50 protein-coding genes and 1 tRNA gene (1 of these 51 cut by a window edge) are annotated in these 57,671 nt (G+C 50.6%); 34 read left to right on the plus strand and 17 right to left on the minus strand.

The genetic code is table 11. The features are described from left to right. The first annotated feature begins 240 nt into the window (after positions 1-240). The 7 genes from nusB to coaE all read left to right on the plus strand — a co-directional run bounded on the left by nusB (position 241) and on the right by coaE (position 5,456). The gene (gene nusB / locus ACY0JR_RS03275) at positions 241-1,380 is read left to right on the plus strand and encodes a transcription antitermination factor NusB (protein WP_462632433.1); all 1,140 of its coding nucleotides are present in this window, start codon (positions 241-243) and stop codon (positions 1,378-1,380) included. A 230-nt stretch (positions 1,381-1,610) separates the two neighbouring features. After that, entirely contained in the window at positions 1,611-1,916 is a 306-nt protein-coding gene (locus ACY0JR_RS03280; protein ID WP_462632434.1) for a YtxH domain-containing protein, read from the plus strand. Positions 1,917-1,924: 8 nt separating this feature from the next. Then, positions 1,925-2,923, plus strand: coding sequence for an isocitrate/isopropylmalate dehydrogenase family protein (locus ACY0JR_RS03285; RefSeq protein ID WP_462632436.1), 999 nt, complete (start codon positions 1,925-1,927; stop codon positions 2,921-2,923). A gap of 32 nt (positions 2,924-2,955) precedes the next feature. After that, positions 2,956-3,507, plus strand: coding sequence for a DUF1573 domain-containing protein (locus ACY0JR_RS03290; protein WP_462632437.1), 552 nt, complete (start codon positions 2,956-2,958; stop codon positions 3,505-3,507). A 15-nt stretch (positions 3,508-3,522) separates the two neighbouring features. Further along, positions 3,523-3,852 (plus strand): preprotein translocase subunit YajC, encoded by a 330-nt coding sequence (gene yajC / locus ACY0JR_RS03295; protein WP_462632438.1) that lies wholly within the window; start codon positions 3,523-3,525, stop codon positions 3,850-3,852. 95 nt (positions 3,853-3,947) lie between these two features. Then, the gene (locus ACY0JR_RS03300) at positions 3,948-4,847 is read left to right on the plus strand and encodes a CdaR family protein (protein WP_462632439.1); all 900 of its coding nucleotides are present in this window, start codon (positions 3,948-3,950) and stop codon (positions 4,845-4,847) included. A 3-nt stretch (positions 4,848-4,850) separates the two neighbouring features. Further along, a complete protein-coding gene (gene coaE, locus ACY0JR_RS03305) occupies positions 4,851-5,456 on the plus strand; it encodes a dephospho-CoA kinase (RefSeq protein ID WP_462632440.1) in 606 nt (201 codons plus the stop codon). A 662-nt stretch (positions 5,457-6,118) separates the two neighbouring features. Here the strand turns inward: coaE and ACY0JR_RS03310 are convergent. The 3 genes from ACY0JR_RS03310 to ACY0JR_RS03320 all read right to left on the minus strand — a co-directional run bounded on the left by ACY0JR_RS03310 (position 6,119) and on the right by ACY0JR_RS03320 (position 7,827). Beyond that, positions 6,119-7,285: a hypothetical protein gene (locus ACY0JR_RS03310; protein ID WP_462632441.1), complete on the minus strand. Its 1,167-nt coding sequence runs from the start codon at positions 7,283-7,285 to the stop codon at positions 6,119-6,121. Positions 7,286-7,369: 84 nt separating this feature from the next. After that, entirely contained in the window at positions 7,370-7,573 is a 204-nt protein-coding gene (locus tag ACY0JR_RS03315) for a hypothetical protein (RefSeq protein WP_462632442.1), read from the minus strand. Positions 7,574-7,752: 179 nt separating this feature from the next. After that, positions 7,753-7,827: transfer RNA gene (locus ACY0JR_RS03320), tRNA-Val, on the minus strand. Between the two features lie 173 nt (positions 7,828-8,000). Here ACY0JR_RS03320 and ACY0JR_RS03325 point away from each other — a divergent pair. The 5 genes from ACY0JR_RS03325 (at position 8,001) to ACY0JR_RS03345 (ending at position 14,350) form a co-directional block, all read left to right on the plus strand. Next, complete coding sequence (locus ACY0JR_RS03325; protein ID WP_462632443.1) at positions 8,001-10,511, plus strand: AsmA family protein; 2,511 nt, start codon at positions 8,001-8,003, stop codon at positions 10,509-10,511. 215 nt (positions 10,512-10,726) lie between these two features. Further along, positions 10,727-11,452, plus strand: coding sequence for a hypothetical protein (locus tag ACY0JR_RS03330; protein WP_462632445.1), 726 nt, complete (start codon positions 10,727-10,729; stop codon positions 11,450-11,452). A 95-nt stretch (positions 11,453-11,547) separates the two neighbouring features. Further along, entirely contained in the window at positions 11,548-12,072 is a 525-nt protein-coding gene (locus tag ACY0JR_RS03335) for a DUF4269 domain-containing protein (RefSeq protein WP_462632446.1), read from the plus strand. A gap of 160 nt (positions 12,073-12,232) precedes the next feature. Next, positions 12,233-13,405 carry a serine hydrolase domain-containing protein gene (locus tag ACY0JR_RS03340; RefSeq protein WP_462632447.1) on the plus strand — a complete coding sequence of 391 codons (1,173 nt, stop codon included), beginning with the start codon at positions 12,233-12,235 and terminating at the stop codon, positions 13,403-13,405. Positions 13,406-13,519: 114 nt separating this feature from the next. Continuing rightward, a complete protein-coding gene (locus ACY0JR_RS03345; protein WP_462632448.1) occupies positions 13,520-14,350 on the plus strand; it encodes a tellurite resistance TerB family protein in 831 nt (276 codons plus the stop codon). Positions 14,351-14,543: 193 nt separating this feature from the next. Here the strand turns inward: ACY0JR_RS03345 and ACY0JR_RS03350 are convergent, their stop codons facing one another. After that, positions 14,544-15,656, minus strand: a complete 1,113-nt coding sequence (locus ACY0JR_RS03350; RefSeq protein ID WP_462632449.1) for a mechanosensitive ion channel family protein — start codon at positions 15,654-15,656, stop codon at positions 14,544-14,546. Positions 15,657-15,727: 71 nt separating this feature from the next. Between ACY0JR_RS03350 and ACY0JR_RS03355 the strand changes: the two genes are divergently transcribed. Next, on the plus strand, positions 15,728-16,099 hold the full coding sequence (locus tag ACY0JR_RS03355; protein ID WP_462632450.1) for a hypothetical protein: 372 nt from the start codon (positions 15,728-15,730) through the stop codon (positions 16,097-16,099). A gap of 212 nt (positions 16,100-16,311) precedes the next feature. Here ACY0JR_RS03355 and ACY0JR_RS03360 read toward each other — a convergent pair whose 3' ends face one another. Further along, positions 16,312-17,538, minus strand: a complete 1,227-nt coding sequence (locus ACY0JR_RS03360) for a Glu/Leu/Phe/Val dehydrogenase dimerization domain-containing protein (protein ID WP_462632451.1) — start codon at positions 17,536-17,538, stop codon at positions 16,312-16,314. A gap of 932 nt (positions 17,539-18,470) precedes the next feature. Here ACY0JR_RS03360 and ACY0JR_RS03365 point away from each other — a divergent pair. After that, positions 18,471-18,779 (plus strand): ArsR/SmtB family transcription factor, encoded by a 309-nt coding sequence (locus ACY0JR_RS03365; protein ID WP_066830613.1) that lies wholly within the window; start codon positions 18,471-18,473, stop codon positions 18,777-18,779. 122 nt (positions 18,780-18,901) lie between these two features. Here ACY0JR_RS03365 and ACY0JR_RS03370 read toward each other — a convergent pair whose 3' ends face one another. Together ACY0JR_RS03370 and hemA are read right to left on the minus strand one after the other, a co-directional pair. Beyond that, on the minus strand, positions 18,902-19,855 hold the full coding sequence (locus tag ACY0JR_RS03370) for a phosphodiester glycosidase family protein (RefSeq protein WP_462632452.1): 954 nt from the start codon (positions 19,853-19,855) through the stop codon (positions 18,902-18,904). Between the two features lie 323 nt (positions 19,856-20,178). Continuing rightward, on the minus strand, positions 20,179-21,453 hold the full coding sequence (gene hemA / locus ACY0JR_RS03375; RefSeq protein ID WP_462632454.1) for a glutamyl-tRNA reductase: 1,275 nt from the start codon (positions 21,451-21,453) through the stop codon (positions 20,179-20,181). Positions 21,454-21,636: 183 nt separating this feature from the next. Between hemA and ACY0JR_RS03380 the strand changes: the two genes are divergently transcribed. Beyond that, positions 21,637-22,824, plus strand: a complete 1,188-nt coding sequence (locus ACY0JR_RS03380; protein ID WP_462632455.1) for a sensor histidine kinase — start codon at positions 21,637-21,639, stop codon at positions 22,822-22,824. A 78-nt stretch (positions 22,825-22,902) separates the two neighbouring features. On the opposite strand, the gene ACY0JR_RS03385 is transcribed toward ACY0JR_RS03380, so the two are convergent. Both ACY0JR_RS03385 and ACY0JR_RS03390 read right to left on the minus strand, forming a co-directional pair. Beyond that, on the minus strand, positions 22,903-23,616 hold the full coding sequence (locus ACY0JR_RS03385) for a carboxypeptidase-like regulatory domain-containing protein (protein WP_462632456.1): 714 nt from the start codon (positions 23,614-23,616) through the stop codon (positions 22,903-22,905). A 45-nt stretch (positions 23,617-23,661) separates the two neighbouring features. Then, the gene (locus tag ACY0JR_RS03390; protein ID WP_462632457.1) at positions 23,662-24,405 is read right to left on the minus strand and encodes a carboxypeptidase-like regulatory domain-containing protein; all 744 of its coding nucleotides are present in this window, start codon (positions 24,403-24,405) and stop codon (positions 23,662-23,664) included. A 93-nt stretch (positions 24,406-24,498) separates the two neighbouring features. Between ACY0JR_RS03390 and ACY0JR_RS03395 the strand changes: the two genes are divergently transcribed. Next, a complete protein-coding gene (locus ACY0JR_RS03395) occupies positions 24,499-26,238 on the plus strand; it encodes an amino acid permease (RefSeq protein WP_462632458.1) in 1,740 nt (579 codons plus the stop codon). A 75-nt stretch (positions 26,239-26,313) separates the two neighbouring features. Here ACY0JR_RS03395 and ACY0JR_RS03400 read toward each other — a convergent pair whose 3' ends face one another. Next, positions 26,314-27,285, minus strand: a complete 972-nt coding sequence (locus ACY0JR_RS03400; RefSeq protein WP_462632459.1) for a DMT family transporter — start codon at positions 27,283-27,285, stop codon at positions 26,314-26,316. Between the two features lie 628 nt (positions 27,286-27,913). Next, positions 27,914-28,912 carry a tRNA dihydrouridine synthase DusB gene (gene dusB / locus ACY0JR_RS03405; protein ID WP_462632460.1) on the minus strand — a complete coding sequence of 333 codons (999 nt, stop codon included), beginning with the start codon at positions 28,910-28,912 and terminating at the stop codon, positions 27,914-27,916. A gap of 56 nt (positions 28,913-28,968) precedes the next feature. Here dusB and ACY0JR_RS03410 point away from each other — a divergent pair, with 56 nt between their 5' ends. The 4 genes from ACY0JR_RS03410 to ACY0JR_RS03425 all read left to right on the plus strand — a co-directional run bounded on the left by ACY0JR_RS03410 (position 28,969) and on the right by ACY0JR_RS03425 (position 33,146). Then, positions 28,969-29,916 (plus strand): lysostaphin resistance A-like protein, encoded by a 948-nt coding sequence (locus ACY0JR_RS03410; RefSeq protein WP_462632462.1) that lies wholly within the window; start codon positions 28,969-28,971, stop codon positions 29,914-29,916. A 78-nt stretch (positions 29,917-29,994) separates the two neighbouring features. Further along, positions 29,995-30,825: a phosphatidate cytidylyltransferase gene (locus ACY0JR_RS03415; protein ID WP_462632463.1), complete on the plus strand. Its 831-nt coding sequence runs from the start codon at positions 29,995-29,997 to the stop codon at positions 30,823-30,825. Between the two features lie 119 nt (positions 30,826-30,944). Then, complete coding sequence (locus tag ACY0JR_RS03420) at positions 30,945-32,219, plus strand: Glu/Leu/Phe/Val family dehydrogenase (protein WP_462632496.1); 1,275 nt, start codon at positions 30,945-30,947, stop codon at positions 32,217-32,219. Positions 32,220-32,459: 240 nt separating this feature from the next. Further along, positions 32,460-33,146 carry a phosphatidylserine decarboxylase family protein gene (locus ACY0JR_RS03425; protein WP_462632464.1) on the plus strand — a complete coding sequence of 229 codons (687 nt, stop codon included), beginning with the start codon at positions 32,460-32,462 and terminating at the stop codon, positions 33,144-33,146. A gap of 169 nt (positions 33,147-33,315) precedes the next feature. On the opposite strand, the gene ACY0JR_RS03430 is transcribed toward ACY0JR_RS03425, so the two are convergent. Both ACY0JR_RS03430 and ribD read right to left on the minus strand, forming a co-directional pair. Beyond that, positions 33,316-33,798, minus strand: coding sequence for a GAF domain-containing protein (locus ACY0JR_RS03430; RefSeq protein WP_462632465.1), 483 nt, complete (start codon positions 33,796-33,798; stop codon positions 33,316-33,318). A gap of 187 nt (positions 33,799-33,985) precedes the next feature. Beyond that, positions 33,986-35,029 carry a bifunctional diaminohydroxyphosphoribosylaminopyrimidine deaminase/5-amino-6-(5-phosphoribosylamino)uracil reductase RibD gene (gene ribD, locus ACY0JR_RS03435; RefSeq protein ID WP_462632466.1) on the minus strand — a complete coding sequence of 348 codons (1,044 nt, stop codon included), beginning with the start codon at positions 35,027-35,029 and terminating at the stop codon, positions 33,986-33,988. 77 nt (positions 35,030-35,106) lie between these two features. Between ribD and prmC the strand changes: the two genes are divergently transcribed. From prmC to rfbA, 7 genes are all read left to right on the plus strand, one after another. Further along, a complete protein-coding gene (gene prmC / locus ACY0JR_RS03440; RefSeq protein WP_462632467.1) occupies positions 35,107-35,964 on the plus strand; it encodes a peptide chain release factor N(5)-glutamine methyltransferase in 858 nt (285 codons plus the stop codon). A 140-nt stretch (positions 35,965-36,104) separates the two neighbouring features. After that, a complete protein-coding gene (locus tag ACY0JR_RS03445) occupies positions 36,105-36,695 on the plus strand; it encodes an acyltransferase (protein WP_462632469.1) in 591 nt (196 codons plus the stop codon). 10 nt (positions 36,696-36,705) lie between these two features. After that, positions 36,706-37,995 (plus strand): nucleotide sugar dehydrogenase, encoded by a 1,290-nt coding sequence (locus tag ACY0JR_RS03450; RefSeq protein ID WP_462632470.1) that lies wholly within the window; start codon positions 36,706-36,708, stop codon positions 37,993-37,995. Positions 37,996-38,005: 10 nt separating this feature from the next. After that, positions 38,006-39,028, plus strand: coding sequence for a UDP-glucose 4-epimerase GalE (gene galE, locus ACY0JR_RS03455; protein ID WP_462632471.1), 1,023 nt, complete (start codon positions 38,006-38,008; stop codon positions 39,026-39,028). A gap of 19 nt (positions 39,029-39,047) precedes the next feature. Beyond that, a complete protein-coding gene (gene rfbB / locus ACY0JR_RS03460; RefSeq protein ID WP_462632472.1) occupies positions 39,048-40,094 on the plus strand; it encodes a dTDP-glucose 4,6-dehydratase in 1,047 nt (348 codons plus the stop codon). 242 nt (positions 40,095-40,336) lie between these two features. Beyond that, positions 40,337-41,344 carry an SDR family oxidoreductase gene (locus ACY0JR_RS03465; RefSeq protein ID WP_462632473.1) on the plus strand — a complete coding sequence of 336 codons (1,008 nt, stop codon included), beginning with the start codon at positions 40,337-40,339 and terminating at the stop codon, positions 41,342-41,344. Between the two features lie 4 nt (positions 41,345-41,348). Next, entirely contained in the window at positions 41,349-42,224 is an 876-nt protein-coding gene (gene rfbA / locus ACY0JR_RS03470; protein WP_462632474.1) for a glucose-1-phosphate thymidylyltransferase RfbA, read from the plus strand. A gap of 483 nt (positions 42,225-42,707) precedes the next feature. On the opposite strand, the gene chrA is transcribed toward rfbA, so the two are convergent. Together chrA and ACY0JR_RS03480 are read right to left on the minus strand one after the other, a co-directional pair. Next, a complete protein-coding gene (gene chrA / locus ACY0JR_RS03475) occupies positions 42,708-43,883 on the minus strand; it encodes a chromate efflux transporter (protein ID WP_462632475.1) in 1,176 nt (391 codons plus the stop codon). A gap of 102 nt (positions 43,884-43,985) precedes the next feature. Next, entirely contained in the window at positions 43,986-44,957 is a 972-nt protein-coding gene (locus tag ACY0JR_RS03480; RefSeq protein WP_462632476.1) for an isopenicillin N synthase family dioxygenase, read from the minus strand. A gap of 101 nt (positions 44,958-45,058) precedes the next feature. On the opposite strand from ACY0JR_RS03480, the gene ACY0JR_RS03485 reads away from it, so the two are divergent. The 7 genes from ACY0JR_RS03485 to ACY0JR_RS03515 all read left to right on the plus strand — a co-directional run bounded on the left by ACY0JR_RS03485 (position 45,059) and on the right by ACY0JR_RS03515 (position 53,626). Further along, positions 45,059-45,919: a hypothetical protein gene (locus ACY0JR_RS03485; RefSeq protein WP_462632477.1), complete on the plus strand. Its 861-nt coding sequence runs from the start codon at positions 45,059-45,061 to the stop codon at positions 45,917-45,919. 615 nt (positions 45,920-46,534) lie between these two features. Beyond that, positions 46,535-47,254 carry an ABC transporter ATP-binding protein gene (locus ACY0JR_RS03490; protein WP_462632479.1) on the plus strand — a complete coding sequence of 240 codons (720 nt, stop codon included), beginning with the start codon at positions 46,535-46,537 and terminating at the stop codon, positions 47,252-47,254. Positions 47,255-47,266: 12 nt separating this feature from the next. After that, entirely contained in the window at positions 47,267-48,511 is a 1,245-nt protein-coding gene (locus ACY0JR_RS03495; protein WP_462632480.1) for an ABC transporter permease, read from the plus strand. A 131-nt stretch (positions 48,512-48,642) separates the two neighbouring features. Continuing rightward, a complete protein-coding gene (locus tag ACY0JR_RS03500; protein ID WP_462632481.1) occupies positions 48,643-49,893 on the plus strand; it encodes an ABC transporter permease in 1,251 nt (416 codons plus the stop codon). Between the two features lie 350 nt (positions 49,894-50,243). Further along, the gene (locus ACY0JR_RS03505; RefSeq protein WP_462632482.1) at positions 50,244-51,359 is read left to right on the plus strand and encodes an efflux RND transporter periplasmic adaptor subunit; all 1,116 of its coding nucleotides are present in this window, start codon (positions 50,244-50,246) and stop codon (positions 51,357-51,359) included. A gap of 130 nt (positions 51,360-51,489) precedes the next feature. After that, positions 51,490-52,590, plus strand: a complete 1,101-nt coding sequence (locus ACY0JR_RS03510) for a DUF3616 domain-containing protein (protein WP_462632483.1) — start codon at positions 51,490-51,492, stop codon at positions 52,588-52,590. A gap of 145 nt (positions 52,591-52,735) precedes the next feature. Next, positions 52,736-53,626 carry a carboxypeptidase-like regulatory domain-containing protein gene (locus tag ACY0JR_RS03515; RefSeq protein ID WP_462632484.1) on the plus strand — a complete coding sequence of 297 codons (891 nt, stop codon included), beginning with the start codon at positions 52,736-52,738 and terminating at the stop codon, positions 53,624-53,626. 167 nt (positions 53,627-53,793) lie between these two features. Here ACY0JR_RS03515 and ACY0JR_RS03520 read toward each other — a convergent pair whose 3' ends face one another. Both ACY0JR_RS03520 and ACY0JR_RS03525 read right to left on the minus strand, forming a co-directional pair. Next, a complete protein-coding gene (locus tag ACY0JR_RS03520) occupies positions 53,794-56,889 on the minus strand; it encodes a glycoside hydrolase family 3 N-terminal domain-containing protein (RefSeq protein WP_462632485.1) in 3,096 nt (1,031 codons plus the stop codon). Between the two features lie 98 nt (positions 56,890-56,987). Further along, positions 56,988-57,671: the 3' portion of a S66 peptidase family protein gene (locus tag ACY0JR_RS03525; RefSeq protein WP_462632486.1), read on the minus strand. 372 nt of this gene lie beyond the right edge of the window; 684 of the gene's 1,056 nt are visible here — the last part of the coding sequence; its start codon lies off the right edge, out of view; the stop codon is at positions 56,988-56,990.

Below are 57,671 nucleotides of genomic sequence, written 5' to 3' on the forward strand. Positions count from 1 at the left end.
ATGGATCGTAAGCAAGCAATCTGCAATTGAGAACTTGAAGCTTCCAGCAGGAAAGGAAATTAAAATAACTCCGGTTTGCTTCTTGCTCCTTTCCTTCGGACCTTTGCGGCTGAATTGAGGACGGAGGCGTATAAGGCTGTAAGGCCAGCGTTCCGAACCCAACATTTACCGTAATTTTCACGTTCACCACGTTCTTTCCTTATTATCATGCTCAACCGCAGAATACTCCGAATCAAAGCGATGCAAGCGATTTATGCCTATGTGCAGGCCGAAGGGTCTGACTACCAATTGGCCCTGGACTTGATTTCGGATAGATTTGCCCCCGACCTGATGGCCATTGAGGCGCAGGACAGAAGAAAACTGGAAGGCCAGAAGCAGATCGCCAGCCTGCTGTTCAAAGAATGGTACGAGACCCGCAAATTTGATACGGAAGAAAAAGACCGTGAGATCTTAGATGCCACGCAGGCCGCCGTTAATTTCTACCAGAACTCGCTTAAAAAAGACCTCAAATTCTTCGGGAACCAGATGCTCACCGCAGCTGAGGAAATCTATGACCGTTACCTGCTCACCCTTTTGGTGGCCCAGGAACTGGTGCATCAGATAGAAAGCGAAGAGCAGAAAGCCGCCACCCGTTTCACGGAGCGCAAAGACGTAAATCTTCGCAGACTGCTGCAAAACAAAGCCTTGCAAAAACTGCTAGGCAACAAGTTTTTGGAGCAGCGTGTGATCCGGAGAAACCTGAGCTGGGCCGGAGACATGGAGGTTATCCAGAAAATCTACCGCAACAACCTTAAGAAAGATGAGGAAGTATTGGCCTACCTGGAAATTGTAGAGCCAACCTATGAGCAAGACCACGAATTGCTGAAACATATCTTCAAAAACGTTATCTTTAAGGACGAGAACCTGCAAACCCTGTTTGAGGAGAAAGACCTTAACTGGGTAGAGAACAAGTCTGTGGTGAAAAACCTGGTGAACAAATCCATCAAGATGCTGGAAGAGAACACCGATGAGAACCTCGCCCTACTTGATCTGTCGGCCAGCTGGGAAGACGACAAGGCTTTCTTTGAGGAACTGTACTATGAGACCCTAAAGGACGACGAAAAGTACGAGGCCATGATTTCTGAAAGCGTGCAGAACTGGGATGTGGAGCGGGTGGCCCAACTAGATAAAATCATCCTGAAGATGGCCCTCTGCGAGATGCATATTTTCAGAAGCATTCCCGTGAAAGTATCTATCAATGAATACATTGATATCTCTAAAGTGTACAGCACGCCTAAAAGCAAGCAGTTCATCAACGGGGTGCTGGACAAACTTTCGCAGGACCTGCTCGCGAGCGGTGCCATCCGGAAATCGGGTAGAGGCTTGTTGGATAACAAATAATCCCGGCAGGTTTTCGTTCGTAAAGAATAAGGAAGGCTAACAGAGCCTTTGTTTCGGCCCCGTTTTTCAGGAAACGGGGCTGAAGCAGAAACTGACAAGAGAAGCTGTGTTGTGGTGCCTGCGCCTAAAAGCTTGCTTGGAGTACCTGGTGCCAAAAGCCTAAGAGAACGTCTGAGGCGGGCATCTTACTACTTGTGTCTTATCATATACTAAACACTACCTATTAAACTATGGGCAAAAAAACCAATGCTATCCTTGCCTTTTCCAGCGGTATCGCCACGGGCGCGGTACTGGGTATTCTGTTTGCGCCGGAAAAAGGCCGGGAAACCCGTGACAAACTGAGTTTTCAATTAGAGAAATACCGCGCCAGATTGTTGGAGCTTTCCAATGACCTGATTGTGGGAAGAGAAGAGCAAGGTTCTGCCGCTAAAACCGAGGGACAGCGTGTGATCAAAGATGCCCGTGACAAAGCCGAGCGCCTTCTGCTGGACGTAGATTCCCTCATCAATGAAATAAACAGTAAAAAGGAAATATAAGCCTGCCCATGACAACCGTTACCCTTATTCCCGGCGACGGGATAGGTCCTGAGATCACAGAAGCCGTCAAGGCGATCTTTGCAGCCGCACAAGTACCCATTACCTGGGAAGAAGAAAACGCCGGTCAGACCACGTTTGACGCGAAAGGTGAACTGATTCCGCAATCTCTGATTGACTCACTGGAACGCAACAGAATCGCTTTGAAAGGCCCCATTACCACGCCGGTGGGCAAAGGCTTCAAGAGTATTAACGTGCAACTGCGCCAGAAATTCGATTTATATTCCAACGTGCGCCCGGCCAAAACCACGGCTGGCGTGAAAACCCGCTTTGAGAACGTAGACCTGGTGCTGTTTCGGGAGAACACCGAAGGCCTGTATTCCGGGCTGGAAACCTTTGATGAGCGCCTCGGAATTTCTGATTCCATTGCCCGCGTAACTGTGGAAGGCTGCCACAAAATTGTGCGCGCTGCGTTCCAATACGCCGCTAAGCACAATCGTCCTAAAGTAACCGTGGCCCACAAAGCCAACATCCTGAAATCAGCGGGAAGACTTATCTTAGAGGCCGCCGCCGATGTTTCCAAAGAGTTCCCGCAGGTGCAGTGGGATGAGAAGATCATTGACAACATGTGCATGCAGTTGGTGAGCAAGCCAGAGCAGTTTGAGGTGATTGTAACCACCAACCTGTTCGGAGATATTCTTTCAGACTTGTGCGCGGGTTTGGTAGGAGGTCTAGGCGTAGTGTCTGGCGCTAACATTGGCGATGACATGGCCATCTTTGAAGCGGTACACGGTTCTGCCCCAGACATTGCTGGTCAAGGTCTGGCGAATCCTACGGCGTTGTTGCGTTCGGCACTTATGATGTTAGCCCACATGGGCTTGCATGAGCAGGCAAACCAGATTGAGAATGCGCTGGAGAAAACCTTGCTCAACAAAGCACAATGCACCCGTGACTTAGGCGGAACTGCCTCAACGTCAGAATTTACGCAGCATATCATTTCTAATTTGTAACTTGTCCTGTTCTTTAACAGGCTTAAATTTTTATGAAAAAGCAATTTATAATCGCGTTACTGTTAGCCGGTGGTCTCTGGACTTCTAGCTGCGAGAAAAAAGCAAGCACAGATGAGACCGCTACTGCCACTGAGCAGAATGCATCTGAAGGCAGCGCTGCCCCAGTGGCCGCCAATGACCCTGCTACCAACCCTAACGTGGCCAGCCAGGAAGCCGTGAACCCCAATGCCCCTAAGCCGGTCATGACGTTCAAGGAAACGGAGTTTGACTTCGGGAACATCACCGCAGACAAAAAAGTAGAGCACACGTTCACATTCACCAACACCGGGCAGGCGCCTTTGGTCATTGAGAACGCCTCTGCTACCTGCGGCTGTACTGTTCCAGAATGGCCCCATGAGCCGATTGCCCCGGGTGAGACTGGTAAAATCAAAGTGGTATTTGACCCAACCGGCAAAAACGGTCAGCAGTCTAAGCAGATCACCATTACCGCTAACACTGATCCGCAGATAAACCAGGTAAGCATTAAAACCAACATCACCGGCACCGTGCCGCAGGCAGGAGCAGCAGGACCTGTTCGTTTATAATTTTAGAACAACCGTATGCTAACTGTATTATTGCAAGCTTCCGCTGAAGGGGCAAACCTTTACTCTAATTTCCTGTTCATCGGGTTAATTATTCTAGTGTTCTATTTCTTTATGGTGCGTCCGCAGCAGAAGAAAGCCAAAGACCAGAAGAAGTTCCGCGAAGAGCTGAAACGCGGCATGAATGTGGTCACCGTGGGTGGCCTGCACGGCCGTTTGCTCAGCATAGATGATGACACCGTCTGGATTGAAGTAGACAAAGGCCTTAAACTGAAGTTTGATAAAGTAGCCATTGCAGTGGAAGCCACTAGCCGGGTGAATGCCAACACCACAACAGAAACCACTTAATTTGTAAACGTCACTTGCCATTCAATAGAACAAAGAACGCCCTCCTCTGGTTACTGAGACCCTTTTCACCCAAGCAGAAACAGTACTGGAGGGTGGTGTTCCTTTGTTTTTTTACGGCGGCTACGTTTTGGCTCCTGAATGCGCTAAATAAGAGTTATACCGCGCAGGTCTCTTACCCCATTCAATTCGTCTATGATCCCCGAACCTTGGTGCCGGTAAAGCCTTTACCCGAGGAGGTGGTCATCAATGTGACGGGCAAGGGATGGAAATTGCTCCGGAAGAACCTGCTATTCAATGTGAAACCGGCAGAGCTCACTATTCGTAATCTGGCTTCAATAAAGCGGTTACCAGGGCATACCCTGCGGCCGGCCATCTCCAACGTGCTGGACGGATTGAGCCTCAACTTTGTGGTAACAGACACCGTCAGCTTTGATTTTGACCGGTTGGTCACCCGTAAATTCCCGTTGGCCATTGACACCACCCAGGTGAAGGTAGCGGCAGGCTACGTGTTTGCCGGACCTGCTACGATACGTCCAGATTCAGTCACGTTCACCGGTCCTGAATTGATTTTGAAGCAGTTTCCCAACCCTTTTCTCTTGCCCCTTCCTTCAGAAAACCTTACGGCTTCTTTTAAAAGCGAAGTGCCGCTTACTTATGACTTCACCTCCCTGGTGAAAGCGGACGTGAGTGAGGCCGAAGTGCAATTCAATGTCATCGCCTTAGAACGAAAAGAAATAGCGGTGCAGCCCGTTCTTCAGAATTTCCCGGCAGGGCTCCGCTTGCGGTTGGTCAACGGACCGGTGGTGCTACACTACTCGTACTTGCCCCAAAACCGTGATTTAATTCAGCCCGATCTTTTCCAGGTGGCGTTAGACTACCAGAAGTTCAACCCGGCAGATTCTACCATTGTGCCCACGGTGCTGCAAAAATCGCCAAATGTAAGGCAGGTGGCGGTAATGCCCGGTAAAGTGCAGATTTCCTTAACGGCACAGTAGCCCATGTTAAAAATAGGCATCACTGGCGGAATTGGATCTGGAAAAAGCATTGTGTGCAAATGTTTTCAGCTATTGGGTGTGCCTGTCTATGATTCTGACTCTCGCGCCAAATGGGTCATGAACCATGATCCCGAGCTGCGCGAACAACTCATCTCTACCTTCGGGCCAGAAACCTTTGATGCTGCCCAGAACCTGAACCGCTCTTACCTGAGCCAGAAAGTTTTCCATAATGCCACAGAACTGGCGAAATTGAATAGTTTGGTGCACCCGCAGGTAAGAAAAGATTTCTACCGGTGGATGGATCAGCAGCACCAGGCTCCTTATATTCTGAAAGAGGCAGCTCTCATGTTTGAGTCCAATGCCTACACGCAAGTAGACCACGTGCTCACGGTTTCGGCCCCATTGTCCCTTCGGGTAGCCCGCACTCTCCAACGCGATCCGCACCGCACCCCCACCGACGTAGAAGCCATCATAGGCAAGCAACTCTCCGAAGAAGAACGCGTCACCCGCTCCCAATTCGTCCTCCACAACGATGATGCCCACTTGGTACTGCCCCAAGTAGCGCACTTGCATGAGACGTTCCTGACGTTAGCTGCTGAGAAAAAGTAACTGATTTCAGTATCCTTTCTACTCAGGAAGCATCCGCAGGAAAGAGCCTTTTGTTTTAGGGATTATTTGTGAAGAATGGGTTGGAAACGGTGTTGGCGTAGACACTCTATAGGACCTTCGGACAATACGAGGTCTTTGGAGTGGGCCGTATTGCTGCTCTTGAACTATGGCTCTTATCCATGATTCAGCAATACCAATTTGAGGCTTTCGCCTCACGGAAGTTGCAAACTTCCGGACATGGTAGGTCCAAGTCACAGACTTGAACCATGTACAAAAGAGATAGGAACGCGTGTGACCGGCAGATGTAAACATCCCCCTTCGCCCCCTTCAAAGGAGGAGTCTCTGCTTTGGTAGGCAGAAGTCCATTGCTACTTTCCCCTTTCCAGTCTTTCCTGAGCGCGCCTCGCTTTTGGCCCTAGACAAACGACTACTAAGAGCGATAAGCAGCACAGGCCGAAAGGGCAGTGCGAGAAGGGAAGACGAGGCCTCGCGGCCGTGAGCGCACGGTGGGAAACCATGAAACAACCAAGCATAAGGGCCTCGCATCAAACAGCCTCCCCGCCAGCAATGGCAAACTGCATGCATCACAAAAGCAATATAAAATCTAGCCACTTACAATGTTTCTAGGCCATTTTATAAAAATCAGCCTTAAAACAGCGGCCTTATTTAATAATAGGGTACCGCGTAAACGGTTTAGAAGGATCAAAGATCTTACGGTACGTGACATGGGTCTTGTAAATGCGAGCCCCTAACCCACGAGTCACCAGCATCATCTTCGGATTGAAATCCCCTACCCAGTTCATCTCAATCTCACGGGCACCATACGCATTCAAGGGGCCTTGCGCATGCACAATCATGTAAGAATCCACCCCTTTGGCCTGAAATTCAGGAACCACGCCGAAAATGACCCCAAATACCTTCTTGTCGGTTCGTTTGTTGTAGCGCCAGCGGTGATAGAGGAACTTGAGCTTGGCAGGGAGGTTGAATTTGCCGTTGAGGTGCTTGAAGAGCTGGTTCAGCTCCGGCAACATGATGAAGAAAGCGATGGGCTTGCCTTCAAAATACACGAAGTTGATGAGCTGCTCCACCATCACAGGTTTCATGCTCTTCACCATTTTCATGGCCTTGTCCAGCGTCATCTCATTGATGCCCGAGTGCCCAGACCACGCTTTGTTGTACACCTCCAGAAAGTCCTGAGCCAGCTTCTCCAGGTTATTTTTGGAAGGATGCTCAAAACTATAGCCCGGAGTGGCCTCTAACGCTGCTGATCGTTGATACACCTTGTCGCCGAAGCGGGCGTGCGTATCCATGTAGTAAGTGTACTGTTTGAAGTACACCTGAAACCCATAGTTCTCAAAAAGCTGCTGGTAATAGGGTGCATGGTAGAACATGCCGAAGTTAGGTTCTGTGAACCCTTGCACTAAAAGTCCCCACCAACGGTCCCGCTCCCCGAAGTTGATGGGACCATCCATGGCTTCCATGCCCTGAGCGGCTAACCAGTTCTGGCAGGCCTCAAACAGCACATTGGCGGCGGCCTGGTCATTAATGCACTCAAAGAAGCCCATGCCCCCAGTTACGTACTCAGAAGCGTCTTTGGTCTTGTTGTTCACGAACGCCGCCACCCGACCGATGGTTTTCCCTTGCTGATTCTGGAGAATCCACCGGATGGCGGTGCCGTTTCTGAAGTTGGGGTTCTGCTTGGGGTCAAAGACCTGTTCAATGTCCTTGTCCAGCGGACGAATCCAGTTAGGATGGTCTTGGTAGAGGGAAGAAGGGAGGTCTAAAAAGGCTCTGACGGCGGCAGCGTTCTTTACTTCAAGTAAGTGCATACAGGTAGGTGGGGCTAAGAAAGCCAAAAATACGCATTTACAGTAAAAGCGCCATGTATAAGGCCCAAACGCGCTCGGCTGAGGTTAGGCCGCCTTTCTTGGCGCTAGCTGGTGCGTAAGGGTAAGTTCAAGCTGCATGGCTTCCTCCAGGGTGTACGGCTTCTGGTCATAAGGACTAAGGAAGGCCTCTTCCATCACCAGCCATGAAATATCAATGCCCAAAAAGTAAACAGGTTGGGGGCGAAGTTGCCAGCCTTTTTCCAGTAAGATAGGAGGGATTTCTTCCATGGCAGTTGTTTGGTGAAGTCTTGCTGCTCTTGCAGAACAGGAAGATAGAGATGCTAAGTAGAACGGAAAACCTACTGCCGGGTTTTGCTCTTTCAGACAAAAATTGCTAAGTGAAAGAAATGTGCGTTGGAAAGAGGTGAAAACAAAAAAGCCTCACTTTGCAGTGAGGCTTTTTGAAGTGGGGCGTGCTGGATTCGAACCAGCGACCCTCTGCTTGTAAGGCAGATGCTCTGAACCAGCTGAGCTAACACCCCTTTTTTGTTTTTCGGTGACCTTTTGTCCCCGTTTGATGATGCAAATATGGGGGTTGTTTTTTAATCTACCAAATAGTGTTCTGAAAAAAACGTTAAAATTTCTGAAGAAACACTTCTCCATAGGAGGCGTGCGCAGGTCAACGTATATTTAGCGGCTGAAAATCAGAAAGTTTGTGGGAAATAGGAAAAAGGTAGCCCGATATTTTTTTTTCGGGGTAGCCGGAATTTTTTTGCTGGTGGGTCTTGTGGGCGGGGCACTTTACGTGTATCAGGATAAAATTATCCAGTTGTTTGTGACCGAAGCTAACCAGCACATCAAGACAAAGGTGGTGGTAGAGAAGATAGAAGTAACCTGGTGGGAGCAGTTTCCGCAGATAGCCATCCGGCTGCAGAACGTGGAGGTAACCGAAGCCGTGCCCGGTAGCAGTGCGCCTTTGGCTAAGCTGAAGAAAGTGTACGCCACGTTTTATCCCTGGGACTTGCTGGGCAGTTCTTACCGCATACGGGAGATTCATTTAGAGGAAGGCGAGGTGCACGCCCGCGTACTGGCCAACGGAGACGTGAACTACCGCTTTTACCAGCGCGCAGATACGGTGCAGAATGAGGCCATGCAGTTTTACCTGCAGCACATTGGCCTTAAGAACGTGCACGTCATCTACCAAGATGTTCCCCGTAAGCAGAAGTATGACGTGCAGGCTCACGCGTTGAAGGCTGCACTGGAGATGGAAGGTCCGGTTCTTCAGTTGAAAGCCAGCGGGAACACGCGCATCAGGCACATTAAAATAGGGGAGAACGAATTCTTGAAGGAGAAAGAGGTAGCCTTAGCCGGTAACCTCAGCATCCAGACAGAGCAGCAAACCATTACGCTGCAGCCGTCTGAACTACAGATTGGCAAAGCGGTGTACCAGGTAGGCGGCAAGATGGCATACCAGCAGAAAACGCAGGTAGACTTAACCGTAAACGGCAAGAATACCAATGTGCAGTCGCTCTTAGCTTTGTTGCCCCCGCGTTATGCAGAGCAGTATGGTCAATACCGAAGCGAGGGCGATGTCTATTTCAAAGGGAAGGTGAAAGGGGAGGTGTCTTCTAAGAAAAACCCGTTCCTGGATTTTGAGTTCGGGGCCCGGGGTGCCTCTTTTTACCAACCAGATTCCCAGGAGAAGATAGAGGGGTTGACGCTAGTGGGCCGCCTCACGAACGGAACGCAGCGGAACAGCCAGACCTCCCGCCTGGAGTTGCGCCAAATACAGGGCCGCCTGCATGGGAAACCTTTTAGCGGAGAGATGGTCTATCAAAACTTCCTCAACCCAGACCTGCACCTGAAGGTGAATGCCCAGCTAGAGGTAGCTAGTGTTTTGAAGCTGTTTCCGGGAAAATACCTTAAAAAGGGAAGCGGGCAGGCGCAGGTGCAGTTCGCCTTTTCGGGGAACCTGCGGGCTTTTCAGGCGAACCCGGCTAGCCTCGCTGTCAAAGCCAGCGGCGAAGCCACGTTACAGCAGGTAAACCTACAGTTTCGGCAACATCCTATCCTGTTTTCGGGCTTGAACGGTACTTTTCTGCTGAGGAAGAATGACGTGGCGGTTTCTGGGGTCAAAGGCAAGATCGGTGATTCAGACATTCTGGTGAACGGGTCTTTCAGGAATGCGCTGGCCTGGCTTTTCTTCAAAGGGCAGAAGCTAAGAATTGAGGCCGATGTGACTTCCCGGTTTCTGAACGTAAACCAGATTCTGTCGGCTTCCGCCAAAATGGGCAGAACTACTGCGGCTACTCCTGGCAAAGAAGATGGTGCTGGCACGTACGCCTTCAACATGCCGGCGCACCTGGAGCTAGACCTCAACACCAAGGTAGACCAACTGACGTTCCGCCGATTTAAAGGGCGTCAGTTGCACGGGCGCATCCAGCTCAAAGACCAGGTGCTAACCACGCCGGGCATGGGTTTGCAGGCGGTGGGTGGCCGTTTCAGAATAGCTGGCCGCATGGATGCCCGTAGGCCACTCATCAAAGTGACTTCCACCGCTCATCTGGAGAACATCAACGTAGACAGCCTTTTCTATGTGTTTGAGGATTTCGGGCAGACGTTCATCATGCAGCGACACCTGCGCGGTCAGTTAACGGCCCAGATTACTTCAGACACGTACCTGGACCATAATCTCAGGCCCCGTACAGACCTGCTGCAGGCTCAAATCAAGACGGTTCTCCGAAACGGGCAACTGCTCCACTTTACCCCCATGCAGAAGCTTGGTCTGTTTGTGAAACGCGATGAGTTGGCCAACCTGCAGTTCTCAGAGATGCGAAACAATTTTTACATCAGGAACCGCGTGGTATACATCCCAGAAATGGAGATTAACTCCAGCACCAGCCGTCTGTCTACCATTACGGTTTCGGGCACGCATACCTTTGACCAACGCATGGATTACCGCGTGCGCATCCCGCTCAAAAGCCAACGCCCCGACAAAGATGAACGCTTCGGGGTAATTGCCGCCAGCACCAACAATCCCAACCTGTTCCTCACGGTCAAGGGCAAAGAAGGGAATTTCAAAGTGGCTTATGACCAGCAGAGAGTCAGGCAGAAAATTGCCGCCGACCTGAAACAGGAGAAAAAAACACTCAAGAAAATCTTGCAGGGCAAAAAGAAGGAGGAAAAGAAAACAGTGAAGCCTTCAGCGGAATATTTTGATTTTTAAGAAAAGGATAGAGTTGGTGTTTTGAGCGCAATTTCTGGAAAGAGGGACGAAAAAGCGGATTTTCTATTAAATGGCTTCTTACAATATATCCATTAGTTCAGTTACGGTTATCTGTTAAAATCGACAATAAACCGTATGTTTAAGGATAGATATAGTGCTGATAAGCGTAGGTGGTACGTTTATCTGGAAGTTAGGTAAAAGTTAAAATATAAAAGATGGAATTTAAAATTTTAGCGGCTAGCGTATGTGTTTTATTTGTTCTTCTTTCTTGCTCATCGACCACTAAAAGGCCTAACGAAGAAGTCTCAAAAAAACCAGAAACAATAGAAACTGACTCTACCTTGGGATATGATACCCAAAAGAAAATCAAGCTTGGCAACGGATTTGAGATTTTGGCTGGCGGAGTTGAAGAATTTGACAATTTTAAGACTTACTCTCTGTTCACACTAACCAGAAACGGGTCAATTATCTATCAGGACAGCTCTCAAACAGAGTATGAATTTGGAGACCAGCTTTACCCGCTAATACTTCCTTTAGGTAATGACAGGTTTGAGATATTAGTTGAAGTAAACGACAGGCCAAACAAAAATTACCTTTATCATTTTGTCATCAGCGGCAATAAGCTTCTAAAAACAGAACAGTTGCCGACTTTCATCTCACATGCAAAGAACCTGGATTCAGACAATGATTTGGAATTTGCAGGATTCTGGGATTATCCTCAAATGACTAAAAACGCAGAAGGACAGGAAATTGCCGCCTATAACCCGATTCTATACTTCCAATTAAAGAAAAACGGACTTGAACTTGACAGCTCCTTAACGATAGAGCGGAACACAGCAATATTTGAGAAGTTCAGCGGCTATGAATTTAAGGAATCAATAGAAGTGCTTGGCTCAACGCTTGCAAAACATACGACAGAAGTTGAGCGCGTGAAAAAATAAAAAAAACCTTTACCTAACACGGTGTAAACGGCATCTTCGGCCGACGGCCACGCCGCCGCTTACACGAGACAGTTGTACAAAAATTTAAAACATTGATGCCAGACTTCACAAATATTGAATATCTTAAAAAAGGAAATAAGCGTCAGCAACAAGCCTATATAGAATTGACTAAGCTATCAATTTTTGAAGATTTGCAAGCTTATAGTCCAATATTGACAGGAACTATACCAATTGGGATTGACCTACCAGAAAGTGATTTAGATATTATTTGTGAATGTTCCAATCACCAGAAATTTGCAGAAACACTCACTAGTTTGTACTCGGACAAAGACGAATTTAGAATTCGGACAAATACTTGGAATAGCTTATTATCAACAATTGCAACCTTTAGAGCAGGGGAATTTGAAGTAGAAGTTTTTGGACAGGATTCCCCGACAAAAGAGCAAAATGCATACAGGCATATGCTAGTTGAACATAAAATCTTGAATTTAAAAGATGATAAGTTCAGAACGGAAATCATAAGGCTTAAACAAGAAGGACTAAAGACAGAGCCAGCTTTTGCAAAATTATTGGCTTTGGTTGGAGATCCTTATGTAGAACTGCTGAGATTTGAAATATAAAACTTTGTACAACAAGGTAAAAAGTTAGCCACAGCCGACGGCCTCGCACGCTGTTTATACGAGACTGTTGCGCATCTAATCTGAATGCTTATCCTATAAATAGACTAGCATTCATAAATAGACTAGCATTCAGAACAAAGCCGTATTACAAACCGAACCTATGAAAAAACGCTACCACCTACTTCTGTCTTTCCTATGGCTGGGCCTTTTCGCCTGCCAGACCAACAATACTACGTCCTCCCAAACCACATCGGCGAATGCCAAGGTGTATTACCCAGAGAAGGGCGATAAATGGGAGCAGAGAGCCCCGGAGCAGGTAGGCATGGACCCGAGGCTGTTGGCCGAGGCGGTGGCGTATGCCCAAACCCAGGAAACCAAAATGCCGAAGGATTTCTCCACGCAGGAAGAGATTTTCGGGAAGCTGTTGGGCCCCATCCCGAAAGACCGGGCGAGCACCAACGGCATCATTCTGCGGCACGGCTACATTGTAGCCGAGTGGGGCGATACCAAACGCGCGGACCCCACTTACAGCATCGCGAAGAGCTTTCTGTCTACTATTCTAGGCATCACGCTGGACAAAGGCATGATCAAAGACATTCATGATCCGGTGGCCAACTACATCAAAGACGGCGGCTATGACTCAGAACACAACCGCAAAGTAACCTGGCATCACCACGCCCAGCAGACCAGCGAGTGGGAAGGAGAACTCTTCGGGAAGACGCACACCTTTGTGGGCAAAGAGGAATTCGGCAACGGCGAACGCAAGCCGCGTGAACTGAAAGAGCCCGGTACGTTCTATGAGTACAATGATGTGCGCATTAACCGCCTGTCCTTGTCCTTGCTGCGGCTCTGGAAAAAGCCCCTGCCCCAAGTCTTGAAAGAGCAGGTCATGAACCCCATTGGCGCCTCAGACACCTGGCAATATCTCCCGTACAAAAACTCCTACGTAGAGGTAGACGGCAAGCAGTTGCCCAGCGTAAGCGGCGGTACCCGCTGGGGCGGCGGTCTCTGGATCAACACCCGTGACGAAGCCCGTTTCGGGTATTTGTTCCTGCGGCAGGGCAAATGGAAAAACAAGCAGATTGTCTCTCAAGAATGGGTGAAGCAAGCCACCGCGCCCGGGCCGCACGGGCCAGATTACGGTTATCTCTGGTGGCTGAACACGCAGAAAAAGCAGTGGCCTAACGCGCCCGCTACCAGTTTCGCCGCTCTGGGCGCGGGTTCCAACACCATTTGGGTAGACCCCGAGCATGATTTGGTAGTGGTATGGCGCTGGCACGGCACCAACGGAGATGAGTTCTTTAAGCGCATTCTTGCCGCCGTCCAGAAGTAAGAACCACGTAAAGTTGCGGAGGCGTTTAACGGCTGGTTTCAGAAAAACAGCGGTTAAACGCCAACTCGTTTGTAGCCGTGTCGTTTGTGTTAGTCTACACCAACACCTACAACCATGGCTGAAGAAACCACCACGCTTCTAAAAGATTACTCTGAGCAGGAAAAAGGCGCTTACCTGGGCGCACTGGCTACCATTGCCTCGGCAGACGGGCACGTGTCTGAAGATGAACTGACGTTTCTGCAACTGTTAAGCGAAGCCGCCGAACTGCCCGAGAATCTACAGCAGGAAGTGGCTTCCATTGCTAAAAACCCCTCCCAGATAAGCCTGCAACGGTGCCTGGATGTTCTGAAAGGAAGTCCGCTGCGTTTCTCCTTCATCACAGACATCATCAGCTTCGCGAAGTCAGATGGCGAGTACACCAAAGAAGAGCAGCAACGCATAGCAGAAGTAAGCCAATACCTGGGCATAGACCAGAAGCAGTTCAGTATTCTGGACCAGTTTGTGGACAAAGCCAACCAAGCCCAGGAAAAAGGCGAAGACCCTACCTCGCAGTCCTTCTTAAACAAAAATGGCTTCGGCGATATGTTCAAAAATTCCGGCATCTCGCCGGGTATGGTGACCGGTATGCTGGGCATGCTGGCGCCCATAGTTATCAGTGGCATGATGAACCGCCGGAGCAGGTCTCACGGATATGGCGGCGGCGGGATGATGGGCGGCGGACTGGGTGGTTTGCTAGGCGGTTTGTTAGGTGGCGGCATGATGGGCGGAGGAATGATGGGAAGAGGCGGCATGTACGGTGGCGGTCGCATGGGTGGACTAGGCTCCATGGCTTCTATTCTGGGTAGCTTAGGTGGTAGAGGCGGCTACGGCCGAGGCATGGGAAGCGGCGGTCTAGGCGGCTTGCTGGGCGGAATTTTAGGTGGTGGCCGCAGAGGCGGTTGGTAATAAAAGAAACTCCTGTTTTGAGGCTTGTTTTACTAAAACAGCCCAAAACAGGAGTTCTCAATTTTTAGATGTTAAACGTTGCCGTTACTCTGCTACCGTGCAGGGCAACCACAAGGGATTTGCCCCTACATCTGGAAAATTAACACAGAAACATCTTCAAACCTCCAAATTTCCACATCCTCACATCTCCCAATCACCCTTCCTGTTTCAAATACAGCGTTTGGCTAGGGTATGCGAACTCGGCCCCGTGTTTTTCCACAATGGCCACAATCTGGTAATTGATTTCCTCCTTCACATCTATGTATTGGTCATAGTCAATGGTGTCAATGAAGTACAGCACCATAATGTCTTTGGAATACGGCCCCAGGTTGAAGAACCGTACGCGGCCGTCCTGGTTGGTGCGGGGATACGCGTCAATCAGATGCTGGATGTCGGTTACAATGGCCTTTACCTGTTCTGACGTGGTAGTGTAGGTGAGCGAAATGTCAAACTTCACCCGCCTGAAAGTACGTAGCGTGAGGTTGTCCAGCGGTTTGTCAATCATGCTTTTGTTGGGCAGCGTCACGTAGCTTTTCTCCAGCGTTCTGATGCGGGTGCTCCTAAAGCCAATTTTCTCAATGGTACCGGTTATCTCGCCTACCTGCACCAGATCGCCCACCACAAACGGATGATCCAGGAAAATGGTGAACGAGGCCAGCAGGTTTTCCAGACTTTCCTTCGCGGCAAACGCAATGGCCAAACCACCCACGCCCAAACCGGCCACCAGACCCGCCACGTTTACCTTGAATACCGCCCCCAAGATGACGAAGAACCCAATGATAACGAGGATAACCTTGGTGAAATCCACGAAGAACGGCACCAGTTGATCGTCTAGTTTGGAGAGCGTTTTGGCGGCCCGTTTGGCGAACATCATCCCCACAAAGTCTACCAGCCGCAGCACTACCCACGTAAGCGAACAGATCAGGAAAATGCTGTAAATGCGCTGCAGAACGCGTTTAAGGCCCAGTTCCTCTTTGCCCGGTAACCCCAATTCCGGCGGATAATTGAGGGAATCAAACGCAACGTAGAGGAAGACCAGAAATGCGAGTACTTCCAGCGGAGTCACCAATAAGCGTTTAAACTCCTCGTTGGTCACATCCTTGTTGAGGCGTTTCACGATGCCTTGGAAGAGAATGGTGGAAAATAGCCCCGAAACCACTGTCTTCAACAGGAAACCGCCCAGCATAATGCCCACAAAAATGAGGTACTGCTGCACCGTATTCCCCAGAAAAACGAAGCGTAGAATATCTGAAACCTGGTTCTGCATTTGTTAAATTTTTGCCCGACTGCAACCAAAGCCTAGGCGGAAGGGTCTTCTAAGAAAGGAAAGGCAAATCTATGAAACGAAACTTCTTATACCAGCTTTTAGCCGGACTGCTGTTCTTTAGCTTTTCGGCGTGCCAAATGGTAGATTCTGAAACAACGGAAGGGGAAGTTCCGCTCACCGGCGGACAATGGCTCGCCTTTTCTGAAGTCCAGTGCGGAAACAATCCCTGGGGCTATTGTAACAAAACTCCAGACACAAAAGTCTGCGTGCAAGAGTACGTGCAAGGCCAAGGCTTCACCGTGCTGGAGGTAACTATGATCCCGGCACCCGCAGATATAATGGTCTGTGAATCCTGCCAGTGCCCCACCGGACGAACCTTCAAGGTAAAGGTCCAGGAGCAAGATGTAGCCAAGTTATTGGCGGTTGGGTTCAAGAAAGGATAGCTTAAGAAAAGTAGTGCTTACTCTCGCTCGCGTCCCGCGAGTGTGGGCTACCTGCGGCGTCCCGCCGCTTTCCAAAAATACTGTTTAACATTCCAGAACTCGGCCAGGGGCCGAAAGTAGCTCACACTCGCGGGACGCGAGCAAGTGAGCCGTTCTGGGGTATCATTACTTTTCAGGAAAGTATAGCTAAAAGGATGTTTCAATGAGATGCGCTACAACAATTGGCTCAACGCAATCTCAAAGCAGGTCTTGGCGATCTCGGTTTTCTGCGGATGCCGCTCATGAGCTTTCTCCAGTGCTTGTCTAATGGTTCGGGAAATATCAGTGAAGATGGCCTCATCGGTGATTTCCACGTCTTGTTCCATCAGGTACGCGAACACGCGGGCCATGCCGCAGTTGGCTACAAAGTCCGGAATCACGGATACCTGCTGGTCGGCGAACTCGCCGGTGGCGCCAAAGAAAATCTCCGGATCTTTAAACGGCACGTTGGCTCCACTGGAAATCACTTCCAAGCCTGCCCGCTGCATGCGTTCCACCTGATCTGTAGACACCAACCGCGAAGCCGCCGCCGGAATGAAGATCTCCGAAGGCAAATCCCAGATGCGGGCATTCACTTCTTCAAACGAAAGCAGATCATCAGCCAGTAAGGTATTGCCTGCCCGATTCAGGAACAATTGGGTGATTTCGTCAAAAGAGAAGCCTTCCTCCCTAATCAGTCCTCCGGCCCGGTCAATGATGCCTACTACTTTCACGCCCTCAGAAGCCAGGTAATACGCCGCCGCCGCGCCCACATTTCCCCAGCCCTGGATAATGGCCCGTTTGCCGGCCAACTCACCACCCCACAGTTCATAGTAATGGGAAACGGCTTTGGCCACGCCATACCCAGTAATCATGTCGGCCACGGTATATTTGCGGGCGAGGGAAGGGGAGTAGTGAACATCTTCCAGCACCTTGCTCACGCCTTGGCGCAACTGGCCTAATTTGTTTATTTTCTGCGGTTCGGTGGCTTTGAAGTATCCGTTTACAATGCCTTCCTGCGGGTGCCACAGGCCGTATTCCTCGGTAATAGGAATTACCTCATGGATCTCGTCCACGTTCAGGTCGCCGCCGGTGCCGTAATAATTCTTGAGCAGCGGAAATACTACGCGATACCAACGCTCCAGCACGCCTTGCTTGCGCGGGTCTGCCGGGTCAAAGTTAATCCCCGACTTCGCGCCGCCAATGGCCGGACCCGAGACGGTGAACTTCACCTCCATGGTTTTCGCCAGCGACTCTACTTCCCGTTTGTCCAGCCCTTTGCGCATGCGCGTTCCGCCTCCAGCCGCCCCGCCCCGCAGCGAATTGATGACTACCCAGCCCTCGGCCTCCGTTTCAGCGTCTTTCCATTCAAAAACAATTTCGGGGCGTTTGGTCTCAAATTTGGCCAGTAGGTCTTTCATAGTGGGAAGTAGATTTGGGTTTGCTGTCACAAAGGTATAAGATAGCGTTTGTTAGTTGAAGGAAAAGATAGAGGTATTCTTTTTGGTTTGATTGAAGCTTTGGTGCATGCAGTTTGCCTGTCGCTGGCGTGGCGAGTGGTTAATGCGGTGCCCTTATGCTTTGTTGTTGCATGGCTGCCCTCCGTGCGCTCACGGCCGCGAGGCCCCGTCTTTCCCTCGCGCACTGCCCTTTCGGCCTGAGAAGCATTTTGCGCTTAGTCTTGCCTTTGCAGGGCCGAAAGCGAGGCGCGCTCGGGAAAGACTGGAACAGGGGAAAGTAGGTTTGGTATAAAATACAAAGTATCATGGTTCAAGTCTGTGACTTGGACCTAACATGACCGGAAGTTTGCAACTTCCGTGAGGCGAGAGCCTCAAAAGAACGTTTGCTGAACTAGCAATGGCAGCCAATCACGTTGGGAAGAATCTTTTGCCTTGAAAGATGGTGGCCCCACAAGACCGCCCATTCCAAAGACCTCATAGTGTGCGCAGCTCCTACGAGCGTCTGCGCCCATACCGTTTCAAGCGTGTTTTCTCAGAAACTACTCTAAACAGTTCCGCTTCGCGGCTTCAAGGGCTCGTAAGTTCAACCAGTGATAATTATTGCTGAGGGGCTCATGTTGGTTTGACCCGCTAAATGTTGCTCCTGAATATTTAAATATGGAACTCTTTCAGTATTAAGTATTTTATATATCCAATTATATTCTTTATACGTAAATCTAACTCAAGCCAAGTCAACTCCGTTGAACGAAGTGTCTGACCGTATACCTATAACATGGTAAGCCGCCATGCGTTTAGAGAACGTACTGTTCAGGTGCAACCCAAAACGGGCTGGTGGCAAGTGTTCAAGGGCGTGGAGACGCGTCTAATTGTAGTACTGATTTTTGTGTGTCCTTATGAAAAGTTTATTATCCAGAGTGGAGTCTAAGAAGATTGATAAGGCGGCGTCCATGCTGAAGGTACTGGCGCACCCAAAAAGGTTGGCCATCGTGGATCTTCTGGGTAAGGAAGACAAGATGACTGTGACGGAGATCTACCAGTACCTGGATCTACCACAGGCAATTGCCTCACAGCATTTGATCACGCTGAAAGACAAGGGGGTGCTCTCGTCATTCAAGGTGGGCACCAAAATCTATTATTCCCTTTCTATCCCCAAGCTGATTGATGTGATAGACTGCCTGGAGGAGTGTTGCGGCGATTTATAGTCCGTTACCTGCCTGCCAGCCCAGTTCTCCCCCATCAAGTAAGTATTTCCCGGAACCGTTTCCAGCCTGTTTTCACGAAAGTAGGCCAGAAACGGTTTTTATTTTTTACTCAGGTGTAGAATTTACTCTTTGTACTTCAGCACCAACACCGCTGGTACGGGCCGCTGGCCTTCTTTGTCTGAGGGTTTGATGGTGTCTTTGCCTTTCACGTACAGCGTACTGGAGCCGCCGCCGTCCAGGTTCAGGGCTTCTTTGCAGCTTAAGCCAACCATCAGTTGAGCCAACTGGTCTAAGCTGGCTCCTTCGGCGATGCCTTTGTTACGTCCTTCCACCATCAGAATGATAAGTTTGTTGTCTGGCGTGTAGCCCATGACGGTGCGTGGGTTAGCGCCTCTGAAGCTGGCTCCGCCGCGCATTTCCTCCTCGGCAGTAATGTGTACTTTGCCGTTTTGCACCAACACCGGTCCACCACCAACGGCTACCTGGGGTTTCCAGCGTTTTATGCCTTTCACGTTGCGCTTGGAGGGTTCAGGTGCAGGTCGGCCAGTGGCGTCTGCGTCATAGGGTGCAGCCAGTTCTATGGTTTTCTTTTTCTTTCCTATGTTGTAAGCCCAGGCCACATCGGCGGTGCGGTTGCGGAAGAAGCCGATGGCTCCGGTAGTAGGATAATAAGTAAGCGTGTCGGTGCCTTTGGGATTTTTGCGCTTTACAGAGGCTTGGGGAGCCAGTACTTTGCCGTTGTTGATGACTAGGTTCAGGTTGCTGTTATCGGCGAAGGAGAAGAAGGTGGTGTTCACTACCGCCAGCACGTTGCCGGTTTCCTGCTCATAATATTGCTTGGGCGTGTACCGCTTGCCGTTGCCTACTCTGGTGAGTACTTCCAGCTTGGGGTCTTTTAGGTCCGCTTCTAAATAATAGGCTTTAAACGGTTTTCCGTCCAGGGAGTCTGACGTGGTGAACACTTTTACGGAGGCGGGAAGGCCTTGCTGATGTTGGGCGGAAGGCGTCCATTTTACCTGGGCAAAACTGGGGCAGGAGAGAAGGACGGCGGTGAGGGAGAAAAGCAGCTTTTTCATGCCGCCAATATAAAGAGTAGGTTTATTGTTTGTGTAAAGGTGGTGTAAAACCTTCGTCTGAGTGGGTTGGTTTTTCGTTTCTGGGCTGTTTTCAGGGAAAGTGCCGGAAAGTAGGGGCAATCCCTTGTGGTTGCCCCTCCCGTTTGCTGATTTCTGATATCGTAGGACAGGTCGCGACCTGTCCGTACATGCTACAGAAAAGGTAGGGGAACGGAGAAGGGCAACCACAAGGAATTGCCCCTACAAAAGACGTGCGCACAAAAAAAAGCGGGACACTCTCCACAGAGTGTCCCGCTTTTAGGCTGATTTTATGAAAACAGGCGTTAAGCGTGTGCCTCAGAAGATTGTTTCTCCAAATCAAACAGGTCGGTGAGTACGTCAATGAGGGTTTCGGCCTCGCCGCGTTTGCAGGCGGCTTTGAGTTGGAGCACCGGCAGTTTGATGATTTTCTGCATCATGGATTTGGTGATGTCGTCCATGTGCTTGGCTTCCTCGGCAGAGAGTTTCTTCATGTACCGGGCCATCTCTTCCTGACGGATGGTCTCCAGGGCGTTCTTCAGTTTCTGGATGGTAGGCGACACGTTCATCTCCTTGCTCCAGTCTTCAAATCCGGCTATGGATTCTTTGATAATCTGCTTTACCTGTGGCACGGCGTCCAGGCGACGTTGCAGGGCCTCTGAGGCCTTGTTCTGGATGGTGTCAATGTTGTACACCAGCACCCCTGGAATCTGCTCTATCTGGGGCTCTACGCTACGCGGAACGCTCAGGTCAATGAAAAATTTGTAGGTTAACACGTTCAAACGGCTCACCATTTCTTTGGTGAAGAACGGCTCGTCACGGGCTACGGAGGAGATAATGACATCGGCCTCTTTCATGGCTTCTACCAGATTCTCGAACGGGACTACTTCCATGCCGCATTCTTCGGCCAGAATCTCGGCTTTGGCTTTGGTGCGGTTAGAGATTTTTACGTTCTGGAAATCTGAGTCATGGAGATGCCGGCATACATCGGCCCCAATCTCGCCTAGGCCTACTACCAGCACTTTCGGGTTCGGGATATCGGCCGTGAGGCTTTCTACCAGTTCCAGGGCGGCGTAAGAAGTAGAGGCGGCTCCGTCTCTAAACGAGGTTTCCTGTACCACGCGCTTGTTGGTGAAGAAGATGGTGTGCAGCAGGCGGTGCAGGAACGGGCCGGCAGCCTGGCTGTCCACGCTCCACTGGTAGGCGTTTTTCACCTGGTTGGAAATCTGCATGTCGCCCACCACCTGCGCGTCCAGGCCCATGGCCACGTTGAACAGGTGCTGCACGGCATCAGCGTGCTCATTCACAATGGTGAAGTAGTCCAGGTACTGGGAAATATTGGTAATGCCTTTGCTGATGCCCAACAGTTTCACGATGTCGTGGCTGTAGTCATCATCAGACGTATAATAGACCTCCGTGCGGTTGCACGTGGAAAGCACTAAAATGTCAGTTGCCTGAATGAATTCTTTGAGCGTTTGCAGGAACTGTCGGCACGACCCCTCATCCAAGGCGATAAGCTCTCTTATGTCTAAGGGAGCTTTTTTATGTGAAAGACTGACGGCTCTGAAGTTGTGAAGCATACGGCAGTGTAGAAATTGGATGCAAAATTACGGCACTATCTTTTAAGAATGAATAATATTCGTATCTTTCTTTTATTTATACACATTACAAATTGCGGTGCGTAGACGCTTCTTTCTGCTATCTTCGTTAAGGGAGAACACCATCCCTAGACGGGCGTATTTCCTCTAGCGTTGCCTTTGTACATGATTCCAACCTCCATTTATTCAAAAAAATCCAGGTTAAAGCTGCTCATCATCGCGGTTGCGTTGTTCATTGGCGGGGCCACGGTTATTTACACCAACCTGCTGGTAGCCAAACTCTCTGAGCGCGAGCAACAGTTGATTGACTTGTACGCCAAGGGTCTGCGTTACATGATTAACGCCGAGATTGACTCTGATAACCTGGTGTTCATTCAGGAAGAAATCATTGACGCCAACCGGTCGGTGCCCGTAATTCAGACCGATGAGAAAGAGAATGTCATCGCCTATAAGAACCTTGATATCCCCGAAAAGATTTCCGAAAGCCGTAAAAAAAGGCTGCTCCAGCGCGAAATAGCCAAGATGAAGGCACAGCACAAGCCCATTGTGGTCTCGTACCAGCAGGAGTTCAAGAACTATATTTTCTACAAAGATTCTGAACTGCTGACTCAGCTGCGCTACTACCCCTACGTGCAACTCACGGTCATTGCGTGCCTCTCTGTGATTGCCTATTACGCCTTCAGTTACTCGCGTAAAGCCGAGCAGAACCGCGTGTGGGTGGGGCTGGCCAAAGAAACCGCCCACCAATTAGGCACGCCGCTTTCTTCTCTGATGGCTTGGTACGAATACCTGAAAAGCAGCCCCCGGTTTGAAAACGAACCTATTATTGACGAATTGGGCAAAGATGTGCGCCGCCTGGAAATTATCACCGAGCGTTTCTCTAACATCGGCTCAGTGCCGGTGCTTAAGGACGAACCGCTGCAACGGGTGGTGGAAAACGCCATCGGGTACCTGCGCAACCGGGTTTCCAACAAAGTCGCTTTTGCCATAGAATCTGAGTTTCCGCCCGAAACCACGGCCAAAGTGAATATCCCGCTGTTTGAGTGGGTGATTGAAAACATCTGCAAAAACGCGGTGGATGCCATGGAAGGCAAAGGCAGTATAACGCTGCGCTTGGTAAGGTCTAACATCAAAGACGCCATCGCGCTGGATATACAGGATACCGGCAAAGGTATTCCGAAGACCAAGCAGGAAGAAGTGTTCGTGCCGGGATACACCACCAAGAAACGAGGCTGGGGCTTAGGGCTGGCGCTAGCCAAACGCATTATTGAGAATTATCATCAGGGACGGTTGTTCGTGAAGTCCTCTGAGGTGGGAAAGGGCACTACGTTCAGGATAGTGTTGAACAGGTAAGGCGTTTTGAGGCTGTTTTCTGGGAAAAAGGCTTGAAACGGGTTTAGCGGATTACCACTAAAAATTGAGCATAAATACTCAATTTTTAGTGGGTTTTGGTTGGATAACAGGCATACCTAATGTGATTGTTACCGTTTCTGCAAGCCGTGGGTCTGGGCGGAGTATAATTTTATTTGTGGATTTTGCTGTCATTTGATCTAGTCTTTTTCTTTCAGGAGCCATACCTATATAAGAGAATGTTACTAGTGGGGCAGCATCTTTTGCTTCTATCATGGAAGCAGGAATAATTAGCTCAAACTGCCCCTGAGCATTGGATGATGTAGCAAAGGACGTTCCGGCTATAGAAACGGAAGCTCCACTTATTGGTGCTAGAGTGACTGAGTCCAGTACTATTCCCCTAAAGGAAATCGGATCGGTTTGAGTTGTTGCAGTGGCCGAACGGGTGGAAGTGTTGGAGGCAATAGGAGAGATTTCTCCCTTTTTTACTGTTTGTGCTTCTGCGGCCTTAGAACTGAACCAAGCAAATAACCCCATCAGAGCTGTTCGCCACGCCCATTTTCTTTGTGGTACAGAAAAAGCCGTTAGCTCCCGGTCTAATTGGTTTGACCTGAAGCGTCCGCAGGTATGTTCTTTGCCTAGCCAATTGACGACTTCCGCATCAGACATAGCGGTAAAGTCTACCACCGTTTTCTGGCAGTTTTGGCAAAAACGGCCTTGATTCTGGGGAGTCATGGAAGCCCAATCTTCGTGACAAGGCTGTTGAATGGAGATGGTAAGACGGCTAGTTGGCATGGCTTCTGTTTTTAGACTAATTTCTGAAATTGAGGCAAAAACGATTTAGGAGAACAGTTGCTTTATTTTCTGAAAGAATCCAAGTCCAGGTAACGGTTTGTTAAACTGAACGGCTATACCTCCTACAACTGCGGTGTCTAAAGTCATAATTATCTTTGAGTTCTTCTGTTTAAGCAATTTAGTAAGCTTTACTTCTCTCATCTCATACCCAATAAAAGTGAAAGTGACTTTCTGCGTTTTATTCACTAAATGAGCAGGAATAGATAATTCAAAATTACCGTTTCGGTCCGCTGGAACTCCGATAGAAGTTCCTTTCAACATGATGGTTGTTCCTGGCAAGGTTTCCTTGCTTCGTGCATCTATCACAGTGCCTTTCAAAACAACTTGACTGACAGGCCTTTTAGAAAGATTCTTCGTTCTCCTTCCCAAATTCTCAGAAGCGAACTGTTGATCTATAATGGAAACGGAAGGAGATACTTCCTTCGCTACAACGTTTTTGGTGCTTAGCCAAGCAGACAGGCCTAAGGCTACGGCTTGCCATGTCCAGCGCTTGCGGTTGTAAGTGGCGGCTGTTAACTCTTTTCGTAGTTGTTCCTGCCGGAACCTTCCGCATGTAATGTTCTTGTTTTCGGTAAGCCAGCTTACCACTTCGGCATCGCTCATCATCGTAAAATCCACTACCGTTTTAGCGCAACTTTGGCAAAAACGGCCCTGAAGCTCAGGTGTCATGGCGTTCCAATCCTCGTGGCAGGGCTTGGGCACAGAAACGGTGAGGCGGTGGGTGGGCATAGCAGGGTGGTTTGTCTAAATATACGGGCCTAGCGGCACATTCAGAATATTTTCCTTAACTTTTCCCCTGAATTTCTACACCAAACTGAACAAGTGAGTCTAAAAAGTCTTTTCCGCCGCAAGAGTCTGAACGCTGTTTTGCACACCCCGCCCGCCGATGTGGCCGCCCACGTTGGAACGGTAGAGGAGGGGCTGGAACGTAATTTATCGGTCAGAGATTTGACCTCCCTGGGCATTGCCGCCATTATTGGGGCCGGTATTTTCAGTACCATCGGCAACGCGAGTTACGAGGGTGGTCCGGCGGTGTCTATGCTGTTCGTGTTCACGGCTATTGCGTGCGCGTTCTCGGCTTTGTGCTATGCGCAGTTTGCGGCCACTATTCCGGTGAGCGGCTCGGCGTATACCTATGCGTACACCTCGTTTGGCGAGTTGGCGGCTTGGATCATTGGCTGGGCGCTGATTATGGAATACACCGTGGGGAACATTGTGGTGGCTATCTCGTGGAGCGATTACTTTACGGGCCTTATGAGCGGCGTGGGACTGGACATTCCGGCGTGGCTCACCATGGGCACGCAGAGTGCGCACAAAGGCTACGGCGAGGTAATGGCACTCTTACAGTCTGGGCAGCCGTTGTCGGCGGCAGATCCGGTGCAGTTGGAGGCCTACAATACTTGGTTAGCTGCCCCTGACTTTCTGGGCGGGAAACTGGTGGTAGATTTGCCTGCTTTCATGATTAATGCCGTGATTACCGCTTTGGTGTACATTGGCATAAAGGAGTCTAAAAACGCCTCTAACCTGCTGGTGGTGCTCAAAATGATTGTGGTATTGGTAGTGATTGCGGTGGGTGCTTTCTACGTGAATCCGGCCAACTGGAGCCCGTTTGCGCCTAACGGCATCGGCGGCGTGTTGAAAGGGGTATCAGCTGTGTTTTTCGCCTACATCGGGTTTGACGCCATCAGTACCACTGCCGAAGAATGTAAGAATCCGCAGCGCGATTTGCCCCGGGCTATGATTTACGCGCTCATTATCTGTACAATTCTTTACGTAATCATTACACTGGTGCTTACGGGCATGGTGCCGTACAAAGAACTCGCCGTAGGCGATCCTTTAGCGTACGTTTTCACGAAAGTAGGCGTAGACTGGCTGGCCGGTGTAGTAGCGGTGAGCGCAATTTTCGCGATGGCCTCCGTACTGTTGGTGTTCCAGATTGGGCAGCCCCGCATCTGGATGACTATGTCCCGCGACGGTCTGTTGCCGCCAGTTTTCTCCAAAGTGCACCCGCGCTTCAGAACGCCTTCTTTCTCTACGTTAGTGACCGGCTTCTTCGTAGGCGTACCCGCCCTGCTCCTGAACATGGATCTGGTGATTGACTTGACCAGTATCGGGACGCTTTTCGCGTTTGCCCTGGTATGCGGCGGTATTCTGATGATTGACCCGCACGGCACGTCCGAAGCCCGTTTCAAAGTACCGTATCTGAACGGAAAATTCCTGGTGCCACTTATCTTGGCCATCGGCGGCGTATTGGTGATGCTCTACAACCGGGTGGCCATTGATGCCTTCTGGAGTGCCGTAGCTTGGAAGGGCGGTTACGAGGAGTTCCGCCATCAGATTCCCATGCTGGTATTCCTAATTTCCTGCGTGCTCCTGGCTTGGGTTTCCTTCCGGAAGAATCTGTCCTTGCTACCGGTGCTCGGCCTCTTAACCAACCTGTACCTCATGACTCAGCTAGGCGTGAACAACTGGTTGCTTTTCACTGTCTGGTTACTGATCGGTCTGGCCATCTACTTTGGGTATAGCTATAAGCACAGCAAACTGGCGGTACAGGCGAGATAAAGCTCCCGTTCACACAACTTTTTCAAAGGCCGGAAAGGCAAAGATGGATTGGTCCACTTTGTTTTCCGGCCTTTTCTATTTGGCCCGGTTCACCAACAGCACGCCGGCCAGAATAACTGCCATGCCCACGTAGTGCATGAGATGAATGGTTTCGCCATCGGCTACGCCCCAAATTAAAGCTACAATGGGCATGAGGTACGTGGAGGTGCTCGCAAACAGCGTGTTGGTCATGTGGATAAGCTTGTTGTAGAACACCAACCCGATGGCCGTACTGAAAACCGCCAACAACGTGATATACCCCAACGCCTCCCAGGCGGCAGGTTGCGTAGCCAATTTTTCAAACGCCGAGGTAGTGCAAAGATAGACAAACGCAATTGGTCCCACTGTCAACAAAGCCAGGCTAGCCATGGTCAAGGGCTTGATGCCTGCCAAACAATGCTTAATTACGTTTAGGCTGCCGCCGTATAGCAACGTGGCCAGTACCACATACAAACCATAGAAGGCATTAGAAGAAGTCTCTTGGGCGCTGCCCGAAAATATCAACACCGCCGTCCCCAGAATCCCAATCAGAATGCCCAACACCCGCAGCAACGTGATTTTCTGCTGAAAGAAAATAGCCCCAATAATGAGGGTGAACAACGCCGTCAAAGAATTCAGCACGCCCGCCAAGCCACTCGCCAACTGGGTCTCTGCATAGGCAAACAGAAACGCCGGAATCAAATTGCCAATCAGCCCGCTTAACAACAAAAACTTCCATTGCCCCGGCTTAGGTGCTTTCAACCCTTTCAAAGCAAACGGAAGCAAGGCCAGCGTAGCAATCGTAATCCGGATAGCACCCAGTTCATCCGAAGAGAAAACGACCAGTCCTTTCTTGATCAAAATAAACGAAGTGCCCCAGATAAGGGCCAGGCCAATCAAAATTACCCATGCCAACGGCGGAGTAGAAGTAGAACCTGTATTGGTGGGGGAAGTAGTAGCAGTAGTAGACACAGAAGTAGCGTGCTGAAAATGAAAGCGCAAAGGTAACGGATGCCCAGACGTTTCCATGCTGGTTTCGTGAAAATAGGCTTGAAAGGTGGGGCGCAGACACTCGTAGGAACTGCGTACACTACGAGGTCTTTTGAGTAAGCGGTGTTGTGGCTTCTGAGCGATGATTGTTATTTGTGATTCAGCAATACCCATTGTGAGGCTTACGCCTTACGGATTTGCAAACTTCCGGTCATGATAGGTCCAAGTCACAGACTTGAACCATGTTCAGGGGAGAAAGGAATGCGTGTGACCGGCAGATGTAAACATCCTCTTCGCCCCCTTCAAAGGGGGAATCTCCGCTTTAAAGGGCAGAAATCCATTGCTACTTTCTCCCTTCCAGTCTTTCCCGAGCGCGCCTCGCTTTTGGCCTTGGAATGGCGAAACTAAGCGCAAAGGACAAGGCAGGCCGAAAGGGCAGTGCGCGAGGGGAAGACGGGGCCTCGCGGCCGTGAGCGCACAGAGGGAAACCATGCAACAACCCAGCATATGGGTACCGGCATCAACCACCCGCCACGCCAGTAACAGCCAAACTCATCCTCATCACCCCAACCCTTTAGTGAACTCAGAATAAAATGAAAAATCCGTTTCAGAGCCGATTTCCAAAAACCATCTCCAAAACGGATTCCATCAAAAACTTAAAAGAACCTTATGCCTCAGCGTACTCCATAGAATTCGCAATCTCATCTAAGATAGCGTAAATCTCCTGCGGGTCTTCGGTCTGCACCAAACGGGTGCGGTAGCCTTTCACGTTGGGCAAGCCCCGGAAGTAATTGGCATAATGGCGGCGCATCTCAAAAATACCCAGACGCGGCCCTTTCCACTCCAGGCCTTTGTCAAAGTGCATCTTGCACATGGCAATGCGTTCCTGAATGGTAGGTGGGGCCAGCAACTCGCCGGTTTGCATGTAGTGTTTGATTTCCCTGAAAATCCAGGGATAGCCGATAGAGGCGCGGCCAATCATGATACCGTCCACCCCGAACTGTTCTTTGTAGGCAACAGCTTTCTCGGGAGTGTCAATGTCGCCGTTTCCGAAGATGGGGATTTGGATGCGCGGGTTTTCTTTAATCTTCCGGATTAACGTCCAGTCGGCTTCACCTTTGTACATCTGCACGCGGGTACGACCGTGTACGGTAAGGGCTTTGATGCCGATGTCCTGCAAACGTTCGGCCACATCTTCCACGTTTTTGGTGGAATCGTCCCAGCCCAGACGGGTCTTTACGGTCACTGGTAATCCGAAGGGTTCTACCGCCTGCACAATGGCCGAGGTCATGGCCACCATCTTGGGAATATCGCGCAGCAGCGCGGCACCGGCTCCTTTGCAGGCCACGTTCTTCACGGGGCAACCGTAGTTGATGTCAATTAAATCAGGGCCCACCTGCGCCGAGATCACCGCCGATTCCCGCATGGAATCAATGTCTGACCCGAAAATCTGGATACCAATGGGTTGCTCGTAGTCAAAGATGTCCAGTTTCTGGCGGCTTTTGGCGGCATCCCTGATCAAGCCCTCAGAGGAGATGAACTCCGTATACATTAAGTCGGCGCCGTTGGCCTTGCACACTGCCCGGAAAGGAGGATCGCTGACGTCTTCCATAGGTGCCAGCAGCAGCGGGAAGTCCGGAAGCTCTATCTGACCGATTTTTACCACGTGATTGAGTTTAAATATTTCGCGTAAATTTACCTCATTAAAACCACTTCGCCTATATGAAAGGTTTCATCTCGCCTAGTCTGCATCCGTTTAAGTCACTTTTGCTGTTTACCGTGTTTGCCATGGCGGGCCTGTTCATCGGGAATTTCCTGGCGATGCTGCTGATTAAACTTATTTGGGGCTTCGGGCTGATGGACATCTCCAACATGCTGGCCCGTCCCGCAGATTACCCCGAGAGCCGAAGTGCGTTGGTGTTGTTTCAGGGCGTAGTACATTTGGTGGGGTTTACCATTGCCTCGCTGATGTTCTTGCGGGTGAACGCCCATCGGCCTGCCGCCTTTCTTTCGCCAAGGGCTACCGTGCCGTTTCATCTGTTGCTGGGGAGTGCCGTGCTCATGCTCGTGATTTTACCCGCCTCGTCCTGGTTGGTGTACTGGAATGCCAATGTAGATTTCCCGCCGTTTCTGGATGCCTTTGAGCAATGGGCCAAGGCCAAAGAAGACACGCTGCGCGAATTGACCATAGAATTAACCAAAATAAACACCATTCCGCAGTTGATACTGGGCATGGTGGTGTTTGCGGTGCTGCCCGCCATTGGCGAGGAACTGGCGTTCAGGGGTATTGTGCAAAACGAGTTGCACCGCTGGTGGAAGAACCCGCACGTAGCTATTTGGGTGGCGGCTATCATCTTCGGGGCCATTCACATGCAGTTTTACGGCGTGGTGCCGCGCATTATGCTGGGTGTGTTGTTCGGGTATCTGTACTGGTGGTCGGGCAATATTTGGGTCCCCATTATTGGGCACTTCATCAACAACGGGTTTATGGTGCTCATGATGTTTCTGGCGCAGCGCCGGGCCGTTTCCATTAACGTGGAATCCACGGAGCCGGAATCCCTCACCTTGTCTTTGTTTTCTCTGGTGCTGACGGCTGTTCTCCTGTACGGTCTGTACACAGCCTTCCGCCGATTGCCGACTCCGGTGGAAGAGGATACTTCCCGTTTCTAAGCCATTTTAAAAGAATCAGCCCCAAAACAGCCGCCGGAGGTTTTTATCCGGCCACTAGCAATCTACCAAGCCTTGTCCATGGAAGAAATCAGAAAACCATTGAATAACCTGCAACTGCGCCTGTTGGCCGGAGTCATCGGCGGAGCCGTTTTCATTGGCGCCATTTACCTGAGCGAGTGGACGTTCTTCGTGCTGTTTCTGGCGCTCACGTTATTGGGTTTGCTGGAGTTTTACCGTCTGCTTGCTGCCAAAGGCTTTCAGCCGAACCGAGTAATTGGAGCGTTGCTGGGCGTTGGGTTGTATGTGCTGGGTTTTCTGGTCAAGCACGGCAATGTCTCCAGCGACTGGCTTTTTGTGCTGCCGCCAGTGATGCTGTTGGCCCTGGTGGCCGAGTTGTACCGGAAAAAAGAACAGCCTTTTACCAATGTGGCGCTTACGTTGGTGGGTGTTTTTTACATAGCGGCACCGTTTACCATGCTGCACGTATTGGCTTTTCTGCCAGAGAGATACAGTTGGCAGATTATTCTGGGCGTCATGTTCTTGATTTGGGCTTCAGACACGGGAGCGTACGCCGCCGGGAAAAGCTTTGGGAAAAATAAATTATTTCCGCGTATTTCGCCCGGCAAAACCTGGGAGGGCTGGGCTGGCGGCGTGCTGCTATCCTTAGGAGTGGCCTGGCTGCTGTCGCTTTACTTCACAGATTTGGCGCTCTGGCATTGGTTGGGCGTAGCGGTATTGGTGTCGGTGTTTGGGGTGTTAGGCGATTTAGTGGAATCCATGCTGAAAAGGAGCCTTGACGTGAAAGACTCCGGCACCTTGATTCCGGGCCACGGTGGTATTCTGGATAGGTTTGACAGCCTTATTCTAGTAGTTCCGTTTTTGGTGGCCTTTCTGGAATTGGTGAAGTAAAAATTCCTTCAGGATAAAAAGGGCTAACGTTAGTTCTATATTATAAATTTGGTAATTTTGCGCCTAATATATTTCGCAGAATTACAAAATTTATAATTATGGCAGCATACAATAGTAAGATGGCCTACAAAGAACCAGCTCCCATCAAGGACAAGGAGAATCCTTTTGAGTCTATGATGTCCCGTTTCAACATTGCGGCGGAAGTACTGGGCTTGGATGATGATACATATGAAGTTCTAAAGTCGCCTACCCGTCAGGTAATTGTGAACCTACCCGTGACCATGGATAATGGCAGCGTACGGGTGTTTGAAGGTTTCAGGGTAGTACACTCCAATATATTAGGCCCCTCTAAAGGCGGTATCCGTTATGACACCGGTGTGTTTCTGGACGAGGTGAAGGCCCTGGCCGCTTGGATGACCTGGAAATGCGCCGTGGTAGATATTCCGTACGGCGGCGCCAAAGGCGGCATTGTCTGCGACCCTACCACCATGTCGGCGGGAGAGTTGGAGCGCCTGACCCGTGCCTATACCGTAGCCTTAATTGACACCTTCGGTCCAGACCAGGATATTCCGGCTCCAGACATGGGTACCGGCCCTAGAGAAATGGCCTGGCTCATGGATGAGTACTCCAAAACCAAAGGCATGACCGTGAACTCGGTAGTAACCGGTAAACCGCTGGTGTTAGGTGGTTCTCTGGGCCGCGTGGAAGCGACTGGCCGCGGCGTGATGGTGTCTGCCATGGCGGCCATGGAAGTGTTGGGCATGGACCCCACCAACTCTACGGCGGCGGTGCAAGGCTTCGGGAACGTAGGTTCCTGGGCTTCTAAGTTGCTGGCCGAGCGCGGTGTGAAAATCTTGGGCGTAAGTGACGTGAGCGGCGCTTATTGGAACGAGAACGGCATCAACATTGACGAGGCCATCGCCTACAAGAACGCGCATCATGGTCGTCTGGAAGGCTACGCCGGGGCCGAGCCTATCAGCAATGATGAGTTATTGACGTCAAAAGTTGATTTGTTGGTGCCCGCGGCGGTAGAAGACGTGATTACTGCCCGCAACGCCGACCAGATTCAGGCTCGCTTGATCGTAGAAGGTGCCAATGGCCCAACGTCGGCGAACGCCGATAAAATCATCAATGAGAAAGGTATTATGGTAGTGCCGGATATTCTGGCTAACTCGGGCGGGGTAACCGTGTCTTACTTTGAGTGGGTGCAGAACCGTTTAGGCTACAAATGGAGCCTGGACATGGTGACCGAGCGCTCTGACCGGATTATGACCGAGGCCTTCAACAAAGTGTACGCTACTTCCCAGAAATACAACGTTCCTATGCGTATTGCCGCCTACATTGTGGCTATTGACAAAGTAGCGCAGACCTATAAATTCAGGGGCGGCTTCTAAGCTGACATCTAGCCCCCAAACGGATTGGGCCGGTTTGAAATTTTACCGCCTCCTGTCTTTTTTTAGATAGGAGGCATTTTTTTTATATTTTTGCTTCAGAGGTGGTCTGGTTTTCCTCTTTTATAGGTGGAAAGTACGTAGTATGAACTTGTGGTTGCGGTGGCATTGCCGGGCTACATTCTTTATTGTTCAACCAAGCAACATGCTAGACCAACTTTCCTTACGCTCAAAAAGCCACTAATGAAAATTCATAAAGAAGGACGAAAGATTCTGTTTTTTACCCTGTTAGGCCTGTTGGTCGTGAACATGATGCTTTACTACTTCAACAGTGAGCACTTAACTTTTAACAGGATTTTCTCCGGCGTTTCATTTATCATTTTTCTGCTCATCCTGCAGTTTTTCCGCAGCCCGTACCGCAACCTGCTCTTACACGAAGACCTGGTAGTGGCTCCCGCCGATGGGAAAGTAGTGGTGATTGAGAACGTGGAAGAGCCCGAGTATTTCAACGATGTGCGCAAGCAAATTTCCATTTTCATGTCGCCCATTAACGTGCACATCACGCGTAACCCGGTGTCTGGCATTGTAAAATATTTCAAGTACCACCCGGGGAATTACCTGGTGGCTTGGCACCCTAAGTCCAGCACCAAGAACGAACGTACCACAGTAGTAGTAGAATCATTGGCCGGTCCCGAAGTGCTGTTCCGCCAGATTGCCGGAGCCATGGCCCGCCGCATTGTCTGGTACGTGACTGAAGGCGATGAAGTAAACCAGGGTGAGGAGTTCGGTTTCATCAAGTTCGGCTCCCGCGTAGATATTTTCGTGCCGGTAGACACCGAAGTGAAAGTACAACTAGGCCAGAAAACCAAAGGCGGCCAAACGGTCATAGCACAGCTGAAAACGAAGCCTTCCGGTTCATTCTTCGGGTAGCCTTTTGGTATCAAGTAGTGCGTATCACGTAGCAAGACTTTTCAAAATCGATGTAAAACGAAGAAGCCTCATCCGGTAAGGGTGAGGCTTCTTCGTTTTAAGGTAGTTTTCAGGAAAATGGGCTAAAAGAAAAATCGTGCTACGTGATACGCACTACTTGCTACCAAACTCAGAACCAGTTCTCAGCCAGTTTCATAATTTGCTCCAGGTATTTCTGGTCAGCTTCGTCGAAGTCATTGAGGCGGTCGCTGTCCACGTCCAGTACCATTTTTACTTCGCCGTCTTTGATAACCGGCACCACTATCTCAGATTTAGATTCGCTGCTGCAAGCAATGTGCCCCGGGAAAGCCTCTACGTCCGGCACCAAAATAGTCTCGCGGCGGGTGTAGCAGGCGCCGCACACGCCTTTGTGGAACGGAATGCGGGTACAGGCTACTGGTCCTTGAAATGGTCCCAACACCAACTGGTCTTCTTTGGTCAGGTAAGCGCCTACCCAGAAAAAGCCGAAGCTCTGCTTCAAGGCCGCCATTACATTAGAAAGATTCGCGATCAAATCAGTTTCTCCGGCTACCAATGCTTCAATCTGCGGAAGCAAGGCTTTGTATTTCTCTTCTTTGGAGAGCGTATTGTCAATAAATAAGTCTTCAGCCATGAGGTTTATGTGCTAATTTTTTAATGTGCTATTTCTTTGAACAGCACATTGTTCCTTCTAGAACGGCAAAGGTAATCTTAGGAGTTTCCAGGAGCAACTGTCTTTGGGTATACCAATGCAGCGGGGAAAGCTAATTTCTGTTTAAAGGTAGTTTTTACCAAAACAGGCTCTAAACAGAAAGAGACTTCTACGCCAGAGGTGGCGTGTTTCGGTATACGGTTATCTCGTCATCCCCTAAGTTCTGTCTGGAGGTAAAAGGCATGGCAGGCAGGTGTGGTGCTTTCACGCCAGCGGCTAGTTTGACGGGGCTTTTAATGACTCTGATTTCGTCCCAGAGATTGGCTTGCAGCAACGCCTCCAGTAGCACCGTGCCTCCTTCTACTAGTATAGACTGTACATTCCGTTGGTAAAGATCAGTGAGCATGTGCTCTAAGAAAATTCCATCCGGCAGAAGCGCCACGAATTCCGTTTGGGCGGTGTTCTCCTTCTCTAGTAATGTGTACAACAGGGTTGGGTGTGAGTCGTCCAGCAAATGGTGGGTGGCGGGAAGTTGCAGTTGTTTGTCGATGGCAATTCTAAGCGGAGCCGGGCCGGACCAGTGGCGGACGTTCAGTTGCGGGTTGTCATGGAGCGCTGTGCGCGTGCCTACCAGAATGGCCTGCTCTTCGGTGCGCCATTTGTGCACCAGTTGCTTTGCCAGCGGGCCGGAAATTTGACAGGGCTGGTAATTGGGCAGGGCAATAAACCCATCGGCCGATTGAGCCCACTTCAGCACTAGGTAAGGACGTTTCTGGGTCTGGAAAGTGAAAAAGCGGCGGTTCAGCTCGCGGCCTTCCTGTTCCAGCACCCCAATATGCACTTTGCAGCCGGCGTCTACCAGTTTTTGAATACCTCTGCCTGCTACCAACGGGTTTGGGTCAGTATTGCAGATAACCACATCTCGTACACCGTTCTGAAGCAGAAAATCGGCGCAAGGCGGGGTTTTGCCGTAATGGGAGCAAGGTTCCAGTGTCACGTACACGCGGCTGTGGGGCAGCAGGCTTTTGTCTTGCACACTGTTCAACGCATTCACCTCGGCGTGCGGGCCGCCATATTTTTGGTGCCAGCCTTCCCCGATAATCCTTTTCTCGTGCACCACTACGCAGCCCACAATAGGGTTAGGCCGAGCCCAACCGGTCCCGAGTGCTGCCAGGTCCAGCGCCCGCCGCATGTACTTATAGTCTGTGTTCATCTGCCGTATGTACGCACTGTCTAATTTCCTTGCCCGAATATCGGGTGTTTTTTCAGAAATTGCCCAAAACTACGTGTATGCCCACCCTTGAAGCTGTTTTAGAGAACTTTTCCTCCAAGCTAGAGACCCTGTACGAAAAACCAGAAGCCCGCACCATCGCCGAATGGATGCTGGAGCATGCGCTGGGAGTAAGCCGGTTTGAACTTCTGCAGCGCCGAAGGGAAGAAGTTTCCCCTGAACTGCAGGAACAGCTACAAACCTATCTGGAACGGCTGCTACAGCATGAACCCCTGCAATACGTGCTGGGCGAGGCCTCTTTCTACGGTCGGGAATTCTATGTGACGCCGGCCGTGCTCATCCCCCGTCCTGAAACCGAAGAACTGGTGCAGCGAGTTATTAAGACCTACCAACGGCAGCCGAAGGTGAAGTTACTGGATATTGGTACCGGCAGCGGTTGTATTCCCATTACGTTGGCTGCTGAGTTACCCAATGCTCAGGTGTGGGGCTTGGATGTTTCCCCGGAAGCCCTCGCCATAGCGAAATCAAATGCCGAGAAGTTGGACCAGAATGTGACGTGGTTACAGCAGGATATTCTGCAAGAAATTCCCGCTTTCGAGGCCCATTCCTTAGATGCCGTTATCAGTAATCCGCCGTACGTGCTGGAAGAGGAGAAAAGCCTGATGCGGCAGAATGTGCTGGAATTTGAACCGCATCTGGCGTTGTTTGTCCCCAATGGAGACCCGCTGCTTTTTTACCGGAGAATTGCGGTGGTGGCGCAACACTTGCTTAAACCCGGTGGAAAACTGTTCTATGAAATAAACGAGCGCTTCGCTCAAGAGACCAATTTTATGTTACAGAAATTGGGCTACCAGGACGTACAGATTCACCAAGATTTACGAGGAAAGGACAGGGTGGCAGAGGTGGTTTGGAGATAATTTGTTTTCTGAGGCAAGATGAATGCTCCCCCGTTACCGGAAATTGTTATAAAAACCCCTACATTTGCGGCGGCAAAAGCTGATATCCAAATAGAACGGTTATCCGTAAAGAGCTCGGCTCTTTTACTAGTCCTATTCCCATGACGAAAGCTACTCTCCCGTACACTGCCCATGAAACCGCCGTCATAGATGAAGGCTGCCGCATTGGAGAGGGAACTAAAATATGGCACTTTTCGCATATTATGTCTGATTGCGTCATAGGCAAGCGGTGTAATATTGGGCAGAATGTGGTGATTTCTCCCGGTGTCATTTTAGGGGAGAATGTCAAGATACAAAACAACGTATCGGTTTACACCGGAGTGGTATGCGAAGACGATGTCTTCTTGGGCCCTTCTATGGTGTTTACCAACGTGCTGAATCCTAGGAGCGCCATTAACCGCCGGGGAGAGTACCTGAAGACAATAGTGCAAAAAGGAGCGAGTATTGGGGCCAATGCTACCGTGGTGTGCGGCCATACCATAGGGGCTTATGCCCTCATTGGAGCAGGCGCGGTAGTCACCAAAGATGTGGCTCCTTACGCGCTGGTGTACGGCAACCCATCCAAACAGCACGGTTGGGTAAGTGAGGCCGGTCATAAGCTTGCTTTCGACGATAAAAATGAAGCCGTTTGCCCGGAGACGGGCGAAAAGTACCATTTAGACAATAACGTAGTAACCAAATTACCCATTTAATAGATTAATTGTGTACCAACAACTCCTCAACAAAGAAGCCAAACTGGCGGTCATCGGATTAGGGTATGTAGGGCTTCCCATTGCCCTGGAGTTCGCCAAAAAGATAAGTGTGATTGGGTTTGACATCAATGCCCAACGGGTAGAGTTGATGAAAAACAACGTAGACCCAAGCGGTGAGCTGGAGTCCTCGGCGTTTGAAGGGTGTGATATTACCTTCACCCATGACCTGGAAGTATTGAGAGAGGCTCGGTTCTTCATTGTAGCGGTTCCAACGCCCATTGATGCATATGCCTTGCCCGACCTGAAGCCGCTTCTTGGCGCCTCTACTACGGTAGGAAAGGTCTTGAAGGAAGGAGATTATGTCGTTTTTGAATCAACGGTGTATCCGGGTTGTACCGAAGAAGACTGTATTCCAGTATTGGAGCGCGAGTCTGGTCTTAAATTCCCTACTGATTTCAAAGTGGGGTATTCGCCAGAGCGCATCAATCCAGGTGACAAAGAACATACGCTTACTAAGATCGTGAAAGTGGTGTCGGGTTGTGACGAAGAGTCGCTGGACATCATTGCCAAAGTGTATGAACTGGTGATTCAGGCAGGGGTGCACCGCGCGTCTTCCATTAAAGTAGCCGAAGCCGCTAAAATCATTGAGAACACGCAGCGGGATGTGAACATTGCCTTGATGAACGAGCTGTCCATCATCTTCGACCGCATGGGCATCAATACCTATGAAGTGTTAGAAGCGTCTGGTACCAAGTGGAACTTCCTGAAATTCTTCCCGGGTCTGGTAGGCGGTCACTGCATTGGCGTAGACCCATATTACCTGACCTACAAAGCCAAGGCCTTGGGTTATGATTCCAAAATCATCTTGAGCGGCCGTACCATCAATGACGGAATGGGCGCGTACGTGGCCAGCAAAGCCATCAAGATGATGATTAAAGAAGGTAAAGCCATCTCCAAAGCCAAAGTATTGGTGATGGGCGCTACCTTCAAGGAGAACGTGGAAGATATACGGAACTCTAAAGTAGCCGATGTCATCAATGAACTGAAAAGCTTCGGGGTGCAGGTAGATGTGGTAGACCCGTATGCATCTTCTGAGGAGTTGGAACATGAATACGGCTTCGCGCTGACGGAAAACCCGAGCAACGATTATGATGCCGTGGTGGTGGCTGTGAACCACAGAGATTACCTAAGCCTGGAGGAAAGCTACTTCCAGAGCATCTCCTCTGATAACCCAATCGTAATCGACCTGAAAGGGATTTATCGCGGAAAAATCAATACCTTGCCGTATTGGAGCTTATAAACTATTCTCTATGAGTAAGATTCTTGTCACCGGCGGAGCAGGCTATATTGGCTCCCACACCGTGGTAGAGTTGGCGCAGGCTGGCTATACCCCCATCATTGTTGATAATTTCAGTAACTCAGAAGAGCGGGTGCTGCAGGGCATAAACCAGATTCTGGGTAAAGAGATTACCTGCTATCGGGTAGACTGCACAGATGCCGTCGCGTTACAGGAAGTGTTCTCCAAAGAAGGCGATATTGCCGGGGTAATCCATTTTGCGGCCTACAAAGCGGTGGGAGAGTCAGTGAAAGAGCCACTGAAATACTACCACAACAACGTAACCGGACTTATAACCCTGTTGCAGGTGATGGAAGCCAGCAGAGTAACACAGTTGGTTTTCTCTTCTTCCTGCACCGTGTACGGTGTTCCCGAAAATCTGCCGGTAACCGAGGAGACACCTACGCAGAAAGCGAACTCGCCTTACGGCAATACCAAGAAGATTGACGAAGAGATTCTACAGGACGTTGCTAACAGCGGAAGCTACTCAGTAAAGTCCATTGCCTTGCGGTACTTTAATCCGGTGGGGGCGCATGAATCGGCGTTAATTGGGGAGTTACCGTTAGGCGTTCCGAGCAATCTGGTGCCGTTTATCACGCAAACAGCCGCTGGCATTAGGGAGAGTCTAACCGTATTCGGGACAGACTACGACACGCCTGATGGAAGTAATATCCGCGATTATGTACACGTGGTGGATTTAGCCAAAGCCCACTTAGCCGCCATTAAACGATTAGAGAACCCTGAGGCTGTGCCATATGAAGTATTCAACATTGGTACCGGACAAGGCAGCTCCGTTTTGGAGGTAATCAAAGCTTTTGAAAACGCCACCGGGCAGAAATTCAACTATAAAATCGGGCCACGCCGTCAAGGTGATGTTCCCGCCATCTACGCCGATGTGACCAAAGCCACCCAGGAACTCGGGTTTAAAACCTCCTTGTCCCTGGAAGATAGCTTGGGAAGTTCCTGGGCTTGGCAGCAGCAGATCATGAAGAAATAGAATTCAATACATATATAGAATGAAAGTATTAATTACCGGAGGAGCCGGTTTTATAGGTTCCCATGTAGTGCGGTTATTTGTCGCCAAGTACCCTAATTACCAAATATTCAATCTAGATAAACTGACGTACGCGGGAAATCTTCAGAACCTGACCGATATTGAAGACGCCCCTAACTACACCTTTATCAAAGGCGACATCACCGACCAGGAATACATCAACAACCTGTTCCAAGAGTATCAATTTGACGCCGTGATGCACTTAGCCGCTGAGTCGCACGTAGACCGTTCCATCACAGACCCGATGGCCTTTGTGCGTACCAACGTGAACGGAACCTGCAACCTGTTGCACGCTGCCAAAGAACTCTGGAAGTCTGATTTCACCGGGAAAGTGTTTTACCACATCTCTACCGATGAGGTGTACGGTTCACTGGGCGAGGAAGGCATGTTCACCGAGGAAACTGCTTATGACCCTCGGTCGCCTTATTCCGCTTCCAAAGCCAGTTCAGACCATTTCGTGCGGGCGTATTATCATACCTATGGCTTACCAGTGAAAGTGTCTAACTGCTCTAATAATTATGGGCCAAACCACTTCCCTGAGAAGCTGATTCCGCTGGCTTTGAACAACATCAAGAACAACAGACCGGTGCCGGTATACGGCAAAGGCGAGAACATAAGAGACTGGTTGTACGTGATTGACCACGCCCGCGCCATTGATGATGTTTTCCACAAAGGCAAAGAAGGCGATACCTACAACATTGGCGGTGTGAACGAGTGGCGCAACATAGACCTTATTCACCTGCTGTGCGACATCATGGACCAGAAACTGAACCGCGAGCCAGGTACTTCCCGTAAACTCATCACCTTTGTGACGGATAGAGCCGGCCACGACTTACGCTATGCCATCGACTCTTCCAAAATCATGAACGAACTAGGATGGAAACCATCTGTGACGTTTGAGGAAGGACTGGAGAAAACAGTAGACTGGTACCTGGAAAACGAGGAGTGGCTGCAAAATGTAACCTCCGGCAGTTATCAGGAATACTACAACGAGCAGTATGCCCGCTAAATCAAAGTGAAAAGCGTTTCTGGGGTGTTTTAATGGAAGCACCCCAGAAACGCTTTTCCTGTTTATGTCACTTGTAATTCAAAGGAATTCTTTTTCCGCAAGTGATTTAAGTTAAAGTATAAAAAAGTATGTAGGAGTAGGCATTGAAAGTCAAGATTGCGTTTCTAAGCCGTTTTACTTAAGTAGCCCTAAAACTCCACGATTCTTAATTCCTACTGCTTAATTCCTAATTAATTATCCCCGTGTACGAACATCCTTTTCATAGCGGCTCTCTGGAGCAAACTTCCTTTTTGATTACCGGCGGGGCCGGATTCATCGGGTCTAATCTGGTAGAATACCTGCTGAAGTACAACGCCAAAAAAGTGCGGGTACTTGATGACTATTCCAACGGCTTCCACAAAAACCTGAGAGCTTTCCAAGATAACGAGAGACTGGAAGTGCAGGAAGGCGATATCAGAGACCTGGAAGCCTGCATGAAAGCCTGCGAGGGAATAGACGTTGTATTGCACCAAGCCGCCTTAGGTTCAGTGCCCAGAAGCGTGAAAGACCCAGTAACATCAAATGAGGTCAATGTGGGTGGTTTCGTGAACATGCTCATGGCTGCCAAAGAGCAGAACGTAAAACGCTTTGTCTACGCCGCCTCTTCCTCTACCTACGGTGACAGCAAGTCGCTGCCAAAAGTGGAAGACCAGATTGGCAAGCCATTATCTCCTTATGCCGTAACCAAATACGCCAACGAACTCTACGCCGATGTGTTTGGAAAAACGTACGGCATGGAAATCATTGGGCTGCGATACTTCAATATCTTCGGGCCACGCCAAGACCCTAATGGGGCTTACGCGGCGGTAATTCCTTTATTCATTGACGCAGTATTGAATAACCGTGGACCAAGAATGAACGGCGACGGTGAGCAAACCCGTGACTTTACCTTCGTGGAGAATTGCGTGGAAGCGAACATCCGGGCGGCTTTGGTGGAGAATCCGGAGGCCATCAACCAGGTGTATAACATCGCCGTGGGCGACAGAACTTCTTTGAATGACCTGTTCAACATCTTGAAAGCGGAAGCCGGCGTTGACGTGCAAGCTGAGTACGGGCCGGAGCGTGCCGGTGACATCCGGGATAGCTTGGCTGATATTTCCAAAGCACAGCGCTTATTGGGGTATAACCCGCAAATCAGAATCCAGGAAGGTTTGCAGAAGACCTTGGCCTGGTTCCGTGATAACCAAGATTTCATCTACAATCAGAAATAAGAGAATGAAAGGAATCGTCTTAGCCGGAGGCTCAGGAACAAGGTTACACCCGCTCACATTGGCTGTGAGCAAGCAGCTGATGCCGGTGTACGACAAACCCATGATTTATTATCCGCTGTCCACCTTAATGCTGGCCGGGATAAAAGACATTTTAATCATTTCCACCCCGCACGACCTGCCCATGTTTGAGCGTCTGCTGGGCGACGGCAGCCAGATTGGTTGTAATTTCAGCTACCAGGTACAGGAAGTTCCTAACGGACTGGCTCAGGCATTTGTACTGGGCGCAGACTTCATCGGGAATGATAAAGCGGCCTTGATTCTGGGAGACAACATCTTCTATGGTTCGGGCATGAGCAAACTTCTGCAAGCCAACAATGACCCCGAAGGTGGTGTGGTGTATGCCTACCACGTACAAGACCCGGAGCGTTACGGCGTAGTAGAGTTTGATGAAAGCATGAAAGCCATCTCTATTGAAGAAAAGCCGAAGCAGCCTAAATCAAGCTACGCGGTGCCGGGCCTTTATTTCTATGACAATGACGTGGTAGAAATAGCCAAGAACCTGGAGCCCAGTCCTCGCGGCGAGTACGAAATCACCGATGTAAACAAGGAATACCTGCGCCAAGGCAAGTTGAAAGTGGGTATTTTGGATCGCGGAACCGCTTGGTTAGACACAGGTACTATCCAGTCTCTGATGCAGGCGGCTACGTTTGTGCAGGTGATTGAAGAACGCCAAGGATTAAAGATTGGTGCTATTGAGGAAGTAGCTTACCGTATGGGTTTCATCAATGCCGAACAACTACAACGGATAGCTGAGCCATTGCGCAAAAGCGGTTACGGTGATTACCTGCTAAGCGTCTTGAGAGAACAGAATAGTTTGTAAATCCTTAATAAATGAAAACGGAAAGCCCCGTGAGATTCAATTTTACAGGGCTTTCTGTTTTAAGGATAATTCTGAGAAAGCGCCTTGAAACACCATTTACGTCAAGCAGAGACGGAATGCGTACGACGTTACAGGGTAACGTCGCTACAGAATATCAGATAATGTAGCCTCGTTACCCTGTAACGAGGTACTTGTGCAGAAGAAATGGTCCTGCCTCTCCTTGCTCTGACAACGGCACTAGATTGTTCCATCAAAAGAACATATCGTAAGTTTAGCACTAGAGTAACTTGTGATGGGTATGCCGCCAGTTTGCAACTGGCACTACATTTCCTTCCTTTCGAGAAATCAGCCTAAAAACAATCTATGGCGCGGAAGTACTTCCGTGACTTGTATTCGATAGTCACGGAAGTAGCTTCCGCGCCATAGTCTTGCAGGCGAATTCGTTTCTGAGGTGTTTTTGTGTAAAGAGCCTAAAAACTACCCTTACCCTGGGAACAGAAGGCCCACCACCAACCCCGCCAAAATTAGCGCCGGAGCGGGAATTTTCGTCCATTCCAGCAATGCAAACGTGGCCACTACTAACCCGAAATTATAGGGCGTGTTCTCGATGGGATGGTATAGCATAATAGCGGCGGCGCAAACCATGCCACAGCCCACGGCATTGATTCCTTCCAGTGAAGCTTGAATGACGCGGTACTTCCGGAGTTCTTCCCAGAAACGAATCACGAAGAAGATGAGGAAAGTGCCCGGCAGGAAAATGGCGATGGTAGAAACCACCCCGCCAAGAATCTGTCCGCCCCAGCCGTACGGGCGCATGGACAGGGTGCCGATGTAGGAACAGAAAGAGAAAACCGGACCCGGTAACGCCTGCACCAACGCAAAGCCCGACAGAAACTCTTTGGAGTTAAGATAACCTTTGAACTCCACAAACTCGGTGTACATGACAGGAATCAGAACCTGACCACCGCCGAAGATAAGGCTGCCGTTTCGGTAGAAGTTCTCAAACAGCAGTACCGCCCGCAGTTGCGTGAACCTTCCCAAGAGCGCGGCCACAATGAGTACGCCCAGAAACAGCAGGAAATTGGCCCATTCCACCTTCATCGGTTTTTTCTCCAGCACGGGTTGGCTCTGGAACCGCAGGGCCGTCAAACTTCCTCCTATCAACAATAGCAAAGGAAATACCCACGGTGATCGGAAGAAGAAGGCGAGAATGGCTGAAATGACCATGATTACGATGCCGCCTTTGGTATGCACCACCTTAGAGCTGATGCGCCAGGCGGCAAAGGCCACAAAGCCCACGGCCATGGGCTGAATGAAACGGGTAAAGCCCAATGGGGCGCCTTTGCCTTCCAGGAAAGAAATAATTAAACCCGCCACAATCATAATCAAAGCGGCAGGCGCAATCCAGACCAGGAGCGTAAGATAGGCTAAATTAGGACCGCCCACTTTAAATCCGATGGCCGTTACGGTCTGGGTGGAGGAGGGGCCGGGCAGAATCTGGCAAAGGGCATTGAGCTCCAGCAACTCTTTCTCGGTGATATAACCTCGTTTTTCCACCATCAGGCGCAGCATCATGGCAATATGCGCCTGCGGTCCGCCAAACGCCGTGAGCGAGAGCGAAGCCACATCCTTCAGGAAGAGATAGTTACGAGGGCGCAATAGGCTGAGGGTTGAGAAGCGTTTTAAGCCAGTTTCCTAAAAATAGGCATAAAAATGAAAGGAGCCCCTGGAAGGCTCCTTTCTATGTAGCTGAAAATCAGATTATTTTTTCAGTCCCAACTCTACCAAACGCTCGTTCAGGAACTCGCCGGCGGTAATGTCTGGGAATTGCTTGGGGTTCTGCTCGTCTATACAACCCTCCAGGCAGGTTAAATCCATTTCGGAGCGTGGGTGCATGAAGAACGGAATAGAGAAGCGGGAAGTATGCATTAACTCGCGCGGCGGGTTCACCACGCGGTGAATGGTGGACTTCAGCTTGTTGTTGGTGTGGCGGCTCAGCATATCGCCTACGTTCACAATGATCTGCTCGGGCAGAGCCGTAATCGGGATCCACTTGCCGTCGCGGCGAAGTACTTGAAGACCATCGGCGGAGGCGCCCATCAACAGGGTGATGAGGTTGATATCACCGTGCTCGGCGGCGCGAACGGCATCGGCGGGCACGGCGTCTGGATTCTCGATGGGGAAATAGTGGATGGCGCGCAGGATGCTGTTACCGTTGTGTACTTTGGCATCGAAATAATCTTCAGACAAGCCTAAGTACAGAGCCAGGGCGCGTAGCACTTGCTTGCCGGCGGCTTCCAGGCGGCTGTACGCCTCCAGGGCTACTTCCTGGAACTCGGCTACCTCGGCGGGCCATACGTTGTCTGGGTATTCTTCTTTGATAGGGTCGTTGTCAGTTACTTCCTGGCCCACGTGGTAGAACTCCTTCAGGTCGCCGGTGTTGCGGCCTTTGGCGTGCTCTTTTCCTTTGCCCACATAGCCGCGCTGGCCAGCCAGACCTGGAATCTCGTATTTCTGTTTCACGTCATCTGGCAAGGCGAAGAATTTCTTAATGGCTGCGTACAGTCTATCCGTCAATTCATCACTCAAACCGTGGTTTTTCAACGCGGCAAAGCCGATGTTCTGGTGCGCATCGCCCATGCCCTGTACAAAAACCGCTTTGCGGGCCGGGTCACCCGAGGTGAAATCGGCTAAGTCTAGAGAAGGGATTTCTTCTAATAATTTATCGTTCATAAACCTGTCTTGACGTGTTTTTGAATGTCATTTAAAATATGCTGCAAGTTACGAAATTTCTATATTTGAAACATTCTACGTACTTATACGAAAACCTTACTATGAAAAAGAAATATTTATCCTTTGTGGCAGTAGCCGCGCTGCTAGTAGCTTCTGCCTGTGACGGAAAACGGTCTGTTGAAACCACAGAAACCCCTGTCTCAGATACTACGGCCATGGTCCATGACACCGCCGGGGTGCAGCACCAGGGCGCCATGGGCACGCCCATGGAAAAAGGCGGTCTGAAAGTGTATTCCTACAGCAACTCGGTTGATTTCCCGGACGCCGATCTAGACTTGAACCAACCCGAGGAAAACGGCAAGGTAACCGGTGACTCGGTGCAGTTTAACTACGAGGTGAAGAACTTCCAGCTAAGCCAGCAAACCACCGATGCGGGCACCCACGAGCACGCCAACTCCAAAGAAGGCCAGCACATCCACAACATTGTGGACAACGAGCCCTACACCGCCCACTACAAGCCTTCGTTCAAGAAAGCGATTAAGCCGGGCCAGCACGTAATTCTTTCCTTCTTATCGCGTTCGTACCACGAAAGCATTAAGCATGATGATGCGTATGACCTGCGCGTGATCAACGTAGGCAATGTTCCGGCCAACACTGCCAAGTTTGACGAGGACGGACAGCACCTGTTCTACAGCCGCCCCAAAGGCGAGTACAAAGGCGCTGATACCCGCAAAGTGATGCTGGATTTCTACCTGGTGAACACCAAACTAGCCAAGGACGGAAACAAGGTGCGCGCCACCATCAACGGCAACGAGTTCATCTTAGACCAGTGGCTGCCGTATCTGGTAGAAGGCCTGCCTATGGGCGAGAACACCTTCAAACTGGAACTGATCGACAACCAAGGCAAGGTAATTCCAGGACCTTTCAACACGGTTGAACGTAAAATCACCTTAGCACAGTAAGCTGATTCCTGCGCATTTTCACCAAAGCCGCTCCCAACCAGGGGCGGCTTTTTTGTTTGAAACCGTAGAGAGAAGGCAATGCATTGCCTTCTCTCTACGGTTCTTCACTTTTTTGTCATCCTGAAAGGATCTTGTGGGCGAACGGTAATGGTACTTCTTAGGCGCTTTTTTAGTTCGCCCACAAGATCTTTCCAAGATGACAGGAAGAGGATAGGGTTATTCACTACTATGAGGAACTATGGCGCGGAAGTTACTTCCGTGACTAACCTTACATTCCCAAAAGTCACGGAAGTAACTTCCGCGCCATAGTAAACAATAATCTCTCATTCATTTCTAGCCTGTTTTCCTCGAAACAAACCTTAAAACATTTACATCCTCCCGCATAGGGGAAATACCATTAAATTTTGTCTTGAAAGAGTTGTAATAAGTAAAGGGTGAAGGCTACAAATAAGGTAAATTGCTTTCCCATAGGCTGTTTTGGGTTGGTTTAGAGGAAAACTGACCTAAAACGGTTCCTTTCTTTGGAAGGCAGGCAACCATCCCGGAAAAACTGCATCTATCAGATAACGCTTCCGGCTAAAAGTCATTTGTTACGGGCATTTCACCAAGGCAGCCATGATACAGCTCCAAGACATCCATAAGTACTATGCCATGGCGCAGAACAGACTGCACGTGTTAAAAGGCATAGACCTGCACATAGGCGAAGGCGAGTTGGTATCTATCATGGGATCTTCGGGCTCAGGTAAATCCACGCTGCTCAACATTCTGGGTATTCTGGATGACTATGACACCGGAACATACACGCTGGCTGGTACGCCTATTAAGAACCTGTCCCAAGCCAAAGCCGCCTATTACCGAAATAAATTTCTGGGTTTCGTGTTCCAGAGCTTCAACCTGCTCTCGTTCAAAAACGCCATGGAAAACGTGGCCCTGCCGCTCTATTACCAGAAGATAGGCCGCCGGGAACGCAACAAACTGGCTTTGGAGTACCTGGACCGCGTGGGCCTCAAAGAATGGGCCGAGCATTCGCCTAATGAGATGTCTGGGGGGCAGCGGCAGCGTGTAGCCATAGCCCGGGCGCTCATCAGCAAACCCAAATTGATTTTAGCCGATGAACCTACGGGTGCCTTGGATACCACCACCACCAACGAGGTGATGGAGATTTTCAAGGAAGTGCACCGCGAGGGCATGACCGTAGTTATAGTGACCCACGAAAACGACATCGCGGAGCAAACCCAGCGCGTGATTAGGCTCAAAGACGGTTTGATTCTGGACGATGGTCTGGGCAACAAAGCAGAAGATTTTCTGACGCCCGTAGCGTATTCCCAAGCCTGATATCCTTGCAGCATGTTTGACCTTGACAAATGGCAGGAGATTCTGGGCACCATCCGGAAAAACAAGCTCCGTACGTTCCTGACCGCTTTTGGTGTGTTCTGGGGCATCTTCATGCTGGTCATGTTGCTGGGCTTCGGGCAGGGTTTGCAGAACGGCGTGTTCAATCGCTTCGGTGACGGCGCCAAAAACAGCATCTTCTTTTCCGGCGGAAAGTCTTCCATGGCGCACGCCGGCTTAGGTCCGGGGCGAGAAATCAAACTGACTAACGAAGACCTAGCCACCATTGCCCGCGAGGTGCCCCAGGTGCAGATTATTTCGCCGCGCAACCGCATTTGGGGCGAGTACACCATCAACTACAAAACCGAGAACGGCTCTTACCAGGTGTTCGGGTCTACCCCTGAGTTCCTGGAGGTAAACGGCGAACGCCTCAAAGCGGGCCGCTTGCTCAACGAGAACGACATCAAGGAAAAGCGCAAGGTCATTGTTTTGGGCGAGAAGGTGCGCGAGGTGCTGTTCAAAGAAGAAACCGGACTGGGTGAATACGTGAACATCCAAGGCATTCACTTCAAGGTGGTGGGCATTTTCACGGTGCGCGGCAACAACGGCGGTCGGCGCGAAGAGCGGGCGTACATTCCGTTTTCCACCTTGCAGAACACTTACAACCAGCCTAACCAGGTGCAGTTAGTGGCCATGGTGGCCCAACCCGGCGTAAAGGCGCAGGTGATTGAAGATAAGGTGAAAACCTTGTTGGCCCAGCGGCACAAGTTCTCGGCGGAGGATGCCCAGGCTTTGGACATCAACAACGGCGAAAAGGAATATGAGCAAATCATGGGGCTGTTCAACGGCATTAACCTATTTGTGTGGGTAGTGGGCATAGGAACGCTCATTGCCGGCATTGTGGGCGTGAGCAACATCATGCTCATCATTGTGAAAGAGCGTACTCGGGAGATTGGCGTGCGCAAGGCCTTAGGCGCTACCCCGGTGTCTATTGTGAGCATGATTTTGCAGGAATCGGTGGTGATAACTGCCTTCTCGGGGTATCTAGGCTTGCTGGCGGGTGTAGGCTTGCTGGACTTGATGCGCTATGGCCTGGAAGCCTCCGGCGCTGATTTACCGTTCTTCGCCAATCCCGGGGTGAATCTGGGCGTGGCAGTTTCGGCTACGGTGCTACTGGTGTTGGCCGGAGCGCTAGCCGGCTTGGTCCCCGCTTTGAAAGCCGCCAATATCAAGCCTATTGAAGCCCTCAGGGCAGATTAAATTGGTGAGACAGGTGCCCCCACACCTTCTTTTCCAAGAACTTAGAAGTTGTTTCCGGCTCAATTTCTGGAAATAAGCTTGAAAGAAGACTAACTCAGGACTCTAGACTCAGGACTCAGAACTCCACCAAAATGATTGACATAGACAAATGGGCTGAGATTTACGCGACTGTCCGGAAGCACAAGCTGCGGACGGGGCTCACGGCGTTTGGCGTGTTCTGGGGCATCTTCATGCTGGTGCTTCTGCTGGGTGCGGGTAAAGGACTGGAGAACGGCATCATCAAAGACTTCAACGTAGCCAAGAACGCCGTCTTCGTCTGGACCCAACGCACCAGCGTGCCTTACATGGGCCTGAAAGCGGGCCGGTTTGTGCACCTGACCAATGATGATGTGAAGGCCATCCAGGAACAGTTGCCAGAAGTAGGTGTGCTCTCGCCCAGCAATGGGTTAGATGGCACGTTTACGGTGAGCTACGCCAATAAGAATTCCTCCTTCAGCGTGAGCGGCGATTACCCCGAAATGCTGTACGTAGACCCGCTCACCATCAGCACGGGCCGGTTTGTGAACCGCATTGACATTGAAGAGAAGCGCAAGGTAGCCGTGATTGGTCCGCGCGTGCAGGAGGTCTTGTTCAAGCCTGGCGAAGACCCCATGGGCAAGTACATCAACATCAAGGGTAGCTATTTTCAGGTGGTGGGCATGTTCACGCCGGTGGGCAAGGGCGAGGACATTGTGAATGCCTCCCAGACCATTTACATCCCCAATACCACGCTGCAGCAAACGTTCAACCAGCCCAATCGCATCGGGCACTTCAAGATTATTCCCGCCCCGGGCGTACCGGCCGAGGTGGTGGAAGAGAAAGTGAAAACCCTGCTGGCCCAACGACACCAGGTGGCGCCTACAGATTTGAAAGCCTTCGGGTCAGCCAACGTGGAGAAAGAGTTTCAAGAAGTGCAGGGGCTGTTCGCGGGCATCGCGGGGTTCAGCTGGATTGTGAGCATCGGGACCATCATTGCGGGCATCATTGGCGTGGGCAACATCATGCTCATTGTGGTGAAGGAGCGCACAAAGGAAATCGGCATTAGAAAAGCATTGGGCGCCACACCGTGGTCGGTGATTAGTTTGATTTTGCAGGAGTCAGTGGTGATTACCAGTATTGCCGGGGTTACAGGCCTGATTGCCGGTACCGGTCTGGTGGCCTTGATTAATTACGCCATGGAGCGCTTTGAAATAGATGCAGGCTTCTTCTATAACCCCGAGGTGGACCCGCAGGTGGCGTTGATGGCCATCATGCTGCTGGTGGTCATGGGCGCCATTGCCGGCCTGATTCCGGCCACCAAAGCTGCCCGGGTAAACCCCGTGGAGGCCCTGAAGGATGAGTAAGGTAATGTGCTGATTTTTCAATGTGCTGATGTGCTACTATCGTAACATAAGGCCGACTGTTTACTAACTGGCGCGAGTCTCCAGGCTCGCCGGGAGCCATGAGTACATCAGAACAGAAAGAAATCAGCAGTCCCGTTTTCGCTGCAAGCAGCGAGGGGAGTCTGGAGACTCCCGACATCCATAGGCACGAGTCTGGAGACTCGCGCCAGTGAAAGAAGAAGTACAAGAACAGGAAGCTCTGTTTTGAGCCTGAAGTATAGAAAACAACACCAAAACACCTCTGCGGCTTCACAAGAGCCGGGGATTTGAAATAGCACATTAGCACATTGAAAAATTAGCACATTGAACAAATGAAAAAGGTATTCCTAGGTTTATTCATCGTCTTGTTTGTGGCCGGTAGCGTTTGGATTGGCTATTACTTCTACAAGAAATCGAACACGGATCCGGTGGTGTACAAGACCGAGAAGCCGTTTTACACCAACATTGTGAAGAAGACGGTGGCGACGGGCTCCATTGTGCCGCGCAAGGAAATTCAGATAAAGCCGCAGGTGTCTGGCATTGTGGAGGAACTGTACGTGGAGGCGGGGCAGACCGTGCGGGCCGGGCAAACCATAGCCAAAATCAGGATTGTGCCCAACATGGTGAGCGTGAACAACGCCGAAACCAGCGTGCAGACCGCCCGCATCGCCTTTGAGCAGGCCAAACGCGAACTGAACCGCCAGAAGATGCTGTATGACCAGAAGGTGATTGCTGAGCAGGAGTACAACAAGTTTGTGATGGACTACAAGCTGCGCCAGGAAGACCTGACGGCGGCCGAAAACAACCGCCAACTGGTAAAATCGGGTACGTCGCGGCGGACGGGCGGTTCTAACATCATCATCTCCACCGTAGATGGCATGGTGCTGGACGTGCCGGTGAAAGTAGGAGCCTCCGTGATTGAGCGCAACAACTTCAACGAAGGCACTACTATCGCAGCCGTGGCCGATATGAAAAGCCTCATTTTTGAAGGTAAGATTGACGAGTCTGAGGTAGGCAAGCTGCGCGAGGGCATGGACCTGAACCTCACCATTGGGGCTATTGAAAACAAGGTGTTCAAGGCCAAGCTGGAGTACATCGCCCCGAAGGGCGTACTGGAGGAAGGTGCCGTGAAGTTTCAGGTGAAAGCCCAGGTACTGCTGCAGCCCGGCGATTTCCTGCGGGCCGGCTACTCTGCCAACGCCGACATTGTGCTGGACCAAAAACAGAACGTGCTGGCTATCAAAGAAGGCTTACTGCAGTTCGGGAAGAAAGGAAAGGACAGCGTGTTTGTAGAGGTGGAGACCGGGCCGCAGCAGTTCAAGAAGAAACTGGTGAAAACCGGCTTGTCAGACGGTATCAACATTCAGGTGGTAGACGGCCTCAGGGCCGAAGACAACGTGAAAGTAGTAGAAGCCGGTTCTCCTGATGAAGAGAAAAAAGCATCGTAGTCACTGTAATTCTTAAGAGTACAAAACAGAACGCGGCAACTCAACCCTGAGTTGTCGCGTTCTGTTTCTACCCTGTTTTGCTGAGAATAGCCGCAAAAGCGTTACTTTAAACAAGCATACAGCCAGAACTATGAAGAACCCCGCCATTCCCCTGGAACTCCACTTTGATTCTACCCATTGCCTAACCGCTACCGGCAAACATGTGCGCGACGGCCTCTCCACCGTCTTGCGCACCGGCGATTACCTCTGGCTTTGCTGCGACGAGCAGACCACGCTGGAGCGTCTGAAGAAAACCGGCGAACACACCTTCGGGGAGCACGTGCATTTTGACCTCACCCAGTTCCTGGACCTGCCTGACAGCAATAAGTCTGAGATTGACATTGAAGGCTTGGCCGTCAGCGGCGGGTATTTGTGGCTGGTGGGTTCGCATAGCCTCAAGCGCAAGAAACCCCGCAAAGAAGATTCGGTGGAAAAGCAGATAGAGCGCCTGGCCAAAGTGAAAGGTGAAGCCAACCGCTACCTGCTGGCCCGTATTCCGCTGGTACAGGACGTAACTACCGGCGAGTACACGCTGTGCAAGGAATGCACCGATGCCCATGATGCTTCCAAAACGCTAAGGGCGGCGCAACTGATCACGTCCGGCAAAAAGAACCAGCTCATGGATGCCCTGGAGCAAGACATTCACCTCGCCAATTTCCTCCCGATTCCCGGAAAAGACAATGGATTTGACATTGAAGGTTTGTCCATCCATGACGGGCGCATTTTCATGGGGCTGCGCGGACCAGTGTTGCGTGGCTGGGCCATGGTGCTGGAACTGGAACTGGAGGAAACCGGCGAAGAAGGATTCCTGCAACTGAAAGCCAACGCCGACGGCACCCTCTACAAAAAGCACTTCCTGCATTTAGCGGGGCAAGGAATTAGAGAACTCAGAGCGAAAGGCGATGACCTCTACATTCTGGCCGGGCCTTCCATGGACCTGGACGGCACTATTGCCGTGTACCGCTGGCCTAATGCCATGAGTAGCTCCCTTCAAGGCGAACAAGTGGTACACCGGAAAGACTTGGAGCACCTGTTTGACGTACCCCACGGCAGCGGCCCCACCTCGGGCCAAGACAAAGCCGAAGGCCTTGCTATTTACGATGAAGAGCACCTGTTAGTGGTATTTGACAGCCCCACAGATGCCCGCAAACCCGATGAAAACACAGTGATAGCTGATGTGTATAAAATATAGTGAAACAATAATATTAGACTCAGCAAATAAGCGGCAGAAGTGTGCGTTGAAAAAGATGATTCCTTTCTTCAACTTCTCAGTTTTGGGGCTGTTTTTCTAAAAGCAGCCTGAAAATAGGTTTTCTTTTTCCAGTTATCCACCAGACATGAAATCAGCGATGCTCCTGCTTTTTGTATTCCTTCTGTCTGTGGGCATAGGGTTTGGTCAAGTAAAAGGAACCATCAGTGACAAAGCCACGGGCAAGCCGGTAGCGTTTGCCAACATTTGGGTAGAAGACGAGAACCTGGGCACCACCTCCTCTGAGAAAGGGGAGTTCAGTCTGGGTCAGACCAACCTGCCAGGCAAGACGCTGGTGATTTCCTGCCTGGGGTATGAACGAACCAGAGTTTCTATTCCGGGAGGAAGCGTCAAGGTGGCACTGGTTCCCACGGCGGTGGCGCTGGGGGTAGTGACGGTGAAGAAAAGCACCAAACGCAGCAAATTCATCATCAACAAGCTGGATGAGAATACGGAGTATTCCTTCGGGAGCAACGGCACGCCCTGGATTGTGGCCCAGTATATTCCGTATAAACCTGGGTATGCCGCCACGCCTTTTCTGGACGAGATTTCGCTGGTGACGCTGAGTAATATCAAGAACGCTTCTTTCCGGTTGCATCTGCTGCAAGTAGGGGAGAACGGAGAACCGGGCAAAGACCTGCTTTCGGCCCCGTTGGTAGGAGTGGCGCAGAAAGGCATCAAGATGGTGAACGTGAATGTCAGTCAGCACGACCTCCAGATGCCCGCTAAAGGTTTATACATTGCTTTTGAGTGGCTTATCATCAAGCAGAACCGCTACGAAGCAATAGACCCCGAAACCGGCACCAAAGAAGTACCCGCCAGGGTTTCCTATGAACCCAGCATCCGGAGTTACGGGCCAGACAACCGCAGCCCCAATGGCTGGATTTACCACCAAGGCAAATGGGTCAGCACCAACCAACGCGAAGGAGACGCCATCACCTCGGCCACGCCGCACTTTCAGTTGACACTGAGTAATTGATAGTCTTAGGTAGGGGCAATCCCTTGTGGTTGCCCTAACCCAGTTGCAAATAGAAAGGGCAACCACAAGGGATTGCCCCTACAAACCTCCTTTCAAAGCAAAAGGCCCGCCCTGAGTTATCAGAGTGGGCCTTTTTGTTTCTGGCCTACTTTTTACAAAGCAGGCGTTTACCGTCCAGTGCTAGAACTAGTAGTGGTAGGAGTAGAACTGCCGTTTTTGGCTTTCGCCATGGCGTCATAGACTACCTGCATCACTTTAGTACGGGTATTCAGTTGGCTTAGGACTGAGCTTTCGCGGGTGGGGTGTACGCGGTTAGACATGAAGATGTAGACAATCTGGTTTACGGGGTCTATCCAACTGTAGATACCGGTAAAGCCGGTGTGGCCGAAGCTTTCTGCGGGGGCGCTCTGGGCGGCGTTTCCGTTCAAGGTACCAGGCTTGGACGGACGGTCAAAGCCGAGGGCGCGGTAGTTGTCTGGGCAGAACTGGCATTTGCTGAACGTGCTCACCGTCTTGTTGGCGATGTAGCGTTTGCCCGCGTAGATACCGTCGTTGAGGTACATCTGCATCACCTTGGCTAGGTCATTCGCGTTCCCGAACAAACCAGCGTGGCCGCTGATACCACCTAACATGGCAGCGCCTTCGTCATGGACCGTGCCGTGCAATAGTTGTTTCCGGAACAAGGTATCCACCTCGGTAGGCACAATACGCGACAGCGGGTAGTGTTTGTACGGGTTAAACGTTAAGGTAGTAGCGCCCAGCGGCTCGTAGATGTTCTTCTTCAGGTAGGTTTCAAAATCTTCGCCGGTGATGTTCTTTACCACTAACGGAGCCAGAATGAAAGACAAATCTGAGTACACGTAGCCCGGTTTCTCGTTCAGCGGCGAGTCTTTGATTTGTTCGTAGATTTTCGCGGCGTGGTCTTTATGGATGTACAGGTTCTTGGCAACTCTGATGGGGAATTTGGCCGAGGAGTCTGGGTTGAAAACGGTGCTCTTCAACTCGCCATTCTTCTTTAGCTCCTCTTTCCAGAACGGAATCCAGGATTTCAGGCGGGCCTGATGGGTAAGAATATCGCGGTACTTCAGGTTTTCTTTGTTTGACTTCTGCATCATGGGCAGGTACTCGCCCAAGGTCTTGTCCACGTCAAACTTGCCTTCGCCGTTCAGTTTCATGTACGCCGCCAAAGAAGTCGTGATTTTCGTCACAGAAGCCAAATCGTACAGGTCTGTGTTTTTCACGGGCGTCTGGTTCTCATACGTATGATACCCGAACGACTTGGCGTAAATCACTTTTCCGTTTTTGGCGACCAATACCTGTGCGCCCGGTGTGGCTTTGGCCCGAATGGCCTGGTTTACCAAGGTATCGATTTGGGCGAAGTCTTGGGATTTCAGGCCCAAAGCCTCTGGTTGCGTGTAAGCCAAACGTAAGCCGCCTTCGGTTTTCAGACCGTTGTTGATGCGGAAGAAGCTGGACACGTTCACCGGCAGTTTGCCTTTGGCACCCACCCCGCCAAAAATGATCTGGGCTGCTACGTCCTGGGTTAAGGCACTCTCCTGGTACGTGGCCAACACGCCGTGTGCTTTCTCAATGTCTTCAAAACGGTTGAGGCTGTACACGTTCCCGAACACACTCACCACCGTGTTTTTGGAACGAATCAGGTCTTTCAGGAACAGGTTCATCTCAGCGGTAATGCCAAAGGTGTTGTTACCAGAGGCTTTCAGTTGCAGCTTGTGTACGCCTACCAGAATGGTGTTGTAGTCTTTCAGTTTGTCTTTCAAAGCCTGCAGTTCAGCGATAGAGCTGGTGGGCGGCAGAAAGAAGTTGTCTACTTTGGCGTACTTGGCCAGGCTGCGCTGGAATTCAGTCTCAGTGTTAGTGCCCATGGCTAGAGCGGCAATCTTCAAAGTGTCCAGCGTCTTGATAGGCAATATGTTGTCTTTGTTGCGGAGCAGCGTGATGGAGGCCTCGGTTAACTGACGGTTAATGTAGTCTGCCGTAGGGTTGTTCAGGTCCGCAATCAGGTTTTTGGTTTCAATAGGCTGCCACTTGTCTAAGCCTGCCCATTGTTTGGCGGCCAATACTTTCTTGCAGCGGGCATCTACCTCGGCCTGCGTGATTTCCTTGTTCTTGATGGCTTTCTTTACCTCCTCAATGGTGGTTTTCACGTCCATGGTGTTCAGGAGCACATCGTTCCCGGCTAACAGCGCTTTCACGTCCACAATTCCGGGAGGGTAGAACTTGGCCACGCCTTGCATGTTCAGGGCATCGGTGAATACCAGGCCTTTGAAGCCCATCTCTTTCTTGAGCAGATCGCTCACAATGTTTTTGGAAAGGGTAGAGGCTACGTCTTTGGTGTTGTCCAGCACCGGAATGTTCATGTGCGCGACCATCAAGCTACCCAAACCGTTTTTCATGAGCTCTCTGAACGGGTACAGTTCCGTGGAGTCCAGGCGCAGTTTGGAGAAGTGCAGCACTGGTAGGCCGTAGTGCGAATCTACGTTGGTGTCGCCGTGACCGGGGAAGTGTTTGGCGTTGGCCAGTACTTTGTTGTCCTGCATGCCTTTCATGTAGGCCAAAGCTTTGCGGGTCACGTTGTATTTGTCTTCACCGAAGGAGCGGAACCCGATCACGGGGTTGTTGGCGTTGTTGTTCACGTCTACCACCGGGGCAAAGTTCACGTGAATACCCAACCTACGGCACTGACGGGCAATCTCGGCACCCATGTCATAAATCAGTTTCTCGTCTTCAATACCGCCCAGGCTCATCTGGTACGGGAAAGAAACCGTGCTGTCCAGGCGCATGCCCAAACCCCACTCGCCGTCAATGGAAATCATCAACGGCACCTTGCTTTCGCGCTGGTAGCGGTTGGTCATGTGCGCCTGCCGCACCGGTCCGCCCTGGAAGAAGATCAATCCGCCTACCTTGTAGTTTGTGATTAACCGACTGATGGAGTCAATGTGCGCCTGATCCTTGTTAGAGTACACCGGAATCATGATCAGCTGCGCGATGCGCTCCTCGGGCGTCAAGGTCTTGAACACCGAGTCTACCCATGCCTGGTTCGCGCCCAGATGCGGAGGGTCGGTCTTCGGGTTGAACACCGGAACAGCGGGTTTCTTGGCGGCTGCTTTCTTGGTGACAGTAACCGTTTTTTTAGTAGTGGCTTTGGAAGATTTCCGCTTGCCGGTTTGACCGTGCAAGGAAATGGCTCCTGCCAGAAAGAGGAAAAGGATGGCGATGGAAAGAAAACGATGTTTTTTCAAGGCAATAGACAGAAATAAGGAGATGTAGGAAGCGAGAAAAGGATGCAAATTAAGGCAATTATATCAAAAACAGGTCCAAAGCCCGTCAAAGTTCAGAATCAGGCCACGGCAGGTTGTAATAACTTGATTGTTCCGGCCGTGGCGTCTATTTCGGCCTCAGCGCCTACCGGAATGGTGAATTTATGCGTGATATGCCCGATCATAGCGCCTGAGTACACCGGCACTTTCAAGGGCTGCAAATGCTGTTCCAACACTTCTTCCAACGTGAGCGAGCCGTAGCCGCCTTTGCCGGGGTCGCAGTCTGAGCACTTGCCAAACACCACGCCTTTCACTTGGTCCAGCACGCCGGCCAGTTTCAGTTGCGTGAGCATGCGGTCTACTCGGTACACGGCTTCGTTTGTGTCTTCCAGAAACAGAATGGCGTCTTTCCAGTTGGGCAGATAGTCAGAACCTATGATGGCGGAGAGCACCGTCAAATTGCCGCCCACTAGTTTGCCGCGCGCGGTGCCGGGCGTAATGGTGGTAATGCGGTCTTTGGTGAGGGCAAGATTGTCGCCCAGTTCTTTGGGGTTCTCAAACAGCACCGGGCTACCGTCAAACAGTACCTGCCGGAAAGAGTCAACGGAGAACTTGTTCCAGGTAGCCGAACCCACCGGTCCATGAAAGGTCACCAGACCCGTTTTGGCGTTGATGGCCAGGTGCAAGGCGGTGATGTCTGAGTAGCCGATGAGCGGTTTGGGGTTTTTCTGGATGGTTTTGTAGTCCAGCAAAGGCAGCAATCG

Source organism: Rufibacter sp. JT3400010, from assembly GCF_054956755.1.

Excerpts from the sequence above, each read along its gene's own strand:
- ACY0JR_RS03385 (WP_462632456.1), bottom strand. The coding sequence starts at position 23,616 with ATGCCAACTAGCCGTCTTACCATCTCCATTCAACAGCCTTGTCACGAA.
- ACY0JR_RS03360 (WP_462632451.1), bottom strand. The coding sequence starts at position 17,538 with ATGAAAGACCTACTGGCCAAATTTGAGACCAAACGCCCCGAAATTGTT.
- ACY0JR_RS03490 (WP_462632479.1), top strand. The coding sequence starts at position 46,535 with ATGATACAGCTCCAAGACATCCATAAGTACTATGCCATGGCGCAGAAC.
- ACY0JR_RS03510 (WP_462632483.1), top strand. The coding sequence starts at position 51,490 with ATGAAGAACCCCGCCATTCCCCTGGAACTCCACTTTGATTCTACCCAT.
- ACY0JR_RS03485 (WP_462632477.1), top strand. The coding sequence starts at position 45,059 with ATGAAAAAGAAATATTTATCCTTTGTGGCAGTAGCCGCGCTGCTAGTA.
- ACY0JR_RS03330 (WP_462632445.1), top strand. The coding sequence starts at position 10,727 with ATGGAATTTAAAATTTTAGCGGCTAGCGTATGTGTTTTATTTGTTCTT.
- ACY0JR_RS03420 (WP_462632496.1), top strand. The coding sequence starts at position 30,945 with ATGGCCTACAAAGAACCAGCTCCCATCAAGGACAAGGAGAATCCTTTT.
- ACY0JR_RS03500 (WP_462632481.1), top strand. The coding sequence starts at position 48,643 with ATGATTGACATAGACAAATGGGCTGAGATTTACGCGACTGTCCGGAAG.
- coaE (WP_462632440.1), top strand. The coding sequence starts at position 4,851 with ATGTTAAAAATAGGCATCACTGGCGGAATTGGATCTGGAAAAAGCATT.
- ACY0JR_RS03480 (WP_462632476.1), bottom strand. The coding sequence starts at position 44,957 with ATGAACGATAAATTATTAGAAGAAATCCCTTCTCTAGACTTAGCCGAT.
- ACY0JR_RS03515 (WP_462632484.1), top strand. The coding sequence starts at position 52,736 with ATGAAATCAGCGATGCTCCTGCTTTTTGTATTCCTTCTGTCTGTGGGC.
- ACY0JR_RS03345 (WP_462632448.1), top strand. The coding sequence starts at position 13,520 with ATGGCTGAAGAAACCACCACGCTTCTAAAAGATTACTCTGAGCAGGAA.
- ACY0JR_RS03335 (WP_462632446.1), top strand. The coding sequence starts at position 11,548 with ATGCCAGACTTCACAAATATTGAATATCTTAAAAAAGGAAATAAGCGT.
- ACY0JR_RS03390 (WP_462632457.1), bottom strand. The coding sequence starts at position 24,405 with ATGCCCACCCACCGCCTCACCGTTTCTGTGCCCAAGCCCTGCCACGAG.
- ACY0JR_RS03415 (WP_462632463.1), top strand. The coding sequence starts at position 29,995 with ATGGAAGAAATCAGAAAACCATTGAATAACCTGCAACTGCGCCTGTTG.
- ACY0JR_RS03400 (WP_462632459.1), bottom strand. The coding sequence starts at position 27,285 with ATGGAAACGTCTGGGCATCCGTTACCTTTGCGCTTTCATTTTCAGCAC.
- ACY0JR_RS03280 (WP_462632434.1), top strand. The coding sequence starts at position 1,611 with ATGGGCAAAAAAACCAATGCTATCCTTGCCTTTTCCAGCGGTATCGCC.
- rfbB (WP_462632472.1), top strand. The coding sequence starts at position 39,048 with ATGAAAGTATTAATTACCGGAGGAGCCGGTTTTATAGGTTCCCATGTA.
- ACY0JR_RS03380 (WP_462632455.1), top strand. The coding sequence starts at position 21,637 with ATGATTCCAACCTCCATTTATTCAAAAAAATCCAGGTTAAAGCTGCTC.
- ACY0JR_RS03370 (WP_462632452.1), bottom strand. The coding sequence starts at position 19,855 with ATGAAAAAGCTGCTTTTCTCCCTCACCGCCGTCCTTCTCTCCTGCCCC.
- ACY0JR_RS03505 (WP_462632482.1), top strand. The coding sequence starts at position 50,244 with ATGAAAAAGGTATTCCTAGGTTTATTCATCGTCTTGTTTGTGGCCGGT.
- ACY0JR_RS03310 (WP_462632441.1), bottom strand. The coding sequence starts at position 7,285 with ATGCACTTACTTGAAGTAAAGAACGCTGCCGCCGTCAGAGCCTTTTTA.
- ACY0JR_RS03495 (WP_462632480.1), top strand. The coding sequence starts at position 47,267 with ATGTTTGACCTTGACAAATGGCAGGAGATTCTGGGCACCATCCGGAAA.
- ACY0JR_RS03355 (WP_462632450.1), top strand. The coding sequence starts at position 15,728 with ATGAAACGAAACTTCTTATACCAGCTTTTAGCCGGACTGCTGTTCTTT.
- ACY0JR_RS03430 (WP_462632465.1), bottom strand. The coding sequence starts at position 33,798 with ATGGCTGAAGACTTATTTATTGACAATACGCTCTCCAAAGAAGAGAAA.
- ACY0JR_RS03350 (WP_462632449.1), bottom strand. The coding sequence starts at position 15,656 with ATGCAGAACCAGGTTTCAGATATTCTACGCTTCGTTTTTCTGGGGAAT.
- hemA (WP_462632454.1), bottom strand. The coding sequence starts at position 21,453 with ATGCTTCACAACTTCAGAGCCGTCAGTCTTTCACATAAAAAAGCTCCC.
- ACY0JR_RS03445 (WP_462632469.1), top strand. The coding sequence starts at position 36,105 with ATGACGAAAGCTACTCTCCCGTACACTGCCCATGAAACCGCCGTCATA.
- yajC (WP_462632438.1), top strand. The coding sequence starts at position 3,523 with ATGCTAACTGTATTATTGCAAGCTTCCGCTGAAGGGGCAAACCTTTAC.
- galE (WP_462632471.1), top strand. The coding sequence starts at position 38,006 with ATGAGTAAGATTCTTGTCACCGGCGGAGCAGGCTATATTGGCTCCCAC.
- ribD (WP_462632466.1), bottom strand. The coding sequence starts at position 35,029 with ATGAACACAGACTATAAGTACATGCGGCGGGCGCTGGACCTGGCAGCA.
- ACY0JR_RS03340 (WP_462632447.1), top strand. The coding sequence starts at position 12,233 with ATGAAAAAACGCTACCACCTACTTCTGTCTTTCCTATGGCTGGGCCTT.
- rfbA (WP_462632474.1), top strand. The coding sequence starts at position 41,349 with ATGAAAGGAATCGTCTTAGCCGGAGGCTCAGGAACAAGGTTACACCCG.
- ACY0JR_RS03285 (WP_462632436.1), top strand. The coding sequence starts at position 1,925 with ATGACAACCGTTACCCTTATTCCCGGCGACGGGATAGGTCCTGAGATC.
- ACY0JR_RS03365 (WP_066830613.1), top strand. The coding sequence starts at position 18,471 with ATGAAAAGTTTATTATCCAGAGTGGAGTCTAAGAAGATTGATAAGGCG.
- ACY0JR_RS03410 (WP_462632462.1), top strand. The coding sequence starts at position 28,969 with ATGAAAGGTTTCATCTCGCCTAGTCTGCATCCGTTTAAGTCACTTTTG.
- nusB (WP_462632433.1), top strand. The coding sequence starts at position 241 with ATGCAAGCGATTTATGCCTATGTGCAGGCCGAAGGGTCTGACTACCAA.
- ACY0JR_RS03425 (WP_462632464.1), top strand. The coding sequence starts at position 32,460 with ATGAAAATTCATAAAGAAGGACGAAAGATTCTGTTTTTTACCCTGTTA.
- prmC (WP_462632467.1), top strand. The coding sequence starts at position 35,107 with ATGCCCACCCTTGAAGCTGTTTTAGAGAACTTTTCCTCCAAGCTAGAG.
- ACY0JR_RS03315 (WP_462632442.1), bottom strand. The coding sequence starts at position 7,573 with ATGGAAGAAATCCCTCCTATCTTACTGGAAAAAGGCTGGCAACTTCGC.
- ACY0JR_RS03290 (WP_462632437.1), top strand. The coding sequence starts at position 2,956 with ATGAAAAAGCAATTTATAATCGCGTTACTGTTAGCCGGTGGTCTCTGG.